This is a genomic window from Gordonia sp. KTR9, from assembly GCF_000143885.2.
Taxonomy (GTDB): Bacteria; Actinomycetota; Actinomycetes; order Mycobacteriales; family Mycobacteriaceae; genus Gordonia.
In genome coordinates this window covers 286353-344023 of record NC_018581.1, presented here as the reverse complement: position 1 = coordinate 344023, position 57671 = coordinate 286353, and the positions used below count along the sequence as shown (strand labels likewise).

General features: G+C 66.7%; 52 protein-coding genes and 3 tRNA genes (2 of these 55 cut by a window edge). 28 read left to right on the top strand and 27 right to left on the bottom strand.

All coding sequences use genetic code 11. The annotated features are described in order from the left end of the window. Positions 1 to 610: the 3' end of an RNA polymerase recycling motor ATPase HelR gene (gene helR, locus KTR9_RS02280; protein WP_044505685.1), read on the top strand. Its footprint begins 1538 nt before the window's first position; 610 of the gene's 2148 nt are visible here — the last part of the coding sequence; its start codon lies off the left edge, out of view; it ends in the stop codon at positions 608 to 610. Between the two features lie 222 nt (positions 611 to 832). Here helR and KTR9_RS02275 read toward each other — a convergent pair. Further along, positions 833 to 908: transfer RNA gene (locus KTR9_RS02275), tRNA-Arg, on the bottom strand. 53 nt (positions 909 to 961) lie between these two features. Further along, positions 962 to 1053, bottom strand: a tRNA-Ser gene (locus tag KTR9_RS02270). Positions 1054 to 1171: 118 nt separating this feature from the next. Here KTR9_RS02270 and hisC point away from each other — a divergent pair. Further along, positions 1172 to 2239, top strand: coding sequence for a histidinol-phosphate transaminase (gene hisC, locus KTR9_RS02265; protein WP_044505683.1), 1068 nt, complete (start codon positions 1172 to 1174; stop codon positions 2237 to 2239). A 31-nt stretch (positions 2240 to 2270) separates the two neighbouring features. Here hisC and KTR9_RS02260 read toward each other — a convergent pair whose 3' ends face one another. Next, on the bottom strand, positions 2271 to 3248 hold the full coding sequence (locus KTR9_RS02260) for an alpha/beta hydrolase (protein ID WP_014925038.1): 978 nt from the start codon (positions 3246 to 3248) through the stop codon (positions 2271 to 2273). A 190-nt stretch (positions 3249 to 3438) separates the two neighbouring features. Between KTR9_RS02260 and KTR9_RS02255 the strand changes: the two genes are divergently transcribed. Next, the gene (locus KTR9_RS02255; RefSeq protein WP_014925037.1) at positions 3439 to 3948 is read left to right on the top strand and encodes an acyl-CoA thioesterase; all 510 of its coding nucleotides are present in this window, start codon (positions 3439 to 3441) and stop codon (positions 3946 to 3948) included. Here the strand turns inward: KTR9_RS02255 and KTR9_RS02250 are convergent. Next, a complete protein-coding gene (locus KTR9_RS02250; protein ID WP_014925036.1) occupies positions 3922 to 5169 on the bottom strand; it encodes a hypothetical protein in 1248 nt (415 codons plus the stop codon). The genes KTR9_RS02255 and KTR9_RS02250 overlap by 27 nt on opposite strands. A gap of 152 nt (positions 5170 to 5321) precedes the next feature. Between KTR9_RS02250 and KTR9_RS02245 the strand changes: the two genes are divergently transcribed. The 3 genes from KTR9_RS02245 to KTR9_RS02235 all read left to right on the top strand — a co-directional run bounded on the left by KTR9_RS02245 (position 5322) and on the right by KTR9_RS02235 (position 8307). Continuing rightward, on the top strand, positions 5322 to 6419 hold the full coding sequence (locus KTR9_RS02245; protein ID WP_044507516.1) for a magnesium transporter CorA family protein: 1098 nt from the start codon (positions 5322 to 5324) through the stop codon (positions 6417 to 6419). Between the two features lie 122 nt (positions 6420 to 6541). Then, positions 6542 to 7510, top strand: coding sequence for an ABC transporter ATP-binding protein (locus KTR9_RS02240; protein ID WP_014925034.1), 969 nt, complete (start codon positions 6542 to 6544; stop codon positions 7508 to 7510). Further along, entirely contained in the window at positions 7507 to 8307 is an 801-nt protein-coding gene (locus tag KTR9_RS02235; protein WP_014925033.1) for an ABC transporter permease subunit, read from the top strand. Before KTR9_RS02240 ends, KTR9_RS02235 begins: the two co-directional genes overlap by 4 nt. Before the next feature lie 15 nt (positions 8308 to 8322). Here KTR9_RS02235 and KTR9_RS02230 read toward each other — a convergent pair whose 3' ends face one another. Further along, positions 8323 to 8997, bottom strand: a complete 675-nt coding sequence (locus KTR9_RS02230; RefSeq protein ID WP_014925032.1) for a winged helix-turn-helix transcriptional regulator — start codon at positions 8995 to 8997, stop codon at positions 8323 to 8325. A 260-nt stretch (positions 8998 to 9257) separates the two neighbouring features. Between KTR9_RS02230 and KTR9_RS02225 the strand changes: the two genes are divergently transcribed. Further along, positions 9258 to 10073 (top strand): class I SAM-dependent methyltransferase, encoded by an 816-nt coding sequence (locus KTR9_RS02225; protein WP_014925031.1) that lies wholly within the window; start codon positions 9258 to 9260, stop codon positions 10071 to 10073. 192 nt (positions 10074 to 10265) lie between these two features. Then, positions 10266 to 12077, top strand: a complete 1812-nt coding sequence (locus KTR9_RS02220; protein WP_148281137.1) for an outer membrane protein assembly factor BamB family protein — start codon at positions 10266 to 10268, stop codon at positions 12075 to 12077. A 112-nt stretch (positions 12078 to 12189) separates the two neighbouring features. On the opposite strand, the gene KTR9_RS02215 is transcribed toward KTR9_RS02220, so the two are convergent. Together KTR9_RS02215 and KTR9_RS02210 are read right to left on the bottom strand one after the other, a co-directional pair. After that, entirely contained in the window at positions 12190 to 13062 is an 873-nt protein-coding gene (locus KTR9_RS02215) for an exodeoxyribonuclease III (protein ID WP_014925029.1), read from the bottom strand. A gap of 69 nt (positions 13063 to 13131) precedes the next feature. Then, positions 13132 to 13219 (bottom strand) — tRNA-Ser (locus KTR9_RS02210). Positions 13220 to 13297: 78 nt separating this feature from the next. On the opposite strand from KTR9_RS02210, the gene KTR9_RS02205 reads away from it, so the two are divergent. Continuing rightward, entirely contained in the window at positions 13298 to 14269 is a 972-nt protein-coding gene (locus tag KTR9_RS02205; protein WP_014925028.1) for an NAD(P)H-quinone oxidoreductase, read from the top strand. An 11-nt stretch (positions 14270 to 14280) separates the two neighbouring features. Here KTR9_RS02205 and KTR9_RS02200 read toward each other — a convergent pair whose 3' ends face one another. Both KTR9_RS02200 and KTR9_RS02195 read right to left on the bottom strand, forming a co-directional pair. Further along, complete coding sequence (locus tag KTR9_RS02200) at positions 14281 to 14703, bottom strand: MarR family winged helix-turn-helix transcriptional regulator (protein WP_014925027.1); 423 nt, start codon at positions 14701 to 14703, stop codon at positions 14281 to 14283. Between the two features lie 146 nt (positions 14704 to 14849). Next, positions 14850 to 16046 carry a cysteine desulfurase-like protein gene (locus KTR9_RS02195; protein WP_044505679.1) on the bottom strand — a complete coding sequence of 399 codons (1197 nt, stop codon included), beginning with the start codon at positions 16044 to 16046 and terminating at the stop codon, positions 14850 to 14852. Positions 16047 to 16106: 60 nt separating this feature from the next. On the opposite strand from KTR9_RS02195, the gene KTR9_RS02190 reads away from it, so the two are divergent. The 5 genes from KTR9_RS02190 to KTR9_RS02170 all read left to right on the top strand — a co-directional run bounded on the left by KTR9_RS02190 (position 16107) and on the right by KTR9_RS02170 (position 21202). Then, positions 16107 to 16670: a bacterial proteasome activator family protein gene (locus KTR9_RS02190; RefSeq protein WP_014925025.1), complete on the top strand. Its 564-nt coding sequence runs from the start codon at positions 16107 to 16109 to the stop codon at positions 16668 to 16670. 175 nt (positions 16671 to 16845) lie between these two features. Then, positions 16846 to 17709, top strand: a complete 864-nt coding sequence (wzm, locus tag KTR9_RS02185; protein ID WP_010843223.1) for a galactan export ABC transporter permease subunit Wzm/RfbD — start codon at positions 16846 to 16848, stop codon at positions 17707 to 17709. 11 nt (positions 17710 to 17720) lie between these two features. Further along, positions 17721 to 18575: a galactan export ABC transporter ATP-binding subunit Wzt/RfbE gene (wzt, locus tag KTR9_RS02180; protein ID WP_014925024.1), complete on the top strand. Its 855-nt coding sequence runs from the start codon at positions 17721 to 17723 to the stop codon at positions 18573 to 18575. Continuing rightward, positions 18572 to 19492 carry a galactofuranosyltransferase GlfT1 gene (gene glfT1 / locus KTR9_RS02175; protein ID WP_014925023.1) on the top strand — a complete coding sequence of 307 codons (921 nt, stop codon included), beginning with the start codon at positions 18572 to 18574 and terminating at the stop codon, positions 19490 to 19492. The genes wzt and glfT1 overlap by 4 nt, the downstream gene beginning before the upstream one ends. 321 nt (positions 19493 to 19813) lie before the next feature. Then, a complete protein-coding gene (locus KTR9_RS02170; protein WP_014926849.1) occupies positions 19814 to 21202 on the top strand; it encodes an IS1380 family transposase in 1389 nt (462 codons plus the stop codon). A 240-nt stretch (positions 21203 to 21442) separates the two neighbouring features. On the opposite strand, the gene KTR9_RS02165 is transcribed toward KTR9_RS02170, so the two are convergent. Then, positions 21443 to 22873 (bottom strand): DHA2 family efflux MFS transporter permease subunit, encoded by a 1431-nt coding sequence (locus KTR9_RS02165; RefSeq protein WP_014925021.1) that lies wholly within the window; start codon positions 22871 to 22873, stop codon positions 21443 to 21445. Next, entirely contained in the window at positions 22858 to 23685 is an 828-nt protein-coding gene (locus tag KTR9_RS02160; RefSeq protein WP_044505675.1) for an acyl-CoA thioesterase, read from the bottom strand. The genes KTR9_RS02165 and KTR9_RS02160 overlap by 16 nt, the downstream gene beginning before the upstream one ends. A 53-nt stretch (positions 23686 to 23738) precedes the next feature. Here KTR9_RS02160 and KTR9_RS02155 point away from each other — a divergent pair, with 53 nt between their 5' ends. From KTR9_RS02155 to KTR9_RS02130, 6 genes are all read left to right on the top strand, one after another. After that, a complete protein-coding gene (locus tag KTR9_RS02155) occupies positions 23739 to 24212 on the top strand; it encodes a winged helix-turn-helix transcriptional regulator (RefSeq protein ID WP_014925019.1) in 474 nt (157 codons plus the stop codon). 103 nt (positions 24213 to 24315) lie between these two features. Next, on the top strand, positions 24316 to 25194 hold the full coding sequence (locus KTR9_RS02150; protein ID WP_044507514.1) for a TIGR03619 family F420-dependent LLM class oxidoreductase: 879 nt from the start codon (positions 24316 to 24318) through the stop codon (positions 25192 to 25194). Positions 25195 to 25345: 151 nt separating this feature from the next. After that, a complete protein-coding gene (locus KTR9_RS02145) occupies positions 25346 to 26920 on the top strand; it encodes an ABC transporter substrate-binding protein (RefSeq protein ID WP_014925017.1) in 1575 nt (524 codons plus the stop codon). Position 26921: 1 nt separating this feature from the next. Next, positions 26922 to 27887 (top strand): ABC transporter permease, encoded by a 966-nt coding sequence (locus KTR9_RS02140; RefSeq protein ID WP_014925016.1) that lies wholly within the window; start codon positions 26922 to 26924, stop codon positions 27885 to 27887. After that, a complete protein-coding gene (locus KTR9_RS02135; protein ID WP_014925015.1) occupies positions 27884 to 30502 on the top strand; it encodes an ABC transporter ATP-binding protein/permease in 2619 nt (872 codons plus the stop codon). Before KTR9_RS02140 ends, KTR9_RS02135 begins: the two co-directional genes overlap by 4 nt. 127 nt (positions 30503 to 30629) lie before the next feature. Beyond that, entirely contained in the window at positions 30630 to 31142 is a 513-nt protein-coding gene (locus KTR9_RS02130; protein ID WP_083888925.1) for a GtrA family protein, read from the top strand. Positions 31143 to 31211: 69 nt separating this feature from the next. Here KTR9_RS02130 and KTR9_RS02125 read toward each other — a convergent pair whose 3' ends face one another. Then, entirely contained in the window at positions 31212 to 32042 is an 831-nt protein-coding gene (locus KTR9_RS02125; RefSeq protein ID WP_010843212.1) for an aldo/keto reductase, read from the bottom strand. 61 nt (positions 32043 to 32103) lie between these two features. Here KTR9_RS02125 and KTR9_RS02120 point away from each other — a divergent pair, with 61 nt between their 5' ends. Further along, positions 32104 to 33693 (top strand): phytoene desaturase family protein, encoded by a 1590-nt coding sequence (locus KTR9_RS02120; protein ID WP_044507512.1) that lies wholly within the window; start codon positions 32104 to 32106, stop codon positions 33691 to 33693. Positions 33694 to 33726: 33 nt separating this feature from the next. On the opposite strand, the gene KTR9_RS02115 is transcribed toward KTR9_RS02120, so the two are convergent. The 9 genes from KTR9_RS02115 to KTR9_RS02075 all read right to left on the bottom strand — a co-directional run bounded on the left by KTR9_RS02115 (position 33727) and on the right by KTR9_RS02075 (position 43809). Beyond that, the gene (locus KTR9_RS02115; RefSeq protein ID WP_014925012.1) at positions 33727 to 34578 is read right to left on the bottom strand and encodes an ABC transporter ATP-binding protein; all 852 of its coding nucleotides are present in this window, start codon (positions 34576 to 34578) and stop codon (positions 33727 to 33729) included. Continuing rightward, entirely contained in the window at positions 34568 to 35512 is a 945-nt protein-coding gene (locus tag KTR9_RS02110; protein ID WP_014925011.1) for an ABC transporter ATP-binding protein, read from the bottom strand. Before KTR9_RS02110 ends, KTR9_RS02115 begins: the two co-directional genes overlap by 11 nt. 5 nt (positions 35513 to 35517) lie before the next feature. Further along, complete coding sequence (locus KTR9_RS02105) at positions 35518 to 36399, bottom strand: ABC transporter permease (protein WP_014925010.1); 882 nt, start codon at positions 36397 to 36399, stop codon at positions 35518 to 35520. Position 36400: 1 nt separating this feature from the next. Beyond that, positions 36401 to 37456 (bottom strand): ABC transporter permease, encoded by a 1056-nt coding sequence (locus tag KTR9_RS02100; protein ID WP_014925009.1) that lies wholly within the window; start codon positions 37454 to 37456, stop codon positions 36401 to 36403. Between the two features lie 22 nt (positions 37457 to 37478). Next, positions 37479 to 38516, bottom strand: a complete 1038-nt coding sequence (locus KTR9_RS02095; protein ID WP_014925008.1) for an LLM class flavin-dependent oxidoreductase — start codon at positions 38514 to 38516, stop codon at positions 37479 to 37481. 50 nt (positions 38517 to 38566) lie between these two features. Then, positions 38567 to 40105 carry an ABC transporter substrate-binding protein gene (locus tag KTR9_RS02090; RefSeq protein ID WP_014925007.1) on the bottom strand — a complete coding sequence of 513 codons (1539 nt, stop codon included), beginning with the start codon at positions 40103 to 40105 and terminating at the stop codon, positions 38567 to 38569. A 58-nt stretch (positions 40106 to 40163) separates the two neighbouring features. Then, complete coding sequence (locus KTR9_RS02085; protein WP_014925006.1) at positions 40164 to 41549, bottom strand: LLM class flavin-dependent oxidoreductase; 1386 nt, start codon at positions 41547 to 41549, stop codon at positions 40164 to 40166. A gap of 147 nt (positions 41550 to 41696) precedes the next feature. Beyond that, a complete protein-coding gene (locus KTR9_RS02080) occupies positions 41697 to 43061 on the bottom strand; it encodes an aminotransferase class I/II-fold pyridoxal phosphate-dependent enzyme (RefSeq protein WP_014925005.1) in 1365 nt (454 codons plus the stop codon). A 49-nt stretch (positions 43062 to 43110) separates the two neighbouring features. Next, entirely contained in the window at positions 43111 to 43809 is a 699-nt protein-coding gene (locus tag KTR9_RS02075) for an alpha/beta hydrolase (RefSeq protein ID WP_014925004.1), read from the bottom strand. 175 nt (positions 43810 to 43984) lie between these two features. On the opposite strand from KTR9_RS02075, the gene KTR9_RS02070 reads away from it, so the two are divergent. Both KTR9_RS02070 and KTR9_RS02065 read left to right on the top strand, forming a co-directional pair. Continuing rightward, positions 43985 to 45283, top strand: coding sequence for an O-acetylhomoserine aminocarboxypropyltransferase/cysteine synthase family protein (locus KTR9_RS02070; protein ID WP_014925003.1), 1299 nt, complete (start codon positions 43985 to 43987; stop codon positions 45281 to 45283). Position 45284: 1 nt separating this feature from the next. Continuing rightward, positions 45285 to 46352, top strand: a complete 1068-nt coding sequence (locus KTR9_RS02065) for an LLM class flavin-dependent oxidoreductase (protein ID WP_014925002.1) — start codon at positions 45285 to 45287, stop codon at positions 46350 to 46352. Between the two features lie 30 nt (positions 46353 to 46382). Here the strand turns inward: KTR9_RS02065 and KTR9_RS02060 are convergent, their stop codons facing one another. The 4 genes from KTR9_RS02060 to KTR9_RS02045 all read right to left on the bottom strand — a co-directional run bounded on the left by KTR9_RS02060 (position 46383) and on the right by KTR9_RS02045 (position 51837). Further along, on the bottom strand, positions 46383 to 47282 hold the full coding sequence (locus KTR9_RS02060; RefSeq protein WP_014925001.1) for an arginase family protein: 900 nt from the start codon (positions 47280 to 47282) through the stop codon (positions 46383 to 46385). 175 nt (positions 47283 to 47457) lie between these two features. Beyond that, a complete protein-coding gene (locus tag KTR9_RS02055; protein WP_443134924.1) occupies positions 47458 to 50325 on the bottom strand; it encodes an MMPL/RND family transporter in 2868 nt (955 codons plus the stop codon). A gap of 108 nt (positions 50326 to 50433) precedes the next feature. After that, positions 50434 to 50877 (bottom strand): MmpS family transport accessory protein, encoded by a 444-nt coding sequence (locus tag KTR9_RS02050; protein WP_014924999.1) that lies wholly within the window; start codon positions 50875 to 50877, stop codon positions 50434 to 50436. A gap of 213 nt (positions 50878 to 51090) precedes the next feature. Then, on the bottom strand, positions 51091 to 51837 hold the full coding sequence (locus tag KTR9_RS02045; protein WP_014924998.1) for a glucose 1-dehydrogenase: 747 nt from the start codon (positions 51835 to 51837) through the stop codon (positions 51091 to 51093). 178 nt (positions 51838 to 52015) lie between these two features. On the opposite strand from KTR9_RS02045, the gene KTR9_RS02040 reads away from it, so the two are divergent. Further along, positions 52016 to 52621 carry an acyl-CoA-like ligand-binding transcription factor gene (locus KTR9_RS02040; RefSeq protein ID WP_014924997.1) on the top strand — a complete coding sequence of 202 codons (606 nt, stop codon included), beginning with the start codon at positions 52016 to 52018 and terminating at the stop codon, positions 52619 to 52621. A 26-nt stretch (positions 52622 to 52647) separates the two neighbouring features. Here the strand turns inward: KTR9_RS02040 and KTR9_RS02035 are convergent, their stop codons facing one another. Beyond that, complete coding sequence (locus KTR9_RS02035; protein WP_014924996.1) at positions 52648 to 52965, bottom strand: hypothetical protein; 318 nt, start codon at positions 52963 to 52965, stop codon at positions 52648 to 52650. A gap of 121 nt (positions 52966 to 53086) precedes the next feature. On the opposite strand from KTR9_RS02035, the gene KTR9_RS02030 reads away from it, so the two are divergent. Next, positions 53087 to 53713: a TetR/AcrR family transcriptional regulator gene (locus KTR9_RS02030; RefSeq protein ID WP_010843200.1), complete on the top strand. Its 627-nt coding sequence runs from the start codon at positions 53087 to 53089 to the stop codon at positions 53711 to 53713. 26 nt (positions 53714 to 53739) lie between these two features. Here KTR9_RS02030 and KTR9_RS02025 read toward each other — a convergent pair whose 3' ends face one another. Beyond that, complete coding sequence (locus KTR9_RS02025; protein WP_014924995.1) at positions 53740 to 54651, bottom strand: AurF N-oxygenase family protein; 912 nt, start codon at positions 54649 to 54651, stop codon at positions 53740 to 53742. Between the two features lie 547 nt (positions 54652 to 55198). On the opposite strand from KTR9_RS02025, the gene KTR9_RS28115 reads away from it, so the two are divergent. The 3 genes from KTR9_RS28115 to KTR9_RS02015 all read left to right on the top strand — a co-directional run. After that, positions 55199 to 55321, top strand: coding sequence for a hypothetical protein (locus tag KTR9_RS28115; protein ID WP_269432852.1), 123 nt, complete (start codon positions 55199 to 55201; stop codon positions 55319 to 55321). 136 nt (positions 55322 to 55457) lie between these two features. Next, on the top strand, positions 55458 to 56882 hold the full coding sequence (locus KTR9_RS02020; protein WP_044505671.1) for an FAD-binding oxidoreductase: 1425 nt from the start codon (positions 55458 to 55460) through the stop codon (positions 56880 to 56882). 81 nt (positions 56883 to 56963) lie between these two features. Then, on the top strand, positions 56964 to 57671 hold the 5' portion of the coding sequence (locus tag KTR9_RS02015; protein ID WP_014924993.1) for a decaprenylphospho-beta-D-erythro-pentofuranosid-2-ulose 2-reductase. It continues 54 nt past the right edge of the window; 708 of the gene's 762 nt are visible here — the first part of the coding sequence; the start codon lies at positions 56964 to 56966; its stop codon lies beyond the right edge, outside the window.

The window sequence follows — 57671 nt, the reverse complement described above, 5'->3', positions numbered from 1 at the left end:
CGAGATCGTCGGTGAGACCGCCGGGCCGCTGGCCGGGCCGTTCGCGCACATCGTCGTCGACGAGGCCCAGGAACTGACCGACGCCCAGTGGCAGATGCTGATCGATCGCTGTCCGTCGAAGAGTTTCACCGTCGTCGGAGACCGCGCGCAGGCCCGGCGCGGGTTCACCGAATCGTGGGAAGAGCGACTTCGTCGCGTCGGGTTGGGTGACGTCACCGAGGCGGGACTCACGATCAACTACCGGACCCCGGAGGAGATCATGGATGCGGCCGCACCCGTCATCCGCGCGGCGCTTCCCGATGCGAATGTCCCGACTTCGGTTCGGCGGTCGGGCATTCCGGTGACATTCGGCGTTCGCGCCGACCTCGACACGGTGATCGCCGACTGGACGTCGGCACATCGAGACGGGATCGCATGCGTGATCGGCGAACCGGACTTCGCGGGGACCGAGCGCGTGCGGTCGCTGACCCCCACGCTCGCCAAGGGACTCGAATTCGATCTCGTGGTGCTCGTCGATCCGGACTCGTTCGGCCCCGGGACCGAGGGTGCCGTCGACCGCTACGTGTCGATGACACGGGCGACACAGCAGCTGGTGATCCTCCGCGCGTAGTCGCCCCCGCACCGATTGGGGTAGTGCCGTACTCGTGTCGACGCCACGGACACCGGCGAGGATGGATGGCATCACGGCAGATCATCGGAACCGACGGGCCACTCCGATCGCCGGCCGATGTTCGCCGTGACCCAGAACGTGTGCACCGGCACCTCGTCCACCCACCCAGGGTTCCGGCGTGCACAGAAGAGGCCCGCCACCGGGATCGGTGACGGGCCTCTGTGGTGCGCCCGTAGGGATTCGAACCCCAAACCTTCTGATCCGTAGTCAGATGCTCTATCCGTTGAGCTACGGGCGCGTGATATTCAGTTGTCGTGCTCTTCAGTTGTACCGCGGTCGGCCGACTGCGGTTGGCGGAGGCGAGAGGATTTGAACCTCCGGTCCCGTTTTAGCGAGACAACTCATTAGCAGTGAGTCCCATTCGGCCGCTCTGGCACGCCTCCTCGGCGGAGTCCTTTCGAACTGCCGAGTCGAAAGGTTACACACCCTTCGCGGCCACAAGCAAACCGGTTGGTCAGAGCCGGTTTCCGCCCCTACGCGACCGCGGCCTACATTGGTCGGGTGAGCCTGCGAATCCGCCCCGATCTGGACGACCTTCCCGTGTACGTGCCGGGCAAGACGTTTCCGGGAGCGGTGAAGCTCGCGAGCAACGAGGTCACCGAGGGTCCGCTGCCGAGCGTCATCGACGCCATCGCCGCCGCCGCTGCAGCCGTGAACCGCTACCCCGACAACGGGATGGTCGAGCTGACCGCGGCGCTGGCCAAGAGCCTCGGCGTCACCGAAGACGAGATCCAGGTCGGGTGCGGGTCGGTCATCCTCTGCCAGAACCTCATCCTCGTCACCAGCGGACCGGGCGACGAGGTGGTCTTCGGGTGGCGGTCCTTCGAGACCTACCCCCTCGCGACCCGCGTCGCGGGCGCGACACCGGTGCAGGTCCCGCTCACCGGCGACCTGACCTACGATCTGCGCGCGATGGCCGAGGCGGTCACCGACCGCACGCGGCTGATCTTCGTGTGCAACCCGAACAACCCGACCGGGACCGTGGTCGAGGCGGCCGACCTCCGTGACTTCCTGCAGCGCGTGCCGTCGGATGTCGTCGTCGCACTCGACGAGGCGTACTTCGAGTACCTGCGCCTGCCGTCGAACCAGGCGTACGACGCGCTCGAACTCCGGCGCGAGTTCCCCAACCTGGTGGTGCTGCGCACCTTCTCCAAGGCGTACGGACTGGCCGGCCTGCGCGTGGGCTATGCGATCGCCGACCCGGAGGTCATCACGGCTCTGGGAAAGGTCCACGTCCCGTTCTCGGTCAGCAGCGTCGCGCAGGCCGCGGCGCTGGCCAGCCTCGATGCCGGCGACCAGCTACTGGTCCGCACGGACGCGGTCGTCGCCGAACGCGCCCGCGTCACCACCCGACTGCGCGAGGCCGGATACCGGGTGCCCGACTCGCAGGCCAACTTCGTGTGGCTCGACCTGGGCGCGGCGTCGTCGGAGTTCGCACGCGCCTGCGTCGACGCCGGGGTGGTGGTCCGCCCCTTCGCCGGTGACGGCGTGCGGGTGACCGTCACGAACACCGACGAGGTCGATGTGTTCCTGCGGTTCGCCGAGAGCTGGGACGGGCCCCGGAGCTGACCCTCGGGGTCGGCCCGCGGGCGCGGCCGGACTAGAGCCCGCGACCGATGGTCGGCCAGAGGACCGCGAGGTCGCGCTCCCAGTACGCCCAGGTGTGGGTTCCGATGAGGCGGAATCCGTCGGTGTAGGGCACCCCCGCGGCGCGCAGCGTGATGGCGAACTCGAGCGAGCACCGGTAGGCGCCCAGTTCGAGCGCCGACGACGACGCGGTCACGACCTCGCGCGGACCTTCGTCCGGGTCGATCTGCCGCTGCAGGTCGAGAGGTCCGATGGCACCCGACCCGGCCGAGATGAAGATGTTCTTGCCCCGCAGCCGGTCCAGATGGAGGCTCGGATCGTGCGCGCGCCAGCCCGCGGAACCGAACGGGCCCCACATGTTGGTCGCGTCACCGCCGTCGCGGCCGACGGTGGTCCGGACATACGCCTCATTGACCGGTCCGGACACCGGCGGGCAGCCGCTGAGCGAGGCGACCCCGGTGTACATCTCGGGATGGCGGATGGCCAGTGAGAAGGCGGCCTGCCCGCCCATCGACAAGCCGATGACCGCATTGCGTCCGTTGCCGTCGAATCTGTCGTCGATCAGCGGGGGCAGCTCTTTGGTGAGGAAGGTCTCCCACATCGGCTTGCCGAGTGCCGCGTCTTTCTTCTGCCAGTCGGTGTAGAACGTGCCCTTGCCGCCGGTGGGGAGCACGACGTTGACGTTCTTGTCGGCGAAGAAGCGACCGGCCCGGCCCTTGGTGATCCAGTCGCTGACCTCGCCCTCGGCACCCGCGCCGTCGAGCATGTAGACCGTCGAGCGCGGCGTCGAGCCGCCGACCGGGGTGAGCACCGACAGCTTGATCCGCTCGTTCATCGCCGGCGAGAACACCCAGATGTCGGTACGCAGTGCACTCAGCTTCTCGGACTTGGCGATCCGCGCCACCTGTCTGGGAGCAGCGTCGGCGATGGCCGGGGTCGACAGAATCCCCACCATCAGGCACACCAGGCCCGCGATCAACCGCCTCGACATCTCGCCAACTCCCTCGCCGACAGTCCCCCCGAGCGCACCCGGACCCGTCGTGTCACCACGTGCGCGTCCGCGCCGGTCGGAATCCGAGCGGCGCGGACATCTAGACTCACAGACTACCCGGCGTACAGCGGAGTGGAAGGTCGTGACCACGGCATCTCACGGACACCGGGACCGCCGAGGAAAGTCGACGATGCCCAGTTCACGTTCTGTTCACCATCAACTCCCCGGACCGGACGAGACAGCGCCGGCCGAGGGACTCGGCCCGAAGGACTTCGCCTTCGTCGCCGAAGTCGGGGTGCGGTGGTCGGACATGGACGCCTTCGGCCACATCAACCACGCACGGATGGTCACGCTGATGGAAGAGGCGCGCATCGCGTGGCTGTTGAGCGCCGGCGAGGACTACGCCCCCCTGATCACGAGCGCGATGATCGTGCACGTCGACATCCGGTATCAGGCCCAGCTGCGCCACGACGATTCGCCGTTGCGAATCGGGATGTGGATCAAAGGTTTTCGTTCCGTGGACTTCACCATCGGATACGAGATCCGCGGCGCCGGAGCCGAACCCGCCGGCCGGCCGGCGTGCGTGGCGAGCACCCAGATGGCCGTCGTCGACATCGAGAAGCACACCCTGCGGCGGCTGACACCCTCCGAGAAGAGTTACCTCAGCGCCGCCTCACGACGGCTCGTAGCGGGCGGGTAGCTCTCGCGGCACCGCCGGCGAGATTCGGGCGATGTTGCCCTGCAACACATCTCGATAGATCCGCAACTGCTCCTCGCCGCTGCGGACCTGCTCGGTGAGACGTTTGGCGTTGTCGACGGAGATCTCCCGGTCTCCCGACCTCGCGATCAGCGCGTCGATGCGATCGTCCAGGGTGGCCGCCTTGTTGTACTCGGCGAGAACCTGGAGTTCGACGGCCGCGGACTCGACGACGTGCGCCACCTCCCCGAGCGCCTGGACGCGGTCGATGAGCTCGGTCCACACCGGCCGCAGCGTCGTCTCCCGCTGATCGATCTGCGCGGCGAAGGTGCGGTCGAAGCCGCCGTTTCGCTTGGCCCGGTCGAGATCGATGCGCACGGCTCGCAGCGCGATGACGTCGGCGGCGATCTCGGCGACCTCGGCGTGCAGGTTCACCTGGGTGCGCTGGACCTCGAAGTGGTCGGAGCGCCACGCGGGGTTGCCGAGGATGCGGTCGTAGTAATGACCGGTGATGAACAACAGCGTCTCGTAGCCGTCGACGAAGGCCGCGGCGCGCGGCGCTCCGGCCGGGGATGGACCGCCCGGCGCCTCGCGCACGCCGGACAGGAACTGGTCAGCCCACTGCCCCGCCTGTGAGTTGCCCGACTTCGCGGCCACCTGGCCGACCACACCGGCGATCCGGTCGAAGGCGGCGGTTCCGGCGCGTCGGACGTAGCTCGACGTGTTGACGTTGGGGGTCGGGGTGCACAGCAGACCGGCGAACAGGCGGTCTCGTTCCTCGATCTCGAGATAGACGTTCTCCCGACGCTCGCGCCGGATCGCCCTGGTTCCGGAGGCGAACACGCCCTTGGCGGCGACGATCTGTTTCCGGGCGTCCTCGCGGCGCCGCTGCAGGCCGTTGAGCCGGTTGCGCATCACGGCGCCGACCACGCCGGGCACGACCGGACTCGACAGCTGGTGTTCGATCTGGACGATCGCGCGCTGCAGGCGGCGGAGGTCGCCGAAACCCGCGGACATCGACGGCATCGGCCGGCCGGTGGAGATCCGGCGCACCACGATCGCCCGACCACCCGGGGTGAGATATCCGGACGCGATGAGCAGCGCTGCGGTGTCCGACAGCTCACGACGTTCACCCGGCACCGCCGAACGATCGCACCACTCGCGGATCTGTTCGCTCGTGCGCGCGGGCATCAACCGATGTCCGCGGGGATTGCTGTCGACCATGTCGTCGCCGCCTTACCTGGAGAATCGGTGCCCGCGCCCGTCCACAGACACCGATCTCGATGCTACCCGCGGACGACGACCATCCGGTGTGGCCGACATCGCGACTGCCTGTCGCACCGCCGGAACACGTCCGGCGGTGTCACGATGGCCACATGACTGTGCCCTCTGACGTGTCGGAACCTCGCGGCGTCGAACGCATCCGCGGTCAGATCTGGCGGAACGGGGAGCCGGTGGACGGCTTCGACCTCGGGGAGATATCCACCTGTCTCGAGGATTCGGACAAGCTGATCTGGGCGGATATCGAATGTCCGACGCACGAGACGCTGTCCCGGCTCGCCGCCGAACTCGATCTCGATCCGTTCGCGATCGAGGACACCGTCGCGGCGGCCGAACGCGTGAAGACCGTCACCTACACCGGGCACACCTTCGTGATGGTCTACGCGGTCTCACTGCACGACGGCGACACACCGTCCGACGACCAGGACGACCAGGACGACCAGGACCGCGGTTCCACGGCGACCGAGTTCCGCTCGTCCGCGAACGGTCGGGCGCGGATGTTCGACCTGCACCGCATCTCGGTTTTCGTCAAACACAACGCGCTCATCACCGTGCGACCGACCCCGGCACTCGACATCGACGAGGTCGTTCGCAGATGGTCGGACAGCGGGGCCATGCAGTACGGGATCGGCGCGCTCGTACACGGCTTGCTCGACGTCGTCGTCGACGGGCATTTCGACGCCGTGCAGCGCCTGGACGACGAGATCGAGGGTCTCGAGGCCCTGCTGTTCGACGAGCGGATCCCCGGTCGCGAATTGCAGCGCCGAACCTACGACCTGCGCAAGGACCTCGTCGTCCTACGACGGGTCGTCCTGCCGATGCGTGAGGTGATCGCCGGTATCCAGCGACGGCGGTTCGACAACCAGGCGCCACCCGAGCTCGACCCGCATTTCTCCGATCTCTACGACCACGCACTGCGTGCGTCGGAGTGGACGGAGTCGTTGCGGGACATGATCACCACCGTCTTCGAGACCAACCTGACCCTCGCCGACGCCCGGTTGAACACGGTCATGAAGAAGCTGACCGCGTGGGCGGCGATCATCGCCGTGCCGACCGCCATCACCGGCTTCTACGGACAGAACGTGCCGTTCCCCGGTTTCGAGAAGGCGGCCGGCTTCATCACCAGCGTCACCCTGATCCTCATCCTGGTTGTGGGACTGTATGTTTCGTTCCGCCGGCGCGATTGGCTCTGACGACACGCGGGTCATCCGGAATACACTGCACCGCAACGTGTTCGAGGATGCGGCGTCGAACCCCCGAAGGCACCGGCCGACATTGATAGCGTGAGTGCGCACATCACCTACGGAAGGCACCGATGGAGTCACCTGCGATCACGATCGACGGCCTCACCAAGCGGTTCGGCAGCCTGACCGCGGTCGACGATCTGTCGTTCACGGTTGCCCCCGGCCGCGTCACCGGGTTCCTCGGACCGAACGGCTCGGGCAAGACCACCACGCTGCGCATGCTCCTGGGATTGGTCGAGCCGACGGCAGGCCGCGCACTCATCGGCGACCGCCCGTTCCGGCAGATCCCCCAGCCTGCCCAGCACGTCGGCGCCGCCCTGGAGGCGTCGAGCTTCCATCCCGGACGCACCGGCCTCGGGCATCTGAAGGCACTCGCCCCGCAGGTCGGGGTCCCGACGTCGCGGTGCCGGGAGGTGCTCGACTTCGTCGGACTGTCCCAGGCCGCGGACCGCCGGGTCGGCGGCTACTCGATGGGTATGCGACAGCGGCTCGGTCTGGCCACCGCACTGCTCGGCGACCCGCAGATCATCCTGCTCGACGAACCGGCCAACGGCCTCGACCCGCAGGGCATCGTGTGGCTACGCGGTCTGCTCCGTTCCCTCGCCCACGAGGGACGGACGGTGCTTGTCTCCAGCCATGTCCTCGCCGAGGTGCGGAGCACCGTCGACGACGTCGTGGTGATCGGCAACGGCAAACTGGTTCGGGCGTCGACGCTGTCCGACTTCGAGGCCCTGGCCGAACACGCGGTCGTGGTGCGAACCCCGTCACGTGCGTCGTTCGTCGCGCTCGCGGGCGAACACGGGTGGCACCTAGAGGACACACACGATGGTTTCCGGATTCCCGGGGTGAGCGCTGCCACGGTCGGCAGCGCGGCCTTCGGCGCGGGCATCGAACTCCACCAGCTCGCCGACGTCGGCGCCGATCTCGAGGCGGTCTTCCTGCACCTCACGAAGTCGTCGGACGCACCGACCAGTCATTTCCCGAGCGGTCCACCCGGTCCCCCGACCGCTGGCCCGACTTCGCCGGAGGTGATCCGATGAGGGCCGCGCTGATCGCCGAGTACCGCAAGTTCACCTCCACCAGGATGTGGTGGGTGCTGCTCATCGCCATGGTCGTCTACCTGGGTTTCATCGGTGTGGCACTGGCCTTCTCGATGACCACCGAGAACGCGATGCAACAACCGACGACCCTGGTCGGCGCCGACCTGGCACGCTCGATCTACGCGCTCACGAGCCCAATCGGCTACGTGTTCGCGCTGGTGATCGGCAGCCTCGCGGTGACCGGGGAATTCCGACACAAGACCATCACCGCGAGCCTGCTCGTCGAACCACGACGCGGAATCCTGCTGGTGGCCAAGCTGATCGCCGGAATCCCGATGGGCCTGCTCTACGGCGTCCTCGGCACGCTGGCGGTCGTCGCGACTGCCGCACCGATCCTCGCGACGGTCGGGGACGGCGCATTCCTCGACGACAGCTCCACCCTCGAGGTGATCGGCCTGTCGATGCTGGTGATGGTGCTGTGGACAGCGATGGGCGTGGCGTTCGGCGCGGTGGTGTCCAATCAGGTCGCCGCCATCGTCATCCTGCTGGCCTTCACCCAACTCGTCGAACCCATCGCACGCATCGCCCTGGCGACGTTCGACGCCACCTCGTCGGTGTCGAAGTTCCTGCCCGGGTCCGCGGCCGACGCCCTCGTCGGATCGAGCTTCTTCGCGACGATGGGCGGCGGCAGCGACGACCTGCTCCCGCAATGGGCCGGCGCGCTGGTCATGCTCGCCTACATCGCGGCGTTCGCGGTAATCGGTCGCTACACGACGTTCCGCCGGGACATCGCCTGAGCCGGATCAGCGCTCTCACGCCGGACGCGGAACCGCAGACGAGATGCTCTGCCCGATCCACGACGGCACGTCGCGGGCCACATCCGCCGGGCCGTGGATCTCGACCCGGTCGGCGGCAAGCGCGAGCCGCCAGTCGATGTCACCGCGCCAGATCTCGGTGAGAGTGCGCAGATCGGTCGCCACGGTGGCATCGAGTTCATAACCGGGGTCGAAGTCGCACACCTGCGCCTCACCACCGGCGACGACCAGCCACCAGGTACCCGCCTTGCCGATGACATCACGAAAGACGAACTGCACCATGGTCCGTCGGCGCGGCCACCGATCGATCGGGACGGTGCGATGCATGTCCCACATGAGTAGGTGCGGGTCGAGGTCGGCATCGCCGAGTTCACCGATCCAGCGGACACCCCACACGCTCAACGCCTCCACGACGGTCGTGAGCTCCTCCCCCATCGACGTCAGTGTGTACACCGAACGACCGCCGACTTCACTGCGGCTGATCACCCCGGCGCGTTCCAGCGTGCGCAACCTCTTGGTGAGCAGCGCCGGTGACATCTTCGGCACACCGCGCCGCAACTCGTTGAAATGTCTACTGCCCAAGAGGAGTTCGCGGACGATGAGGATCGTCCACCGCTCGTCGAGCAACTCCATCGCCTTGGCCACCGGGCAGAACTGTCCATACGATGTCATCGCAGCCTCCCCACTGCTGGTCGAGCCGGCCCCGAGCGAAGCGAGGCGCCGTCTCATGCTGGTTGAGCCGGCCCCGAGCGAAGCGAGGCGCCGCGTCGAAACCTCCTCGATCCAGTACACACCCGTCGTCGGCCGATGACCAGTACAGAAAGTGAACTGCCGCCGGTACAGATCTTGGTCTGGAGGGTGAACCGGACTTCGTCGGATGCTCGTTGTGTCCGATCGCGGACATCCACCCGACGACTCGAGGGACTCTCATCATGACCACGACGCAACCCGCCCCGTTCGATGCCGAGATCAAGGCCCGCCACCGCAAACTGTGGGCCTCCGGCGACTATCCGGCCGTCGCCGACCTGATCGCCCCGCTGGGGCGACGCCTCGTCGACGCTCTGCACATCACTGCCGGGGACAAGGTCCTCGACGTCGCCGCGGGCGCGGGAAATGTGGCCGTACCTGCGGCCGAAGCCGGCGGGCACGTGGTCGCCAGCGACCTCACACCCGAACTCCTGGCCGTGGGCGAAGCACGACACCGCGACCTGCCGATCACGTGGCGTACCGCCGACGCCGAAGATCTCCCGTTCGACGACAACGACTTCGACATCGCGACGTCCTGTGTGGGCGTCATGTTCGCGCCGAATCACCAGAGGTGTGCCGACGAGCTCGTCCGCGTCGTGCGCCCCGGCGGACGGATCGGCCTGATCAATTGGACGCCAACGGGATTCATCGGTGAGTTGTTCGCGGTCATGAAGCCCTACGCCCCGCCACCACCGCCCGGTGCGCAGCCGGGGCCGCTCTGGGGCGACGCCGACCACGTGCGATCGCTGTTCGGTTCCGGTGTCACCGGACACGAGTTCGTCACCGAGACCGTCGAGATCAGCGAGTTCGACGACGGCGCGGCGTTCCGCGAGTTCTTCAAGGCCCACTACGGACCGACCATCATGGCGTACCGCAACATCGGCGACGATCCCGCGCGCGCCGGCGAACTCGACGCCGCGATCGCCACCCACGCCGACCGCTATCTCACCGACGGACGGATGGAGTGGGAGTACCTGCGAGCGGTGCTGACGGTCGCGTGAATCGGCAGCCGCGTCAACTTCCGCTCGAAAAGCGCTAGGTGTGAACAGCGCGACTCATGACGAGGTATCGCCTCTGTGTCGGTCGCGGCCACCTGATGGCGACTTGGGGATGGAGACGACCCGCACGACTCTCGGTCGGATAGTGTTTCGCGACGATGTCGCGCGGTGCTGTCAGACGGGGGTCATGTGGGCGTGGACAACACAATCGGGGCTGATTCGAACGCCACGGCCGACGGACACGAATCGGCTGACCGCGCCATCCCACGGGCCGGCCCGTGGCGATCTGCGCTGATCGGCGCCCTGGTCGGCCTCGCCTTCGGCTCCGTCGGACTCGCTATCTACGGACTCCTGCTGCTTGCCTCTTACGACGTGATCGACGCCGACATCACCGACGCGACCGTGTTCATCGGGAGCATCGCGGCGGCACTCACCGTTCTCTGCGCGGTTGTCGTGGGCATTGGGCTCCGTACGTGGCAGGGCCGCGGAACCGATGGCGGGATTGTCGGTACTTTGGCTGTCCTGGCAGTGCTCGGCCTGCTCTTTGTGTACTCGCTCCCCGTGAGGTCGACGGTCGATTCGCTCCTAACCGGATCGTCAGCCCAGCCAGCTGTGATGCTGACGTTCGTCGGCTCTGTCGCGATGGCGATGGCGCTTCTTGCCGTCAGCGCACTGGGCTCGAAGCCTTTCGTGCGCAGGAACCATCGGGCTAAGAGCGGCGCGGCCGGCGGTGGCGTCGCTGTGATCGCGCTAGCTGTCGTCGGCGCTGTGATCGCGGGGTTATACGCACCCCCGTCCAGCCTCGCTGCAGCACCGGTTCCGGTCCCGGATGCCCCGACAACACTTGGAACCGGGGTCGCCTATCGCACTGATGTCGAGAGTGCAGACGACGTCGTTCCGGGCGGGGCAGGTTTCGTGGTGCGACGTGACGACGAGATCGTCGGCTATGACGGCACCGACGGCTCGATCCGCTGGCGTGTGACGCGAGAGTCGCTACCCGCTGGTTGTGGGACGAGTTTTCTAACCATCGAATCCAGCGGTATCGGACCGGTCAGTAAGATCCTCACCAACTGCCTCCAGCTCGAGGAAGCGCGACATCACATGGTCATGATCGATGCGATGACCGGCCAGGTCTTGTGGATGCGCGCCGGCCACTGGCGGGTGGTGGAGCGTTCGTTGGATTCTCCAGGAATCGTCGTTGTGAGAACCGACTTCGACGATCGAACAGACTCGTTCGCTGCACTTGACGCAGGGACCGGCGAGCTGTTGTGGGAGCGCAGCCCCGGTTGTCCGCTCTACTATGTCTCCGTCACGTCGACAAGGTCGGGCATCGTCGTCGACAATTGCACTGCTCCGTCCAACTCTGCGCCGACCACCCCCCTACGGGTGTACGACGCCCGTACGGGCGAAGAGCGGGTCATCGAACTGCCCGCTCGTGTGGGCTCCCCTCCCGGTCGCAAGGTCAAAGCCAGAGTTCTTGCTACATACTCCGACCGGCTCCTGGTTCAGACGATCGCGGACCCGCCGAGTGGGCCCTTGATCACGCAGTTGCTTTTGATTGACGTTACGGAATCCTCCGTCCAGACCGTTCCGGGCAGGGCACAAGCCGGATTGGCCGATCTGGGGAGGCGGCGGGCAGGGGAACTTGTCGAAGTCGATCAGGAATACTCCCCGGCGCGTATACACATAGTCGATCTCGGAACTGCAGAATCTCGTTGGCTCACAGGGTTTGACGGTGTACTACATCCGGACGGTGGTGGCATTCCTGCGAACGCCTGGGCGCGGGTGGGCAGCATGATGGTGACGGCGGCGTCGCGTCCGTTCTCTGCACTCGCGTTTCATGTCGCGACTTTCGACCGTGACGGTCGCGTCATGGAGTGGCCTTCACCCTGCGGGGCGGACAGTTCCGGCAACGTACTCGTTGTCCCAGGAGCGGTGTTGCTCGCCTGCCAGCGCGGGGTATCCGGTGGTTTACCCAGCCATTTCGAGCTCCTCGGGATGAGGTAGGGGCTGCCCCAACGACCTAAACGGAAGGCCGGCCCATGCCGTTTCCGCTCTTCCGTTCCGTTCCCGCTCACGCGGAGAACATGAGCGGATACGGAGATGGGAGTGAGACTTTTCAGAGGTCGGCGTACTCGACGACCAGCGGGGCGTGATCGGACAGCCGGACGTCGGGCGCCGCCTCTTTGTCGACCGCCACGACGCGCGCCCGCCGGGCCAGTGCGGGCGTGGCGAGTTGGTGGTCGATGCGCCACCCGACGTCCTTGACGAACGACTCCCCCGCCCAGCTCCACCAGGTGAGCGGCCCCGGGCGGTCGCCGTGCAGCGCGCGGACGACGTCCACCAGCCGGCGTGGACCGGTGATCTCGCCGAACCAGGCGCGTTCCTCGGGCAGGAAGCCCTCCATCTTTCGGGCCGCGCGCCAGTTGGTGACGTCGTGCTCGAGGTGCGCCACATTGAGGTCACCGAGGAGGAGGAACTCCCGGCCGGCGCGGCGAGCGGCGAGCCGGTTGCGCGCCAGCTCACGGGTGAACCCGGCCAGGAACCGTTGCTTGCGTGCGTGTTTGGCGCCCCCGTCGGGCGGTTCACGCAGCGAGCCGGGGCGCTGCAACTCGGCTGGGAGCCCGCCCTTGGGCAGATAGATGTTGGCGACGGTCAGCGGACGATCGGCCAGGTCGACCTCGATGTAGCGGCCTTCGTGAGCGAAGGCGGGCAGTCCGCGGGCCTTCGGCGGATGGGTCGGCCAGGTGCGCACCGCGGCCGGCTCGCGTCGGGTGAGCACTGCGACGCCGTTTCGTCCCGCGATGGTTCCGACGTCGATCGAGGCGTGATAGCCGTCGAAGTCGCCGACGTCGTCGATGCCACACCGGAGTTCCTGCAGTCCGACCACGTCGGGCTGCCGTCCGGCAAGCCAGGCGTCGAAGCCCCGACGACGCGCGGCCCGGATCCCGTTGACGTTGAACGACGCAACGGTGAAACCACCGGTGCCCATGTCTCCTGCCTTCCGTGGTCTCGGCGGTTCACGAAAAAGCCCCCACCCGGCGTGACAGGTGGGGGTCTCTGGCGGAAGCGGAGGGATTTGAACCCCCGGTGGTTTTACCCACGCTCGCTTTCAAGGCGAGTGCATTCGGCCGCTCTGCCACGCTTCCCTGACGAGCAAGGTTACACACCGGGCGTCGAACCGGACCTCACCTGGCACTCGCGTGCGCTGTGACACCATCGAAGAGGTGAAAGCCATCGTCGTCGAATCCGAGAACCTGTCCCTCTCCGATGTGCCCGACCCGACTCCCGCGAGCGGCGAGGTCGTGATCGATGTGGTCGCGGCCGGCGTGAACCGCGCCGACATCCTGCAGCGAGCGGGCAACTATCCCCCACCGCCCGGGGCGTCGGACACCCTCGGCCTGGAGGTCTCGGGACGGATCTCGGCGCTCGGCGACGGGGTCAGCGGCTGGTCGGAGGGCGACGAGGTGTGTGCGCTGCTCGCGGGCGGCGGTTACGCGGAGAAGGTGGCGGTTCCGGCCGAGCAGCTGCTGGCGGTGCCCAAGGGCGTCGACCTGGTGTCGGCCGCGGCACTGCCGGAGGTGGCCTGCACCGTGTCGTCGAACCTCTTCGACACCGCCCACCTGACCACCGGCGAACTCCTGCTCATCCATGGCGGCTCCAGCGGCATCGGCACCCACGCCACCCAGATCGCCCATGCGATGGGCGCACGGGTCGCGGTGACCGCCCGCACCCAGGACAAGCTCGAGCGCTGCCGCGAGTTCGGCGCCGACATCCTCATCGATTACTCGAGCCAGGACTTCGCCGAGGTTCTCAAAGACGCCGGAGGAGCCGACGTCATCCTCGACATAATCGGCGCCAAGTACTTGAAGTCGAATCTGAAGGCGCTCCGCACCGACGGGCGCCTCGTGATCATCGGCATGCAGGGCGGCACGACGACCGAGATCAACCTCGGGTATCTGCTGGCCAAGCGCCTGTCCGTGATGGGCACGACGCTGCGCGCCCGGCCCGTGCACGGCCCCGGCGGCAAGGCCGAGGTCGTGGCGTCGACGCTGACCCGGACCTGGCCGCTGATCGAAGCCGGGACCGTCGTCCCCGTCGTCGACCGCGTGTTCCCATTCGCCGACGCCGCCGCCGCGCACGACCATCTCAACAGCGGTGACGTGATCGGAAAGGTTCTGCTCAGCGTCGGGGACTGATCGGGTGCGGCTCAGTCCGATGCGGGTGGTTCCGCGACGCGGACGGCCTCCCCGATCTTGCGGAACGCGACACCGAGCGCCGTGAACTCCTCCGGTGTCAGCGCGTCGACGACGAAGCGCCGGATCACCTGGTCGCGGACGCTCACGTGGTCGGCGAGTGCGCGCCGGCCCTGATCGGTCAGCCGTACCAGTCGATGCCGACCGTCGGCCTTCGACTCGAAACGGTCGATGTGTCCGTCGTCGCTGAGGCGGCCGATCATGCGGGACACCGTGCTGATGCGCATGTGCACGGCGTCGGCGACCTCGCTGACGCCCAACTGCCGGTTGGTCCATACGGCCTCGAGGACGCGTAGGTCGGATACCGAGAGTCCCCGTTTCGCGAACTCGTCGTTGACGCGGGCGAACAGGGCCCAACCGCCGTTGACGAGATTCATCCAGGTCTCGGCCTCCGCAGTGGTGAGTGACCGGGGCGGGCCCTTTTCTGGACCATCAATCGTTTTTGCCGACACAGCATGACAACATACATTGTCGTTAACTCAAACAACACCATAGTGAATATCGCCACGGTGGCGGTGAACTCTCAGGCCAGTGATCCCAGCGTGCGCACCAGGTGATCCACCTCATACGGCGTCGAATACGGGGCGAGGCCCACCGTCACGGCACCGCCGAAGTCGGGCGCGCCCATGCGTACCAGCGCGCGGTTGGGGAGGTCGGCGAGGGCGCAGACACCGTTGTCGGCCAGGCGTCGGACCACTTTGTCGGCACCCACCGACTCGACGGTGAAGCTCGCCAGCGGAATCCGATTCTCCTCGCTGCCGACCAGATTCACATGGTTGAGCTGGGACAGCGTCGTCACCAGGTAGTAGGTGAGACGCTGGAGGTATTCGTAGACGCCGTCCATCGAGGTGACGAGGCGGCGGCGGCGCTTGCCGATCCCGGCCTCGTCCAGCCCGGCGAGATGTTCCACCGATGCGACGAGCCCCGCGAGCATCGCGCCCTGGTGGGGTTCGGGTTCGAGCCGGGCGGGTCCGCGCGCGGCCGGGTCCATCGCCATCAGCTTCAACCGCTCGATCAGGTGCGGTTCACGAAAAGCCATGGCCGCCATCCGCGGACCACCCCAGCGCTCGGCCGAGACGACCAGCACGTCGGCACCCAGGTCGTGGATGTCCAGGCTGAGATAGGGCGCCGCGTTCGTGGCGTCGACCACCAGCAGGGCTCCCGCTTCGCGGACCAGGGGCGCGATCTCGCTGATGTCGGTGATCGCGCCCGTCGTCGACGACGCGAGGGTCACCGCGACGACCTCGGTGTCGGGCGTGACGAGATCCCCGAACTGCCACGCCGGGAGCCCTCCGGTCTCGACGTCGACCTCGGCCCAGCGGACGCGGCCACCGTAACGATCCGCGGCGCGGAGCCAGGGCACGATGTTCGGTTCGTCGTCCTGTCGTGTGACGACGACGTCGCCCCGCAACCACGCGTGCGGCGCCAGCGCCTCCGCGAGGCCGGACAGCAGCGCGTATCGCGACGGCCCCAGGACCACTCCCGCGGCGTCACCGCCGACGAGGTCGGCGATCGCCCGACGTGCACCGTCGACCACCTCGGCACTCGCCCGAGCCGACGGATAGACACCACCCGGGGCAGCGGAGAGAGAACGAAAACTGGTGGTCACCGCGGTCGCGACCGAGTCGGGAATCTGCATCCCGGCCTGCGGGTCGAGGTGGATCCACCCGTCGCCGAGCGATGGAATCAATCCACGCACATAGGCGACGTCGAAAGGCATGGCCACGAGGATAGACGTCGGCGATCGGCGGTTTTGCGGTGTCCGGGCACAATGGAGCGCATGGCTATCGAAGGCACTCCAGGACCTGGCCCGACCTCAGGACCATTCGGCTCGGCCGGGGACTCCGACAACGTGATCGTCGTCGGGTCCGGCACCCACCCGCAAGGCGGTGACGACGACGCATCGGAGTCGACCAGCCTCGCCGACATGGTCGAGCAGCCGGCGAAGGTCATGCGCATCGGCACGATGATCAAGCAGCTGCTCGAGGAGGTGCGCGCCGCTCCGCTCGACGACGCGTCACGCAACCGGCTCCGGGAGATCCACGAATCGTCGATCCGGGAGCTCGAAGAAGGTCTCGCCCCGGAACTACGCGAAGAACTCGAACGGCTGGCACTGCCCTTCTCCGACGACGCGACCCCGTCGGACGCGGAACTGCGGATCGCCCAGGCGCAGCTCGTCGGCTGGCTGGAGGGCCTGTTCCACGGCATCCAGACCGCGCTGTTCGCCCAGCAGATGGCCGCGCGCGCTCAGCTCGAGCAGATGCGCCAGGGTGCGCTCCCGCCCGGGATGCCGGCCGCGGGCGGCGGACCGGGCCACTCCCCGGGACCCGGGCAGTACCTCTGAGATCGGCGGGCGGGGGCGGTGGCTTCGACACGGCTCCTCGCTCCGCTCGTCACCTGCTCAGCCAGCGGGAGCAGGCACGGCTCCTCGCTCCGCTCGTTACCTGCTCAACCAGCAGAGGGTCACCTGCTCAACCAGCGGGGAGCAACGGATGTGCGGACGGGTACGCTGACTCCTCGTGTCAGCGGTAGTAGACGACGACGCGATCCCCGCGCGTCCACAGGGTTCCGATTCGCGCAGCTTCGCGCGCGCGGTCAAGGACCTCCGCGACGGGTTCGCAAGCCGCGAGCTCTGGTTCCATCTCGGCTGGCAGGACATCAAGCAGCGTTACCGCCGTTCGGTGCTGGGACCGCTGTGGATCGTCATCGCGACCGGTGTGACCGCCATCGCGATGGGCCTGCTGTACGGCGAACTGTTCGGCATGGACATCACCGTGTTCCTGCCGTACGTGGCACTCGGTTTCATCTTCTGGAACTTCATCCAGAGTTCGATCCTCGAGGGCTCGGAGGTCTTCTCGAAGAACGAGGGCCTGATCAAACAGCTCCCGGCCCCGGTGAGCGTGCACGTCTACCGGGTGGTGTGGCGAGCGCTGATCATCTTCGCGCACAACGTCGTCATCATCGTCATCCTGTTCCTGATCTTCCCGCCGCCGCTCAACTGGACCGTGTCGCTGATCATCCCGGCCCTCGCGCTGTACGTGCTCAACTCGGTCTGGGTGACGATCGTCTTCGGGATCCTGTCGACCCGGTTCCGCGACATCGGCCAGCTCCTCACCACTGCGGTGCAGCTGGTGTTCTTCATGACACCGATCATCTGGACGACGCAGAGCCTCGGCAACGCGACCGGCGAGGCGTCGTCGAGGCTGAAGCTCGTCGAGCTGAATCCGATGTTCCACTATCTGGAGATCGCGCGCGGGCCGCTGCTGGGCGAGCCGGTGGAGTTCTACCACTGGGCCGTCGTCTTGGGCTGCACCGCCGTGGGCTGGGTGCTGGCCATGCTGGTGTTGCGCAACTACCGGGCCCGCGTGGCCTACTGGGTGTAGGGACGGATTCGATGGCCAGAAACAACGATTTCGGCGACGAGCGGGTCCGTGTGGACACGTGGGACGCGTGCGTGGACTTCCCGATCTTCGACGCCAAGACGCGTTCGCTCAAGAAGTCGGTGATCGGCGCGGCGGGCGGCGTGATCGGCTCCACGGAGTCGAACGTGGTGGTCGTCGAGGCCCTCAAGGACATCAACCTGCATCTCAAACACGGCGACCGTGTCGGCTTGGTCGGCCACAACGGCGCCGGCAAGTCGACGCTGCTGCGCCTGCTGTCGGGCATCTACGAGCCCACCCGCGGCGCCTGTCGTGTGCGCGGCCGCGTCGCGCCGGTCTTCGACCTCGGCATCGGCATGGACCCGGAGATCTCCGGCTACGAGAACATCATCATCCGCGGCATGTTCCTGGGCATGACCCGCAAGGAGATGCTCAAGAAGATCGACGACATCGCGGAGTTCACCGAGCTCGGCGACTATCTGCAGATGCCGTTGCGCACCTACTCCACCGGCATGCGCGTGCGCATCGCACTCGGCGTGGTGACCTCCATCGATCCCGAGATCCTCATCCTCGACGAGGGCATCGGCGCCGTCGACGCCGACTTCATGCGCAAGGCACGCGGCCGTCTCCAGGCACTCGTCGAACGGTCCGGAATCCTGGTCTTCGCCAGCCATTCCAACGAATTCCTGGCTCAGCTGTGCGACCGCGCCCTGTGGATCGACCACGGCCAGATCCGCATGGAAGGCGGGATCGAAGAGGTCGTCGGCGCATATGAGGGTCCCGACGCCGCCGCGCACGTCCGCAGGGTGATCGCCGACCTCGAGAAGTCCGATCGTCGAGACACGAACACCGCTGGACCGGCCGAGTGAGCGACGGCAGCGGCGCTCCCACGGTGATCGCGGTGGTGGTCACCCACCGTCGCGTCGAGCTGCTGGCCGAGTCGCTGGCCGTCGTCGCCGGCCAGGACCGGCCCGTCGATCACCTGGTCGTCGTCGACAACGCGAACGAACCCGAGGTCGCCGCACTCGTTGCCGCACAACCTGTTCCGACGACCTACCTCGGCTCACAGCGCAACCTCGGCGGCGCCGGCGGTTTCGCCCTGGGCATGCTGCACGCACTCGCCCTCGGTGCCGACTGGGTCTGGTGCGCCGACGACGACGGACGCCCCGACGGTCCGACGGTGCTCTCGACGCTGCTCGACTGCGCCGCACGGCACGATCTCGACGAGGTGTCCCCCGTCGTCGCCAACCTCGACGACCCGGACACCCTCGCCTTCCCGCTACGACGTGGACTCGTGTGGAGGCGGAAGCGGTCGGAGCTCTTCACCGACGGCGAGACCCAAGACGATGACTTGCTGCCCGGCATCGCGTCGCTGTTCAACGGTGCGCTGTTCTCCGCACATTGCCTCGAACAGGTGGGTGTGCCGGACCTGCGACTGTTCTTCCGCGGCGACGAGGTCGAGGTGCACCGCCGCCTGGTGCGGTCCGGCGTGAAGTTCGGTACGTGCCTGCGCGCCGGCTACCTCCACCCGGACGGATCGGCGGAGTTCCGGCCGATCCTGGGCGGGCGCATGCACACGCAGTACCCCGACAACGCGACCAAACGCTTCTTCACCTACCGCAACCGCGGCTACCTGATGAGCCAGCCCGGACTCCGTAGACTGCTGCCCCAGGAGTACGCCCGGTTCGGCTGGTTCTTCCTTGTGCAGCAACGTGATCCGAAGGCCTTCGCCGAGTGGGTACGCCTCCGCGGTCTCGGACGCCGGGAGCGGTTCACGCGTCCCTGAGCAAAGCTCCCCTGGCCCCTGAGAGGTGCGATGCGAGCAGACCCCTCCTGCCCCCTGAGGTGCGATGCGAGCAGACCTCCCCTGCCCCCTGAGGTGCGATGCGAGCAGACCTCCCCTGCCCCCTGAGGTGCGAGCGAAGCGAGCCTCGAAGGGCTCGGAACCTGCGTCACCAGGCCCTTCGAGGCTCGTCGCTATCGCTCCTCGCACCTCAGCCTGGATCCGTGGATGTGTTTAGGGTGTCGATGACAAGAAAATGCCCTTTGAACTGGGATGATTGGTGGTGTTGAGACAACAAAACAACCCAGTCAAAAGGCACTTTCAGTGAAAGTATCGCATAGGTTCACTACCGAGTCCGCTGTCTTCGATGACGACAACCTGGTGTCGCATGCCGGGCTAGTACCGGTGATGCGACTGGCCCACTCGACGGGGTTGGCCTCCCAGCTGGCCGAGCGAGTCGATTTGGGCACCACCCAAGTCGCCTCAGCCGGGGCCAACCTCGACGCGAAGCTGTTGACCGTGATCGCCGGATTCTGTTGCGGCGCCGACAGTATCGACGACCTCAACCTCGTCCGCGCCGGTGGGCACACCCGCCTGTTCGACCGCGTGTACGCCCCGGCCACGATCGGACAGACCCTGCGCGAGTTCACCACCGGTCATGTCCGACAACTCAACGCCGTGATGACCCGGACCTTACCGGCGATGTGCGCGCGGGCAGGGTTGTTACCCACCGACGGCGCCCGAGTGTTTGTCGATATCGACTCGCTGCTGCGCCCGGTCTACGGCTATCAGAAACAGGGCGGCTCCTACGGCCACGCCAAGATCGCCGGACGTGAACTCCTCCGCCGGGGCCTGTCACCACTGATCGCCACCGTCTGCGCGCCCGGTCATCCACCTGTGATCGCCAACGCGTGGCTGCGCGCAGGGCGCGCCGCCTCCGGTGCCGGGGCAGCAAAAATGATCGCCGAAACCATCACCACCGCACGCCGCGCCGGAGCCGCCGGCGAGATCACGGTACGCGGGGATTCGGCCTACGGCTCGGCCGAGGTGATGGCGACCTGCGAGCGTGCAGGAGCCACGTTCTCGCTGGTCCTGCGGACCAACACCGCTATCACCCGCGCGATCACGGCCATCAAAGACGATGCCTGGACACCGGTGCACTATCCCGGCGCGGTCACCGACCCCGACACCGGCGAACTGATCTCCGATGCCGAAGTCGCCGAAACCACCTACACCGTGAAACCCCAGTCGCCTCACCCGATCACCGCCCGACTCATCGTGCGCCGCGTCAAAGCCCACCACCCCGCCAACACCGACACCCTGATGCCCGCCTGGCGGTACCACGCATTCTTCACCAACACCACCGACGACACCGTCACCGCCGACATCAACCACCGAGGCCACGCCATCATCGAGACCGTGTTCGCCGACCTCATCGACGGACCGCTGGCACATCTACCCTCCGGAGTGTTCGGTGCCAACGCAGCCTGGCTGGCCCTGGCCGCCATCAGTCACAACCTCCTGCGCGCCCTCGCCGCGCTCAGCGCAGCACCGGCACTGCGCGCCGCACGCGGGGCGACGCTGCGCCGAACACTCATCGCCGTGCCCGCCCGACTGGCCCGACCAGCACGAACACCCGTCCTGCACCTACCCCGCCACTGGCCAGCACAACACGCCTTCACCGCGTTGTGGACCGCAATAAACACCACCTGACACACACACTCCACACTGCCCAACCACGACCAGGAACCCCAGTGAAAAAGCTGACACAAGGTCAGCGAATACCCGACGCCCACACCACAACCAGACACTCAGCCATCACCAACCACACCCCCCGGATAACCATCCACGGATCCAGGCTCATGAAGCAGAGGTGGGCCCTTCTTTCGGATCAAGGAGCAGAGATGGGCCCCTTCTTTCGGATCACGGAGCAGTGGGGTCGGTTCTTTCGGATCATGGGGCGGTGGGTTGATGTCGCGGGGTCATGCCCAGCGCCGAGATCGCGCCCACCACAGCGGTTCCGGTCAGGACCCACCACGCGGTCACGAAGGCATCGTGCACGTCGTCGTAGACGACCGAGGTACCGATGATCGCGACCAAGAGGCTGACGCCGAGTGACATACCGATCTGGCGGCTCATGTTGACCACTGCGCTGCCGGTTGCCGCCTGATCGGCAGGCAGGTCGGCGGTCGCCGAGGACAGAATGGACGGCAGCGCGAATCCCACTCCGACACCGCCGATCAGCCAGCCGGGCAGGAACTCGGTGGCGAAATCCGGAGTGGCGTCGACCGACAATGCGACGAGTGCGATCCCGATCGCGAAGAGCGCGCACCCGATCGCGACCAGGACCCCCACAGAGATCCGCGAGCTGAGCCGATGGGACACCGCCGCGAAGATCGGCACCATGAGCGGTCCGGTCGACACCGCCAGACCTGTCTCGATCGGCGAGAAGCCCCAGACCTGTTGCAGCCAGAGGATGTTGGCGAGGAGGGCGCCGGCGAACGGGATCGAGAACAGCACCATCGTCACGTTCGCCATCGAGAACGCACGGACGCGCAGCAGGGCGGGTGAGATCACAGGTTCGGAATGGTGTGCCGAACTGACGACGAAACCGGCCAACGACACCGCCGCAACTACCCAGGCCCCCGTGATACGGATGTCCGTCCATCCCCATTCACTGCCCTGCACGAGTCCCAGGGTGAGGGCGCCCACGGCGATCACCAGCAGCGCCGCGCCGAGCGCGTCGGGGAAGCCACTCGCGGATTCGTTCCGTGAGCGGGACAGGACCAGTGCGCCTGCGATCAGCGCAGCGACGCCCACCGGGATGTTCACCAGGAAGACCCAGCGCCACGACGCCTCGACGAGCAACCCACCCACTGCCGGACCGAAGGCAGCCGCGAGCGCCCCCGTCGCCGCCCAGATGCGAACCGACCGGGCACGACGCTCCGGCGGAATGGTCGAGACCACCAGGCCCAGGCTGGCCGGGGTGAGTATCGCCGCCCCGAGGGCCTGGACCGCACGAAACGCGACGAGCCACCAGACCCCCTGCGCCGCAGCGCATGCGGCACTGGCCGCGGTGAAGATCGCGAGTCCGAGGAGGAAGCCGCCCTTGCGGCCATAGCGATCGACGATCCGCCCGGCCGGAACCAGCAGCGCCGCATACAGAATGGCGTAGGCGTTGAGAATCCACGACATCTGGGACAGGGTCGCGTCGGGGAAATCCGCACCGATGTCGTCGAAGGCGACGTTCACGATGAAGACGTCGAGGCTGGCCATGAATGCGGCCCCGGACAGGATGAGCAGGACGACGCCGGGACGAGCGAGACCGGTGCCCGGAGCCTGCGTATTCGATGCTTCGGGCGCGACGGTCATCGGGCCGGCCATCCGATGACACGTCGGCTCTGGCGTGCGGACGCCAGGAGCCGGCCGCCGCGGTCGCGCAGGGTGGTGTCGTCGACCGACCACCCGCCGGAGGTCGAGGTGTTTCGCGTATGGACGAGCACCGGCGCCGGCGTGGGATCGTCCAACGGTGCGGTCACGTGCATGGAGAAGGCGACCGTCGGAAGTGCCAGTGGTGCGGTGAGAGTCGGGAACACCGCGGGCGGCAGGCAGTCGGCCAAGAGCGCGAGGTATGCCGCATCGACGGCCATCGGCGTCCGCGTGGTGATCCAGGCGCGCATCCACGCTTCGCTCGCGCCGGTGAGAGGCAGCGGACCGTCGACCGGCCGCAGGTCCAGTTGCGCACCCATCGGGACTATCTCCGGCGGAATCATGAAGGCGTCCAATCCTTCCGGACCGGGGACGCCCGAGATCCGGTCGATGACGTCCGCGGACCCCGATTCTCCGACACGCCCCGCGGTGATCGCCGCCGTCGCGATCTCGACACCGGCCTGCGTGACCTCGACGTCGACGACCCGTGTGTGTCGACCCACCTCCCGAACCGACGGGGTCAGGATCAGCTCCCCGCCGTCGGGTTTGCCCACGAATCGCAGATCCAGCGCACGCACCGACCCTTCCGGCGCCGCCTCGGCGCCGACCCGCACGGCCAGGGCGGCGATGGCGCCGCCGTGCGGACCCGACCATCCCCACCAGGTCGGATCGATGGTCGCCGACCATCGGCCGTCCCCGGTCGGGCTCGCGCCGAAGCTGTCCGACAAACCGTCGTCGGCCGCGTCCTGCCTGCTGAGTTGCTTCACGCAACTCATGCAAGCAGGTTGAGTTGCATCACGCAACCCACTACGCTCGACTCATGCGCCGCGCCTCGTTCGCCGACATGAACTGCTCGATCGCCCAGACGCTGGAGATCGTCGGCGAATGGTGGACGTTGCTCATCGTCCGGGACGCGATGTTCGGCGTGACGCGGTTCGATGAGTTCTCGTCACGGCTCGGCATCGCACGCAACGTGCTGGCCCAGCGGCTCGACACGCTCGTGGAGCACGGCGTCCTGACGAAGGTGCCGTACCAGGACAATCCGGTGCGCCACGACTACCGCCTCACCGACAAGGGGCGGGACCTGTGGACGGTTCTGGCCGCGCTGCGTCAGTGGGGCGACAAATGGACCGCGACGGACGGCGCCCCGGTGGTCTCGACGCACTCGTGCGGACACACGATGACCGTCGAGCCCACGTGCTCGGGGTGTGGGGAGCTGATCGCGGTCGGCGAACTGCGCGTTCACCCCGGCCCCGGCGCAACTGCAACGAATCCGGTGGCAGCACTCCGGTAAGGCGCCCCCGAGGCTCCTGCCTGCGACAACGCGGAACCTTCCGTTCCGCAATTAGAACGTGTTCTACTGTGATGGGAGTTCCACTGCCGTCCCGAGGAGCATGATGCGGTTCACCTTCGCCGAGGCCATGACCGACCCGTCGTACTACGCGCCGCTCGCGCAGGCCGCCGAGGCGGCCGGGTATGCCGGCTTCACCATTCCCGATTCGCTGGCGTATCCGGAGGAGTCGGACGCGACGTACCCGTACACCCCGGACGGCAATCGCGAGTTCCTGGACGGGAAAGCGTTCATCGAGACGTTCATCCAGGCGGCGGCGCTCGGCGCGGTCACCTCGACCATCCGCTTCACCCCCTTCGTGGTGAAACTCCCGGTCCGCCCGCCGGCGCTGGTCGCCAAGCAGGCAAGCTCAGTGGCCTATCTGACGAACAACCGGTTCGCGATGGGTGTCGGCACGAGCCCCTGGCCCGAGGACTACGACTTCATGGGCGTGGACTTCAAGCGTCGCGGTAAGCGGATGGACGAGTGCATGGACATCATCCGCGGACTCACCACCGGCGAGTACTTCGAGTTCCACGGCGAGTTCTACGACATCCCGAAAATCAAGATGACCCCCGCACCCACCGAACCCATCCCGCTGCTGGTGGGCGGGCACGCCGACGCCGCGCTGCGTCGTGCGGTCATCCGCGGCGACGGGTGGATGCACGGCGGCGGCCCGCCCGAGGAACTCGAGACGCTGCTGGACCGGATCGAGGAGATCCGCAAGGCCGAGGGAAAGACGAACGATCCATTCGAGATTCACGTGATCTCGATGGACGCCTATACCGTCGATGGTTGTAAGCGCCTGGAAGACAAGGGGATCACCGACGTGATCGTCGGATTCCGGTTGCCGTACGTCATGGGCGAGGACACCGAGCCGCTGCAGACCAAGATCGACCATCTGAACTGGTACGCGGAGAACGTGATCGCCAAGGTCAACGGCTGAGATAGGGGTCCGCCCACCGCACCCGGAGCAACGCACCGGCCCGACGCCCCACCGCGTCCGCTGTTGCACGACCCCTCACCCTGCGGCAGACTGCACGGACGGACAAGTGCGCAAACCCCGGTGAGTGAACACCTCGGGCGGGAGGACAGCGATGACCGATTCGGCCGACGGGTCGATGTCGTCGTCGCTGAGCAGGCGAGGATTCTTCCGCGTCGCCGGAGTCGCCGGAACCGCCTTCCTCGGCGCGTCGGCACTGGCGGCGTGCGGTGGTGGATCGTCGGACACCGCCAACACCATCAAGGCGGCCATCGCCGGGGAACCCGACCAGCTCGATCCGCAGAAGTCGAGCTCCTACTTCACCTTCGAAGTACTCGAGAACGTCTTCGACACGCTCGTCGAACCCGACGATCAGCTGCAGATGCGCCCAGCCCTGGCGGAGAGCTGGGAGATCAGCGCCGACGGCCGGCAATGGGATTTCACGCTGCGCAACGGGGTCACGTTCCACAACGGCGACCCGCTCACCGCGGCCGACGTCGAATACTCGTTTCGTCGGATCATCGACGAAGAGCTGTCCAACGCATACAAACTCGAGGCCATCGAGTCGATCACCGCACTCGACGAACACCGGGTCAGATTCACCGTCAACGCACCGACGCCCAACCTCCTCACCAGCATCGGCGGGTTCAAGGGGTTGGCCATCGTCAACCGGCGCAACGTCGAATCGGGTGAGATAGCCACCAAACCCGTGGGGACAGGTCCGTTCTCCTTCGTCTCGCGGTCGCCCGGTGCGTCCATCGTGCTCGCGTCCAATCCCGATTACTGGGGTGGCGCGCCCGCCGTCGACGGAGTCCACTTCAGCTTCATCTCGCAGGGCACCACCGCGGTGTCGGCACTGAGATCCGGCGAAATCGACTGGACCGACGCCATTCCCGCACAGCAGCTGAGCATCCTGCGCCGCGACGACACACTCGACGTCGGCACCGTGGTCGCCAACGACTACTGGTACGTCACGATGAACTTCGACGCCACGCCGTTCGCGGACACCCGGGTGCGCCAAGCGGTTGCGTACGCCATCGACCGGAAGTCGATCGCCCAGGTCGTCGGATACGGCACCGCGACGCCCAACGAGCTGGCGATCCCGTCGACGAGTCCCTGGTTCGCCCCCTACGACCGCTACACCGCAGGACTCGACCGCGACGCGGCTGTCGCGAAATCCAAGGAACTGCTCAGGCAGGCCGGCATCCGTGGGCTCGACATGCGACTGATGGTGACCACCGAGTACCCCGAGACGGTGACGGCGGCGCAGGTGATCGCGTCGAACCTCGGTGACGTCGGGATCGACGTGGCGATCGAACAACTGGACTTCGGGGCGTGGCTCGACCGCCAGGCGGCCGGCGACTTCGACGCCTTGCTGCTCGGCTGGCTCGGCAACATCGACCCGGAGGACTTCTATTACGCCCAGCACCATTCCGAGGGCACCTCGAACGCGCAGAAGTACTCGAACCCCAGGGTCGACGCGCTCTTGGACAGCGGCCGCACCGAACTCGACGTCGAGGCCCGCAAGAGGATCTATGCCGACGCCGCGAGCATCATCGCCGACGACGTGAGCTACCTGTACCTCTACAACCCCTCGTCGACGCAGGCCTTCGTGAAACAGCTCCAGGGATACGTCGTCCGCTCCGACAAGGCCATCCGGTTCCGCGACGCCCGGCTGGAGAGGAGCTGAGATGACCGCACTGCACTCGCCGCTGCTGCGCTTCATCCTCGTGCGGTTGCTCTACACGGTCGCCGTGCTGCTCGGCGTGATCGTCGCGGTGTTCTTCCTGATGCAGATCGTCCCGGGCGATCCCGTGCGGATCGCGCTGGGCACCCGCTACACGCCGGAATCCTATGAGGCCCTTCGCAACGCCTCGGGTCTGGACCAACCGCTCGCGACCCAGCTCGTCGACTACGTCGGAAGCGCCTTCACCGGCGACCTGGGAGTCAGTTTCCGAAACAGCGAGCCGGTGACCACCATGTTGTTCGACCGGCTGCCGGCCACCATCACGCTGGCGTCCGCCGCCATCGTCGTCGCGCTGCTCATCGCACTGCCACTCGGTTTCGTGGCCGCGTTGCGCGAAGGACGCCTCGCCGACAACGTGATTCGGGTCGTGAGCCAGTTCGGCATCTCCGTCCCGGACTTCTGGATGGGCATCCTGCTGATCGGCCTCTTCTCCACCGCGCTCGGCTGGTTGCCGTCGGCCGGATACCAACCCTTCGCCGACGACCCGCTCGGCTGGCTGGAACACCTGGTGCTGCCGGCGATCACGGTCGGGGTGGTCACCGGGGCGATCATGACCCGGTACGTGCGGTCGTCGGTGCTCGACGTGGTGAACGCACCGTTCGTGACAACCGCGAAGTCGAAGGGGTTGAGCACCAAGCGGGTTCTGCTCGATCACGTCGGCCGCAACGCGCTCGTGCCGGTGCTGACGATCTCCGGTATCCAGTTCGCGGGTCTACTCGGCGGTGTCATCGTCGTCGAGGTCGTGTTCGCCTGGCCCGGACTGGGTCTGCTGGTCTACGACTCGGTCGCCGCCCGCGACTACCCGGTGCTGCAGGGCGCGATCCTGCTCATCGCGGTGATCTTCCTGGTCGTCAACCTCGTCGTCGACATCCTCTATGCCGTCATCGATCCCAGGATTCGACTGTCATGACCCTCACCGCACCCGACCCTCCCGAGCCCGGCGCCGGCACCACCGCCGAGCCGAGCGGTGGCGCGTCGACCGATTCGGCGTGGCGATTGCTGCTGCGCAACCGCACGTCGGTGATCGGGTTGATCATCATCGCGGTCGTTCTCGTGTGCGCGGTGTTCGGTCCGCTCATCGCGCCCTACGGCGCCAACGAGATCGACGTCCCGAACGCGCTGCAGGCACCCAGCTGGTCGCACCTTTTCGGCACCGACGACCTGGGTCGCGACGTCTTCTCGCGAGTGGTGCTCGCCGCATCCGTGAGCATGCGCGTCGCCGTCATCGCGGTGGCGATCTCGCTCACCGTGGGCGTGATCATGGGGATGGTCGCGGGATTCGCCGGCGGGGTGCTCGACACCGCGCTGATGCGGATCGTCGACGTGGTTTTCTCGTTCCCGGTGCTGCTGCTCGCGCTCGCGATCGTGGCGATCCTGGGGCCGGGAGTGACCTCGGCCATGATCGCGATCGGCGTCGTGTACATCCCGATCTTCGCGAGGGTGGCGCGTGCCGACACCCTGCGGGTCCGGCAGACCCAGTACGTCCAGGCGTCACGAACCATGGGCGTGCGGACGCCGGCCATCCTGACGCGCCATGTGCTCCCGAACATCTCGGGTCCGGTGATCGTCCAGACGTCGATCTCCCTCGGGTTCGCGATCCTGTCGGAGGCGGCACTGTCGTTCCTCGGTCTGGGCGTGCAACCACCGGATCCGTCGTGGGGCCGGATGCTCTTCGACGCACAGGGGTTCATCACCACCGCCTGGTGGATGGGCGTCTTCCCCGGTCTCGCGATCCTGGTGACGGTCTTCGCGTTCAACCTCATCGGCGACGGCGTCCGCGATGTGCTCGACCCGCGCCAGCGCACGCTGCTGCGCAACCGGGGGTACGAGCGCAGGTCGCCCACGGCGACAACACCGTCGGCCGGGATACGCGTCGACTCCGACGGCTCGGTACTGCGGGTGGAAGACCTCGTCGTCGGTGTCGGTCCGCGAGAGATCGTGCACGGCATCAGCTTTTCCGTCGCACCGGGCGAGACGCTCGGGATCGTCGGGGAGAGCGGGTCGGGCAAGTCGCTCAGCGTGTTGTCGGCCACCGGACTGTTCGACGCGCCGAGCGCCTACGTCCGCGGATCGGCGGTCCTCGGAGACACCGAGATCGTCGGCGCCACACCAGCGAAACTTCGGGCTCTGCACGGTTCGCGCGTCGGTTTCGTCTTCCAGGACCCGTCGTCGAGCCTCAATCCCCTGCTCACAGTCGAGCAGCAGCTGACCGAGGGGCCGCGTCGGCATCTCGGGCTCACACGGGGCGAGGCACGCGAACGCGCCCTGACGCTGCTGCGCGATGTGAACCTGCCCGACCCCGAAAGCCGGTTGCGCGCTTACCCCCATCAGTTGTCCGGCGGCCAGCGACAGCGCGTCATGATCGCGATCGCACTGGCCTGCGATCCCGAACTGCTCATCGCCGATGAGGCCACCACCGCACTCGACGTGACCACGCAGGCACAGATCATCGACCTCGTCGCGAAGCTGCAGCGCGAGCGCGGGATGGCGGTCGTGTGGATCAGTCACGATCTCGGCGTGATCGGGCGGATCGCCGACCGTGTGATGGTCCTGCGTTCGGGGCGGATCGTCGAGAGCAGCGACGTCACCACACTCTTCGACGACCCGCAGGACGACTACAGCCGCACGCTGCTGGACTCCCGCCCCCTGTTGAGCAAGGTGTCCGAGCGCCGCGGAGCCCCGGCGCTCGCCAAGCGCATCGACGACGACCCGCTGCTCCGTGTCACCGGGCTCGGCGTCGACTATGTGGTCCGCGGCCCCTCGGGACGCCACGTCGTGCACGCCGTCGACGGGGTGGACCTGCAGGTCTCCCGGGGCCGCACGCTCGGCATCGTCGGCGAATCGGGTTCGGGCAAGTCGACGATCGCGGGAGTCATCACCGGACTCATCACCGCCGGCCAGGGCACGACGGTGCGGGGCAGCGTGACGGTCGCTGTCGACGGCCGCGACGTGGAGGCCGTCGGAGTCGGCGGCGGCGACGAAGCCCTGCTCCGACGCCGGGTCGCGATGGTCTTCCAGGACCCGGCCGCCTCACTCGATCCCCGGATGACGGTCGCCGCGTCGATCGCGGAGCCGCTCCGGACGCACGGCCTCGCCGACGGCCGGGACGGAACGCGGAGTCGTGCCGAGGAGTTGCTCGCCGACGTCAGCCTCGACGCGTCGTTCCTCGACCGCTATCCCCACGAGATGTCCGGCGGCCAGCGGCAGCGTGTGAGTATCGCCCGTGCGTTGGCCTCCGACCCCGAGGTGCTGATCCTCGACGAGTCGACGGCGTCGCTCGACGTATCGGTGCAGGCCAGCGTGCTCGACCTGCTCGCCGAGCTCCAGCGTCAGAAGGGGCTGACCTACCTGTTCATCGCCCACGATCTCGCCGTCGTGGAGCAGATCAGCGACACCGTCGCGGTGATGCAGAACGGGAAGGTCGTCGAAACCGGACCGGCGTCGGAGATCCTGCACGACCCGGCGACCGACTACACGCGCAAGCTGCTCGCGGCCATCCCGCCGGAGGTCCCGCAGCGGGCGTGACCCGTCGACCGTGCGTCCGATTCCGTCGACTGGGCGTCGGATTCCGTCGACTGGGCGTCTCGAGCTCGCGTCCGGCTCCCCTCGCGCCCGTCGGCGCTCCGCGAACGTCGTCGGCTAGGGTGTCAGCGTGTCTCGACCCGACCCTGGTGACCACGTCCGCGATGACGACGAACCGAGCCACGACGACTTCGCCACGCGGCATGCGCCGATGCCGATCGAGCTGCCCTTCGACGACGAAGAGGCGTCGACGAACGTCGGCCTGAAGACCCAGCTCGTGCGCTTCGTCATCACCGGCGGGTTCTCCGGGCTCCTGGACTTCGGGCTGACGATCCTCTTGCAGTACGGCCTGGACATGCCGTTCTGGCCGGCCAAGTCCGCGGGTTTCATCCTCGGCACCACCGTCGCGTACCTGCTGAACCGTCGATGGACGTTCAGGGCCGAACCGAGCATGGCGAGGTTCGTGTCGGTCATCGCGCTCTATCTGGTGACCTACTTCGTCAACGTCGGCATCTACACCGCCCTGTCGCATGCGTGGCAGGAGACGCTGCTCTACAGCTTCGCGGCCTACGTCATCGCACAGGGCACCGCGACGGTCATCAACTTCGTCGTCCAGCGGATGGTCATCTTCAAGATTCGCTGACCTGGGAGCGCCCAGTCGACGAAAAACCATGCACGGTCGACGGGGAACGACGCCCGGTCGACGAGCGGGTCAGAACTCCTCGTCGACGTCGGAGTCGCGCGCGGCATGCTCGCCGCGATCGAGGGTGGCGAGTTCGGCCAGGTCGGCCGGGTCGAGAGCGAAATCGAAGAGGTCGGCGTTCTCGACCTGCCGGCCGGTGTGCGATGACTTCGGGACGACGCTGATGCCGTTCTGCACCGACCATCGAAGCGCGATCTGGGTAGGCGACTTGCCGTACTTGCGGGCGATCCGGAGGATGACCGGATCGGCGAGCAGCCCTTCCTTGCGGCCGGTCGGATGCCAGGCCTGGGCGTGAATGCCCTTGTCGGCCATGAACTCCCGAAGCTCGGTTCGCGCCAGGGCGGGTGAGCACTGGATCTGGTTGAGGACCGGCCACCGTCCCGTCTCGTCGAAGAGCATCTGCAGGTGATGCTCCTTGAAGTTCGACACCCCCGGGGTGCGGACATAGCCCTCGTCGGCGAGCGTCAGCAGCGCCTTCCACGAATCGACGGTGCGTCCGAGGCTCGGGCAGGGCCAGTGGATGAGGTAGACGTCGATGTGCGCGACACCCAGGCGCCGTGCGCTCTCCTTCGCGGCGTTGATCGCCTCGTCGAAGCCCTGATCGCCGCCCCCGAGCTTGGTCTGCACCACGATCTCCTCGCGGGGGACACCGGTTCCGTGCAGGCCCATCCCCACGCTCAGCTCGTTGCTGTACCTGGGCGCGGTGTCGACGAGCCGGTACCCGGACTTGATCGCCGACCCGACGGCAGTGACACCCGGGCGGCCGAGCATGTTGTAGGTGCCGAGCCCCACCAGGGGGATCGAGGTTCCGTTGCTGAGCTCGACCGAGGGGATGTCCACCGAATCAGGATATGTCGACAACCACGTCCTGCGTCGTCTGTCGATCTGGAACCCTGGTCGGATGGGCACCGAAGACTCGTCGTACGACGACATCGTGGTCGGCGCCGGTCACAACGGGTTGACCGCGGCGGCGTATCTCGCCCGGGCCGGACGCCGCGTGCTGGTCGTGGAGAAGGCCGACCACGTCGGCGGCGCCACCGTGTCCGCGACGCCGTTCGCCGGTCTTCCCGCGCGGTTGTCGCGGTATTCGTACCTGGTCTCGCTGATGCCGCGCGAGATCATCGCCGACCTCGACCTCGACATCTCGCTCATCCGCCGGCGCTACTCGTCGTACACCCCGTTGCCGTCCGACCCGGCGCGCGCGATCCTGGTCGACAACCTCGACGACGCCGCGACGGCCGCGTCGTTCCGGCAGGTGACCGGCTCCGACATCGGCTTCACCGCATGGCAGTCGTTCTACCGCAGGCTCGGCGTGATCGCCGACCGCGTGTTCCCGACCATGATCCAGCCGCTGCGCACCGCCGCCGAGATGCACGACCTCGTCGTCGGCCCAGACGGGTTCGCCACCGACACCTCGACCGCCGAACTGTGGGAGGCGCTCACCACGCTGCCGCTCGGCACGCTCCTGCGCCAGTACTTCGACGACGACCTGGTCCGCGGGATCGCCGCCACCGACGGACTCATCGGCACCTTTGCCGACCTCGAGGATCCGACCCTGCGGCAGAACATCTGCTTCCTGTACCACATCATCGGCGGCGGATCCGGGGACTGGGACGTCCCGGTCGGCGGGATGGGCGCGGTGTCCGGCGCTCTCTATCAGGCCGCTTCCTCGGCAGGCGCCGACATCGTGACGGGAGTCGAGATCACGGGCGTCGATCCCGGAGACGGCACCGTCGAGACGACCGGCGGCACCTTCCGCGGCTCGATGCTCTACGCGGCGTGCGCGCCACAGGTGTTCAACACCTTCCTCGACGGGACGCCGATCCCCTGCGAGCCCGAGGTGCGCGGATCGCAGCTCAAGATCAACCTCCTGCTCGACCGGTTACCACGACTCCGCGACGGGTCGGTCCCGCCGGCGGCGGCGTTCGCCGGGACCTTCCACATCAACCAGACCGCCTCGCAACTGCACGATGCGTGGCGGCAGGCCGATCGCGGTGAAGTGCCCGCTCTCCCACCGTGCGAGATCTACTGTCACACTCTCACCGACCCGTCGATCCTCGGTCCGGAGCTCGCGGGCAAACACACGCTCACACTGTTCGGCCTGCACATGCCGCCCGAGGTGTTCGACGAACCCGGAGCCGTCGAGCACGCCGTCGGCGCAACCTTCGCTTCTCTCAATTCTGTACTGGGCGAACCGATTCAATCTGTCATCGCCCACGATCTGAACGGCCGGCCGTGCATCGAGGCGAAGACGCCGCAGGACCTGGAGGAGGCCGTCGGACTACCCGGCGGGCACATCTTCCACCGGCCGTTGCAGTGGCCGTGGGCCGAGACGGCGTCGGAGGTCGGCCGCTGGGCCGTGGAGACACCTCATCCGCGAGTGCTGTTGTGCGGCGCGGGCGCTCGTCGCGGCGGCGGGGTCAGCGGCATCCCGGGACGCAATGCCGCTGCCGCGGTCCTGGGTGCGGACGCACTCGGATGGCCCGAGTAAGCGACCCCGGCACGAGCTGCTCTTCGATCGGGGTCAGACGGCGCCGTCGTGCTCGGCGACCAGTTGCCGAAGCCGCTCGCGTTCCAGCCGATCGGTGGCCCCGCCACGCAGGGTCGGTGCGGACTTGACGAGGAGTCGGCTGTACGGGTGATCGGGCCGACGGAGCACCTCGTCGGTGGCTCCGTCTTCCACGATCGAACCGCGATAGAGAACGAGGAGACGGTCGGTCACGCCGGCCACCGACCCGAGATCGTGAGAGATGAACAGCAGTGTGGTGCCGCTGTCACGCAGCGAGGCGAGGATCTCGATCACATTGACCCGATTCGCCGAATCGAGAGCGCTGACCGGCTCGTCGAGGATGATCAACCGCGGATCGGTGATGAGCGCACGTGCGACCGCGACCCGTTGTCGCTGACCGCCGGAGATCTCGGCGGGGAACCGGCCGAGGACATCGGGGTCGAGCGAGACGCTCGCGAGTCTTGCCGCAACCTTGGCCTCGACCTCGTCGCGGCGGTATCGGCCACTGATCTCGAGGGGTTCGGCGAGCGACTGGGCTATCGTCCGCTCCGGATCGAGGCTGCGGAGCGGGTCCTGAAACACGTACTGCACGATGCCTTCTCGGCGAAACGTCCGCCAGCGCGCCCGGTCGAAGGACGTCACCTCAGTTCCGTCGATGTGTATCTCTCCGGCGTCGACGTCGGCGAGGCCGAGGACAGCTCGGGCGATGGTGGACTTGCCCGAACCGGTCTCACCGACCAGACCGAGAGCCTCGCCCGGGGCGATCGTGAAGCTGACGTCGCGGAGCACCTGTTGACGACGATGTCCGCGACCGTAGCTCACCCCCAGGTCCCTGACGTCGAGAAGCGGTGTCCGGTCAGACGACATGTGCGGCCCCCGTCTGTGCGATCTCCGTCGTGTACTTGCCGATGCCGTAGCGTTCGTGCTCGTCGACGAGCATCCGGGTGTAGTCGTGGCTCGGGCGATGGAGGACATCAGACGTGCGACCGCGGTCGACGACGAGGCCGTCACGGAAGACGATCACCTGGTCGGCGACCTGGGACACCACCGCCAGGTCGTGCGATACGACGATGAGCGAGAGGTTGTGTCGTTCCACGAGATCGGCGATGAGGTCGAGGACCTCGGCCTGAACGGTCACATCGAGGGCTGTCGTCGCTTCGTCGGCGATCAGGATGCGAGGCTCGAGCGAGACCGCGATGGCGAGGGCGACCCGTTGCAGCATCCCGCCCGAGAGCTCATGCGGGTATTGGCGAGAAACCCACTCGGGCTCCCGGATTCGCACCTCGTCGAGCAATTCGAGCGCTCGACGGCCGGCGGCCCGACGCCCGAGTCCACGTTTGACCCGCAGGACTTCCGCGATCTGCTTCCCGATCGAGATGGACGGGTTCAGATACGACCCCGGGTCCTGGAAGACGGCGGTGATCCCGGTGCCGCGAAGACGGTTCCAGTCCGTCACGCTGTGACCGGAGATGTCCTCACCGAACAGTTCGATCGTCCCTCCGGTGACCGACAGGCCGTTCGGCAACAGACCGAGTACCGCTCGCAGGCTGATCGACTTTCCACTGCCGGACTCGCCGACGATGCCGAGAGTCTCACCCCGTCGGAGTTCGAAATCGACTCCGCCCACGAGCACGGAGCCACTCACCTCGTCGGTGATGCGGAGCCCGTCCACACGCAGGATGGTCTCCGGAGTGGTGGAATCGGTTGTCTCGGAATTTGTCTCGGACATCCGGACCGAAGTCGCCTGGGCCGCGCTTGTCTGGGCTGCGGTTGTCTGGGGCAAGGTTGTCTGGGTCGACATCGCGGTCAGGCTCCCTGTGTCGTGGCGGATGGCGCCGTGGTCGCGTCCCGGCGACGCGGACGAGTGAGTAGCTGACGGCCGGAGACGCCTCGGACATCGCGGATGACGTCGGCCAGAACGTTGAACGCCCAGACCACGATGATGATGGGAATCGCCGGGATCAACGGGGCGTAGGGACGGAAGGTGAGGTACCCCAGGTCCGAAGCGAGCATTCCGCCCCAGGTCGGGGCGGGCGGCTGGACACCGATGCCGAGGAAGCTCAGCGCCGCGACGGTGATGAGTCCGATGCCGAGGGTGCTCGCGAACACGACCGCGACGGCCGGGAGAACCTTCTTGGCCACATGTTTCCGCACGATCCAGGACACGTCGGCGCCGGCGATACGGGCTGCTTCGACGTACTGAGAATGTGCCACCGCGAGCGTCGCGGCGCGGGCGACACGGTAGAAGGCGGGCGCGGTGAGCACACCGACGACGATCATCGCCTGCGTGACAGCGTTACCGAGCAAAGCGGTCACCGCAACGGCGAAGACGAGGAACGGTAGTGCGACGAGGGTGTCGACGAGGCGGAGCGTCGACCATTCGAACACCCGGCCCGAGTAGACCGACAACACGCCGGGCACGGCGCCGATCACGAGTCCGATCACCGCGACCTGGACAGCGCTGAGCAGACTCAACGGGGTTCCGGCCAGCAGTCGGCTGAGGGTGTCGCGACCGAGGTAGTCGGTTCCGAACCAATGCTGGGCCGAGGGACCGGCGAGAATGTCCGGCGAGCCCTCCAACGGGTCGTACGGCGCCAGTAGCGGGCCGAAGACGACGAGGAAGAAGGCGATGCCGATGACGATCAGGGCAACGCGGCCGCTGCGGACCGCCCAGATGTCGCGAATCATGTCAGAGACCTCTCGTCGACGCGGGCACCAGTCGGTTCAGGAGGATGTTGACGATCAGGTTGAACCCGACCACCAACACGATCGAGATGACCAGGACGCCTTGGACCGCGGGCACGTCGCCCCGTTGTGCCGCGTCGGCCGCGAACCTGCCGTACCCCGCGATACCGAAGATGGCCTCGGTGACGACCGCGCCACCGAGCAGCGCGGGGAATTTGAGTCCGAGGAGCGCCAGAGTCGGGCCGATACCGTTCCGGAGGGCGTGGACGAAGAAGATGCGTCGGGATCCGAGCCCACGAACCTGTGCGCCGATGATGTAGTTCTGGTCATAGGCGTCGACGAGGCCGACTCGTGTCTGGCGCGCGACCTCGGCCACGGTGTCGACGCTGAGGGCGATCGCGGGCAGGGTGGCGAACCAGAGCCAGGACCCGAAGCCCTCGGACATCGGCGTGTATCCGGCTGCGGGGAACCATCCGAGACCGACGGCGAAGATCGACACGAGAAGGATGCCCACGATGAACGGCGGCATGGTGGAGATCAGGGTGGAGAAGGCGGTGATCGACCGGTCGAGGAGCGAGGTCGGTCGAGAGGCCGCCAATCCGCCGAGCAGCAGCCCCACCACCACTCCGATGACAAGTGCCAAGCCCGCGATGGACAGGCTGATGAGCGCGCGGTCGAAGAGGATCTCCGACACCGGGAACCCGTTGTGCCAGCTGTTGCCGAGATCTCCGCGCAGGACCGAACCGAACCAGTCGAAGTACTGGATCAGGAAGGGACGGTCGAGTCCCCACTCGCGTTCGATCTGGGCGACGAGTTCGGGCGTGGCATTGTCACCCGCCTGGAGATAGGCCGGACTGAGGCCGCTGATCGCCTGCAGCGAGAACGTGATGAAGGTGGCGATGATGAAGACCGGAATGAAGATCCCGATCGAACGCAGGACAGTGACCCCGATACGTCGTGCGGTCGCCGTTCGCGAACTCCGACGCCGTGGCCGGACACTGCTCGGAGTCAGGGCTGCGGGTTCTCGGTTGTGAGGCTCGCTCACCTGTGCGATGACCATGGCTTCTCCTCGGTGACCGGGTTCAGCCGACCGCGACCGGCGCGGCAGCGTGCGCCAGGCCGGCCTCGGGGTACGGCGCCGCCGGCAGCTGGGGATGAATCGCCTCGGCGATCACCGCCAGACTCTCGCGATAGTGGTGATCGGACAGGCCCAGCGGCACGCTGAAGAGGTAGTCGGTCGCCGCGTTCGCCGCCGAGTCCGCAGCGAGTTCGGCGACGATCTCCTCCGGGGTGCCGTGCAGGATGTAGAAGTCGCGCATGAGGTCTGCGGGCGACGAGCCGGGGTTGGCCCACGGCAGCGCCGTCGGGTAGCGCTCGAGGTAGTCGGCGAACAGGCGTCTCGCGTCCTCCTTGCTCTCCGCAGGAAGAACCGAACGGGACACCCCGATCCGGGGTGTGCGGTCGGACGGAAGCTCATTCACATACGCCTCGACGAGGAGCGCCTGCACCTCGCCGGTGGGTCCGCCCTGCGCAAACCGGTGGAGTTGCAGACCATCTCCGGATCGCCCGATGTCACGCGCGGTGTCCGGCTTCGACGTCGCCTGCCACAGTCGTTGCGGTAGCTGCCCTGCGGGCGGATAGAAGCCGAAAGCCTGCCCCTCCGAGACGTGTTCGAGGTGGAAAGCGTCCCTCAGCCGCGTCAGCGCGTCGTGATACAGACTCTCGCGCTGCGCCTCGTCCAGGTCGTACACGTTGTACGCGGCGGTGGAGAACCCGCCTCCATTGCCCTTACCGACACCGAGTTCGAGCCGATCCCCACTCAGTGTGTTGACGACCGCGGCCGACTCGGCAAGTCGCAGTGGATGATCGAATGCCAACGGGATGACCGCGGTACCGAGGCGCAGCCGCTGTGTGCGCTGCGACAGAGCACTGAGCAGGACGAGCGAAGAGGGAAGACCGATGTTGGAGAACCGGCCCTCGGCCACCCAGTACGTCTGGTAACCGAGCGATTCCGCTCTCACCGCGTTCGTGAGAAGCACGTCATAACCCGCGGCGGCGTCCGTCTCGGTGAGCGGCACCTCGAACAGGGCGAGTCCGGGGCGAACAGGAAGGAGAGACATGGGATGTCCTTGTCGGTGATGATCGTGCCGAGCGGTGGTGAGGGTCTCGATCAGCTGTTGGCGCCGACGGTGATTCCGCGCCAGTTCAGGAACCCCTCGCGATTGTCGAAGTCCGACGAGAGGTCCGCCGACGCCGCCCAGGTGATGGCTTGTGCGTAGAGCGGGATGGTGGAGCCCTCCAGGAATCCGGCGACCGATGTCTCCCGTGCCTTGTCCGGGTAGTCGGCAGCGTCGATCGGCGTCGCCCGCAACGCGGCCAGGGCGGACTGGAATGCGCCTGGGGAGTACGGGGAACTGAGATTGAGCACCCCGCCGACGTCATAGTGTTCGGTCAGCGTCTGCGCCTGGGAGTTCCGGCCGACGTACCCGTAGGTGGAGAACGCCTGGCTCTTGGCGAAGTACCCCTTCGACCAGTTCGGGTTCTTGTTGATGCTGACACGCACACCGATCGCGGCGAACTGCGACTGGATCAGCTCGAGCTGGGAATCGGGCACGAAGGGAGCGGAATCGAGCGTGATGTCCAGACCGTCTGGGTAACCGGCTGCGGCGAGGAGGCTCTTGGCCTTCGAGGGGTCATACGGGAACGCACCCTCGAGTTCTTCGGCATACAGCGGGTGTCCCTTGGGGAGTAGCTGATGCGCGACCTGACCTTCTCCCACGGTCACCTTGTCGACGAACTCCTGCGAGTTGACGGCGGCTCGGAATGCCTCGACCACGCGCGGGTCATCGAACGGTTCGAGGTTGCGATTGACACTGAGGAACTGCACCGACCAGTTCTTGGAGATGTCCCGGACGACGTTCAGGCCTGCGTCGCGCGCCCGCTGCACCTGGTTCTGGTCGAGGGTCACGAAGTTGTAGACACCGGTCTGGGCCGACGACACCAGACTCGTGGGATCGTTGCCGAATCTGATTTCCATCCGGTCGATCTTGATGTTGTCGGCGTCCCAATAACCCTGGAACTTCTCCAGGATGATGTGTGACTCGGGAACGAGTTCGACGACCTTGAACGGACCGGCGCCCACGGGATTGCGGGTGTTGAGCGCCTCGACGTCCTTCTCGCTCGCCGCCTTGCTCGTGATGAGTCCGGCGCGAATGCTGAACAGATAGGGGATCTGGTAGTCGACGCTCTTCAGGTTGACGGTGAAGTTCAGATCGTCGTCCACCACCACATCTTTGATGTTCCGGTACGACCCGATGAGCGCGCTGTTCTCCTGGTTGATCGCACGGTCGATGTAGTACTTGAGCGCATCTGCGTTCACCGGACTGCCGTCGTGGAAGGTCAGTCCCGGGCGGAGGGTGAAGGTCACCGCGGTCCCGTCGGCGTTGTACTTCCAGCTCTCGGCCAGCGCCGGTGCGGGATTGCCGTTCTCGTCCTGGGTGAGCAGCGGCTCGTAGATCGGCGTGAGGTTGATGGTCGCACCTGTCGCGCCGGTGACGACCGGGTCCCAGTCCCCCGGTGGAGGTCCGGACTGGCCCCACTTGACGACGTTGCCGGCGGAGGAACCGCTCGGCGACCCACAGCCCGCGAGCGCCAGTAAGGAGACGGCAACGAGTGCTACGAGTGCCTTGCGGCGGCGGGTGAGCTTCATCGGATGGCTTTCGTTGGGAGAGGTGTTCGTGAAGTGGGATGTTCGGAGAGTTCGGTGTTCAGACCGTCGCGGGAACGGCGGTGTCGATCGGCGTGGGCTCCGCGCCGTTCTCGGACCGTGAACGGGTGTAACGGTTCTCGATGAACGGCAGGCCCAGGTTGCCGCGCAGGGTGTCGTGCTCGTACTCGTCACGGACCGCACCCCGCTCCCGGAGGATCGGCAGGACCTCGCCGACGAAGCGACGGAACTGAGCCGGATGACCGATGTGAATGTTGATGCCGTCCAGAGCACGACCGTCGAGCCAACGCTGCAGTTCGTTTGCCACGGTCTCGGCGCTACCGGTGAACGGAGACTTCTTGGGCGCGTTCAGCGTCTCCACGGTCTGCCGCAGGGTGAAGCCGTTCGCCGACGCGAGCTCGGTGATCTTCTTCGCCTGTGTGTAGAAGCTTCGTTCGGCGTCGGCGAGGGCTTCCTGCGGGAAGGGAGCGTCGAGGTCGTACCGGCTGAAGTCGTGCCAACCGAAGGGTCGGCCCAGCTCTCGGAGTGAGCGCTGAAAATCGTTGTCTGCCAGCTGGGTCTCGCGCTCTATCTCCCGGGCTTCATCATCGGTGTCACCTACGGTGATGAACGCCCCGGGGAGGACGACAAGCTCCTCCGGCGACCGCCCGTACGCCGCTGCGCGCGACTTGATGTCGGAGTAGAACGCAACGCCCGCTTCGAAATTCGGTGCGTGCGTGAAGATACCTTCACCGAACCGAGCACCCAGGTCACGTCCCTGATCGGAGTCTCCGGCCTGGAAGATCACCGGCTGTCCCTGGGCGGATCGGGAGATGTTGAGCGGACCCGTCACCGAGAAGTACTCACCGCGATGGTTGAGCGTGTGCTGCCTCGACGGATCGAGGAAACGCTTCGTGGCCCGGTCGCGGACGAACGCGTCGTCCTCGTACGAATCCCAGAGAGCCTGGACGACCTCGAGGTGTTCGGCGGCGCGGCCGTAGCGCGTGGCGTAGTCGTAGTGCTCGTCCAGCCCGTAGTTTCCTGCCGTGCCACCGTCACCACTCGTCACCACATTCCAGCCGGCGCGTCCCCGGCTGATCAGGTCGAGTGATGCGAACCGGCGAGCCACGTTGAAGGGCTGATTGTACGAAGTGGTCAGAGTGCCGACGAGCCCGATGTTGTTGGTGGACACCGCGAGAGCGGAGAGAAGGGTCAGGGGCTCGAGCCGGTTCAGGTAGTGCGGTGGGGAATCGGCGGTGATGAACTGGCTGTCGACGATGAACACCAGATCGAACTTCGCCTCTTCGGCGAGGCGCGCGTATTCGATGTACCAATCGATGTCGACGCTCGCGTCGCCCGGGATCTCCGGGTCGAGCCACGTGTACGGGTGGCCGGGACCGCCGGTCGGAGTGAGGACTGCGCCCAGCTTCAGCTGCCGTCTCAACATGATCGTGCTCCTTCATATGGCTACGGGCGCGTGCACCCACAAGGTCTGTTTCACAGGATATTCAGAGAACCGACGGACGCCGAGTATTAAATTCCGCTTGCTCCGAACACATTTCGAATGTTGATCAGATGACCGAACAAAACAGTGTCAATCGAAGAACTCCCGCGACGACTCTGTGATGGCCACCGCCACGAGGTCCGCGAGTTGCCGGATGCTCTCGGCGTCGTCGGGTAGCTGGGTCGCCGAGATGCGCAACATGTGGCGGTCGCGGACATCGACGAACGACCGGGATCCGGAACCGACCGAGATCCCCTGCCGGGCAAGAGCAACGAGCCCTGCCGTCTCGTCCTCCACAGGCACCCACACCACCAGACTCCGCGGTCCCGCGAAGGCCTCGATGCCTCGCTCGCGCAGCGCGGCCAGCAGTTGTGCACGCCGGGACGCGTATCGCTCGCGCGCTCGGGCGACGGCTCGCTCGGCGTCGTCACTCGCGATCAGATAGGCCAGCGTGTTCTGCAAGATCCTGCTGTTGGACCCGACGCCGTGACTGCGCTTCTTCATCGCGGCGTCGATCAGGTGCCGCGAACCTCCGAGCACCGAGGTTCGGACGTCGATGCCATAAGCCTTGCAGTAGCTCCGAATTCGGACGACCCGGTCCGGGAAAACGCCACCGAGGGACGGGAGCGGTTCTGATTCCAGCGGCCCGATCGAATCGTCCTCGATGATCCAGACAGCAGGATGACGCTCCAGGACCCGCGCGAGCTCGCCGGCCCGCTCATCTGTGACGACGTGGTCGACGCCGAACGGGGCACCTGGCTGGAACACGAAGGCGGATGCTCCCGCCCGAAGTGCGGCGTCGAGTTCGTCCGCGCGAGGCCCGTGCGCGTCGGTACCGATGCCGATTGCGATCAGGCCCAGGTCACGGATCGTGTCCAGCACTCCCGGTCCGAGTGGTTCGTCCACGGCGATGGTGGATCCGACGGGCGCCGCGGCCTCGATCGCGAGTAACAGCGCCTCGGTGCCGCCGCCGGCGGTGGCCCATGCCTGCGGCTCGAAGGGCCAGGTCGGCGACGCCGCGGCTCGCAGACGTTCGGTCATGATCTCGCGGCCGAAAACATTGAGGGTCTCGGCACCGAGACTCGCGACCAGCGCGTCGGACAAGGACGGCTGCAGTGCCAGGTCCGGGGCATTCTGAGCGAGGTCGACGCCGCGCCACTCGCGAAGACCCCGCTCGGGAACGCTGTCCTCCGGAGGGAGTACCACGGTGCCACCACGACGCCGGGTCTGAACGATCCCCTGTTCCTGAAGTTTTCCCCACGCCTGCAAGATCGAACCGACGCTGAGGTCACTGACCTTCGCCAACGTACGGACGGTCGGCAGTCTGGACCCCGGGGGGAGTTCGCCCGAGTGAACGAGATCAGCGACCGCATCCGCCAATTCACCACGGCGGTCGGCCACCCGCGCCAACAGCCATGACGGGTCGACGATCTCCGGGTCGGTGACTACCGTCACTCCACTTCTCCCCTCACCGCTGTCGGCGGGTTCGGTCCTGACTTCGCGACTACGAGGCGAGGGTCCGGACGGGCTCACGACGGAGCAGGTCCTGGCCTCCGGGTTCGCGCAATCGCTCGAGGAACTGGACGATCTCCGCGGCGACGCTGCGGTGGGTCACGTCGTTGAGGATGTCGTGGCGACCACCGCGGACCAGCGTGAGACGTACGTCGGGCAGCGCGGTCGAGGCCGCGAGCACCGGGTCGACCGGGCTCACCGTGTCGGCGTCGCCGTGCACGAGCAGCACCGGGGACGTCACGCGCGCGAGCGACTCGGGGGTCGCGACGGACGTCGCCTCCTGCAGCGCCCCTCGGTCTATCGCATCGGGTTTCCCCAGTACGCCACGATGGACCGGACACGCGGACCGCGCGTCGAGCTCCGCGTCCCACTCGCTCGGGAGGGCCGGCGGACCGTCGACGAGTAGCCCTGCCAGGACGATCCCGGTGACAGCCGGATACTCGGGCGCGATGTCGAGCGCAGTCACCGCGCCACTGTCTGATCCGACGACGACCAGGGGGCCCGGGATCTGCGAAGACGAGAGCGCGCGGGCCACGGACTCACGGGCATTCTCCACGACCGTGACGCGGTACCCATCGAATGCGATCCGCCGCGCGAACCGCCCATACACGTCGGCGTGCTCACCACGTCCGGCGATGACCACCACCGAACCTCGTGCGTTGGCGTCGGGTTCCAGCCACTCGGTGCTCACGGTGTGTCCCTCGTTCCGGTCGATCTCGGACTGCTGATGACGCAACCCTGACCGATGCGGGGGCGAGCGAACAACAATATGGATCACGCCGAGCAGAACTGGTGTGTTCGTCGAACATTCAGTGTTTTGTTTCGAACAATCCCCACCGCGACGTAGAGAAGGATCGAGCACACTCATGCCCCAGTCCCCAGGGTTCGCGACCCGCCAGGTTCGCTCGGGATACACGCCGGGTACCGCACAGAACACGGTGATCCCACCGATCTACCAGTCGGTCGCCTACGACTTCGGTGACTTCGCTCAGGCACGCGACATCTTCTCGCTGCGTCGGACGGGAAACCTGTACAGCCGCACCGGCAACCCGACCCAAACGGTCTTCGAACAGCGCATCGCCGATCTCGACGGAGGGGTTGCGGCGCTGGCGACCGCGTCCGGGCAGTCGGCGGTGGCAGTGGCCCTGCTCACGCTCGCCAAGACCGGTGAGCACATCGTCGCCGCGCGTCAGTTATACGGCGGCACAGTCGATCTCCTCACCGACACCTTCGCGGACTTCGGTATCGAGGTGACCCTCGTCGACCAGGACGACCTCGACGGGTGGCGCGACGCCGCCCGGCCGGAGACCCGAGCGTTCTTCGCCGAGACCATCGGCAACCCGGTGGCTTCGGTGCTGGACGTCGACGCCGTGGCGCGGATCGCCCATGAGGTCGGGGTGCCGTTCGTGGTCGACAACACCATCGCTACTCCATATCTTCTTCGCCCCAAAGAGTTCGGCGCCGACATCGCCGTCTATTCGGCGACCAAGTTCATCGGGGGCCACGGGACCTCACTCGGGGGCGTGGTGGTCGACCTCGGGACTTTCGACTTCGGGGCGGAACCGCAGCGGTGGCCGCAGTTCACCGAACCCTATCCGCGGATCGGTGACCTCGTTCTGTGGGACACGTTCGGACGCGACCGCAGCGCATTCCTCGTCTACGCGAAGACGAAACTCGTCCACGACCTCGGACCCGCCCTCTCGCCGTTCAACTCCTTCCAGCTCCTGCAGGGCGTAGAGACGCTGGACCTCCGCCTCGAGAGGCAGGTGTCGACGGCACTGACCGTCGCGCGGTTCCTCGATTCACACCCTGCGGTCACTCAGGTCCACCACCCGGGCCTTGCCGGCAACCCGTGGCACGCTGCTGCGCAACGTTATCTGCCCCGAGGCGCCGGGTCGGTGTTCTCCTTCGACCTCGTCGGCGACGAGCGCGAAGTGGAGAAGTTCATCAATTCGCTGCAGGTGTTCTCGATCGTCGCGAACATCGGCGACGTCCGCTCGCTGGTGGTGCACCCGGCCACCACCACCCACAGCCACTTCGACGACGAGCGCCTGGCGTCGGCCGGGTTCAGCAGAAGCACGATTCGACTGTCGATAGGGCTGGAGAGTCCCGACGACCTGGTCGACGATCTGCGCTCATCTCTCGACACGATCACGAAGGACTGACATGCATTTCGGTTACTGGACTCCGATCTATGGCGGCTTCCTGCGCAACGTCGGCGACGAGGCCATGCCCGCCACGTGGGACTACGTGAAGCGACTGTCACAGCTCGCGGATCGTCTCGGCTATCACACGACGCTCGTCCCCGAGCTGTATCTGAACGACCGGAAGGGTATTCACGCGCCCAGTCTCGAAGCGTGGTCGTTGTCGTCGGCGATCCTCGCCGTCACCGAGCGCCTTCGGGTGATGACGGCGGTGCGGGCCGGCTTCCACCTCCCGGCCGTCACCGCGAAAGAGTCCGCGACCATCACCGACATCGCAGGTGGTGCATCGTCGGATCCGGCACGCTTCGCCCTCAACGTCGTCGCGGCGTGGTGGGAGGAGGAGGCCAAGCAGTATGGTGGCGCTTTCACCCGGCATGACGAGCGTTACCGGCAGGCACAAGAGTTCGTCGACATCCTGCGTGGACTGTGGAATCACACTCCGTTCTCCTATGCGGGTGAACACTTCTCGGTCCACGACTCGATCCTGTCGCCGAAACCCGTCGCCCAGCCGCCGATCTTCGCCGGCGGGGAGAGCGAGGGCGGCCGCGAGTCGATTGCGACGTTCGCGGATTCCTATGTGCTACACGGCGGTACCGTCGACGAGGTCCGCGCCAAGATCGCCGACATGAACGACCGATCGCAGCGAATCCACCAGCGCGACATGGCCGAGTTCGGGATGTCGGCCTATGTGATCGTTCGCGACACCGAGGCGGAGGCACGGGCCGAACTCGACCGCATCACCACCATCGATCCTCGGTCACCGGGATACGCGTCATTCGAAGAGTTCGCGCGCAACTCCGAGCTCGACGTCGAGCTCACCAAGCGCGAGTACTCGGTCGGAACCCGCGGCCTCCGCCCGGAACTGGTGGGCACCCCCGAGGTGGTGGCCGAGAAGATCCGCGCCTACCAGGACGCCGGCCTCACACTCCTGCTGATCCAGTGTTCACCCGCCCACGACGAGCTCGAACGCATTGCGCAGCAGGTGTTTCCCCTCGTCCCTGAGGTCAGGACCGAGGTGGTCTCGGTCTGACCGGCTGACGTTCTCGTGCGTCGGGGCTGCCTAGGTGAAGGTCAGTGCCGACACGAGCGCCGCAACGAGCCGGGGTACCGCGGTGTGATCCGCTGACGCGTGCGCGGGGTCCAGCTGCCCGATCGACATCCCCAGACAATCCGGGTCGCGCAGGAGCGTGACCAGGGCCTGTTCGAGGACCGCAATCGTCGGTCCACTGTTCCGTCCGTTCACGTTCTCGGCGATCGGCGCGTCCAGGAAATCGAGCACGTCGACGTCGAGGTGCACCGCGAACGGTCCGGGGGCGAGCATGCTTCGCGCGCCGCGGGCCGCGTCTTCAGGGTCGTCGCAGAGCCTCGTCTGATCGACGATTGCAAGTCCCAGCGCAGTGGCCTGTTCGCGTTCCCACCCGGTTGTCTCCCGGGTCACATCCACCCCGAGATAGGCCAGGTCCGACGGGTGCAGTATCGGCGTGCGGTTCGTGAGGCCGACCAATTCGGGCGCAGCCCCCTCGAGGGCCAACGCGTGCGCCATACCCATCCAGCTCAGCGAACCCTCCGCTGTCGAGCGTGGCGTATTGAGATCAAGATGCCGGTCCACGTAGACGATGCGGGGGCGCTCCCCGCACAATGCCATCGCGGCGCACATCCCGACCGCAACCGTGCAGCTTCCGCCGAGCACGAGCAGACGCTGCCCGGCTGCGAGCAGGTCGGCCGCAGCTGCGGAGAGCTCGATCAGTGCATCCGTCTCGTCGCTCAGGTTCTGCGCGAACGGACTCTCGCGGTCGGGAAACCACAACCGGGTTGTCAGATCCCCCGCATCGACGACCTCCGCGCCGGTGGCCGCCAACTGCTCGACGAGACCAGCATCTCGCAACGCAGCGGGCGCTCGCTCTACGCCCACACAGTAGGCACCAGCACTGCTCGGCGCGCCCAACACCGTGATCTTCACTGACCCTCCTCGGTCCTGTCGTCAGGCCTGTGCCCACCGCGTGCCCGTCGACGGGGACAGTGAAACCCGTCGCTGCACGCCGAGTCACGCGTCCAACGACGTTTCCGTCACCGGGCCTGTCGACCGATCCCGTGTTCGCTGACGTAGGCCGTCATCTCTGCGAAGGCGCACTTCGTCAGACCCGTTGCGCGACTGGAGGAATCCCTTCCGCGACGCTTTCGTTCCCGATCGAGCGTCGCGGGGCCAGCGACACGAACGGCGTCGGCCACCAGAACCACCGGCCGGACAGCCGCGCGATCGCCGGCATGACCAGGGTTCGGACGATGAGCGTGTCGATGAGGAGTCCGATGGCGACGGTCGTGCCGATCTGCGCGACGTTGTGCGCGTAGCTGGCGAGCATCGCCAGCATCGTGATCCCGAACGTCAGACCTGCTTGCGTGACAACGCTTCCTGTTCCGACCATGGCGCGAATCAGCCCGGTGCCGCCGCCGGCGCCGTACTCTTCTCGAAAACGGCTGACCAGCAACATGTTGTAGTCGGCACCCACGGCCACCAGGAAGGTGAACGCGATGGGCGCGACCGACCAGTGCAGCGGATTACCGATGAGCCCCTGCCACAGGAACACCGACACCCCCATCGCGGACAGATAGGAGAGCCCGACGGTTCCGATCACTGCGAGCGCGGCCACGAGGCTGCGCAGCAGGACCAGGACCACGCAGAACACGAATGCGAAGGCGGCGACGACGATCGCGATGAAGTCCTCGTGGGCGAACGACTCGATGTTGAGGAGCGTGCCGCCCGGTCCGCCGATGCTGACCGTGGATCCGGCCAGCGACGTGTTCTTGATCGCCGCCAACGAGGTGGGTATCACCTCCGCGCTGACGTCCATCGCGTCACGGCTGAAGCCCTCGCGCTGCGGGGTGACGATCATCCGCGTCGCCTTGCCGTCGTCGGAGAAGTAGTACGGCATGCCGCTCTGGAAGAGCGGGCTCTCCAATGCCTGGCTGGGTAGGAAGAATCCACCGGCAGCGGGACTGCCCGCCGAGTATGCGCCGCTCACCTCGTCGAGGAAGTCGGTGATCTCGCCGACCTGCGGGAGCAGTGCACCCAGGGTGGTCCGCAACGGGCCGATGAGTTCACGGAGCTGCGTGACCGTGGCGCGCAGAATGGGGATCTGCCGCGCGGCGGTGGGCAGCGCTGCGCTCAGCGACCGGGTGCCGACGGCGAGGTCGCGGACGGAATCTCTCAGTGCGGGAACGTCATCGAGGACCGAGAGACCGGTCAGCGCGGTGCGGCAGGCGGCGACATCCTGGCACTGCGGGATCGAGTTCACGATCCCGCGCACCGGGGCGATCCCGGCCGTCAGGTCGTCGACCTTCGCCAGCGTCGACTCACTCGTCCGCTGCAGTTGCGTGGTGGCGTCGGACAACGCCCCCGCACCGGCCGCCCCTTGCCGCAGCGCCGCGTCGACTCCGTCGATGGCGGTGTCGAGATCGTCGATCGTCGCACCGATCGCGTCGAGGTCGGTGATGCGATCCCGCAGAAGCGACGTCATCTGGCCGAACCTGTTGCCGACGTACCCCGCCTGGGAGGTGAGGGTGCCTTGATCGAGGGTCTCACCGAGCGGGCGGGTGATCCCCTGGACCGCGCTCACACCGTCGATCGAGGCAACGGCATCGGTCAGCTGCGCGAGGGCGATCAGATCCGCCGAATTGCGCATGTCGTGGTCGGATTCGACGATCAGGACGCTCGGCGCCATGATGTTCGGCGGCAGATGCCGATCTGCGGCAGCGAATCCCACGTTCGCGGGTGAATCCGCCGGCTGGGCGCGGCGTTCGTTGTAGCTCGGCGCGTAGATCGAGAGCGGGATGATCATCACCGCGAGAACGGCGAGTGCGGCCGCGAGGACCGGGCCCGGCCAGCGCGCAACGGTGGTGCCGATCCGACGCCACCGTCGCGGTGACGCCGACTCCCGTGGCTCCACGAAGCCCAGTCGCGTGGCCACTGCCAGAACCGCGGGCCCCAGGGTCAGCGCGGCTGCGAGCGTGATGAGAATGGCTATGGTGCAGGGCAATCCGGACGTGCTGAACATGGCGAGGCGCGTCGCGGCCAGGCAGGCCATCGCACCGGCGACCGTCAGCGCCGACGCCACGACGATGTGCTGGACCCCTGCCAGCGCGTCGTAGTACGCGTCTTCACGGTCGCGTCCCTTGCGTCTCGCTTCCTGATACCGGCCGACGAGGAAGATCCCGTAGTTGGTGCCGGCGCCGAGGACGATCACCGCCGACAGCGCCGCGGCGAAGATCGAGACCTTGATGACCTCGTTCTCGGCCAAGAACGAAATGGTGGCGCGGGCCACGGCCAGCGCCAGTCCAACCCCGAGCAGCGGGACCAAGGCGGTGACGACGGATCGGTAGACCAGCAGCAACACGGCGCCGACCAGCAACGCGCACACCGAGACCAGCAGGATGATGGAGTCGTTGATCGCGACCATCTCGTCGTTGACCACCGCGGACGGCCCGGTGATGTGTACGTCGATTCCAGCTGGAGGCGTTGTCGCGGCGATGGTGTCGCGTGCGGACTGGGTCGACTCCATGGCCAGCGCGGTGCCCATGTTTCCGGCGAGGTTCACCAGGACGTAGGCGACGTGGCCATCAGCACTCTGGGCCGCCGGAGCGAGGTCCGGGTTCGACCAGAGGTCCATCGCGGAGTTGACGTGTTCGGTGTCAGCGGTGAGCGTCGTCAGCAACTCGTTGTAGTACGTGCGAGCTTCCGGCCCCAAGGGGTCGTCGCCCTCCATCAGGACATAGACGAAGTTGTTGCTGCCCCCGCCGCCGAAGTACTCCCCCATCTTGACCAGCGCCTGCACCGACGACGCCTCGTCTGGCAGGAACGACTGCGCGTGTTCGGTGACCGTTGACTCCAGCTGAGGCACAACGATGTTGAGACCGCCCGCGACGAGGAGCCAGACGACGATGACCGGTAGGGAACAGGCGTACAGGAAGCGGGCGAGGCGCGGACGTCCCGGACCGTGGTCACGCATCACGTCGAACCGAGCGGGACGCCTCACCTCTGCGGCGAGCCCCTTCCGGAGTTCGGTGATCCGCTCGCGCGTCGTGGCCATCTGTCGCTCCCCCGTCGTCCCGCGCACCTAGGCCACCGGGACCAGACAGTTGGCGACCGTGCTGCCATCGGTGCCCGAACCGTCCTGACGTACGCGCTCGAATCCGTTGACCCGCACCGCACATGACACCTCGCCGCGACCGGAGGACTGGGTCAGGACGCCGGCAGACGTCGTCAACTCCCGTGTCCGGAGCACCACACGCCACGGAACCGTCACCTTGTCCTCGACGACGCGGCCCCCGGGCTCGATGTAGGACACCCGCGCGGACGATCCCTCCGGCCCGGTCACCACGTACTCGATCGACTTGTCCCGGACGATGCCGGCCTGCGGCGCGGGCGGCGAATGCCCGATCGCCCGGTCGGGGATCACGCTCAACCGCAGTTTGCCCACGTAGAACGCCGACACCGCCATCACCGCGACGACCACCAGAACAATCCACCACGCGACACCGCGCCCACCGGACTTCATCATCGGACCCCCATCGACATCAGGCGTCGAGTGCGTCGACCTGGTGGTTTCCAGGTCGACGCACCACTCAGCCTGCCAGTGGCAGGGACTCTATATGTGACATCGCTCGTTGGCAAGGTCGAGCGAGATCGGGCGGCGCCCATGCAGGGGCCTCGAAACCAGCGGCGGCGCCGAACCCTCTCTAGAGAGCCGGCGCCGCGTCACAGATCGAACAGGTCAGGAGGCAGTCAATCCGCCGTCGATGACATGCTCCATGCCGCTGATGTACGAGGAGTCGTCAGAAGCGAGAAACAACACGAGGTTGGAGACCTCGTCGGGTTCGGCCATTCGACGAATGGGAACGGTAGCAGCGATACCGCCGCCTTCGGCGTCGGTGGCAGCCTCCATCATCGGCGTCTTGATGTATCCCGGATGCACCGAGTTGACGCGGATCTGTTCCGGCCCGAACTGGACGGCAACCTGCTTCGTCATGCCACGGGAGGCGAACTTGCTGCCTACGTAGCCGATGTTGGGCGCGCCGACGATCGAGACCATGCCGGCAGTGGAAGAGATGTTGACGATGGCACCACCGCCCGCCTTGCGCATCGACGGGATCACGGTCTTCATGCCCCACACCTGCGAATGCTGATTCACAGCAATGACTTTCAGATACTCATCCGGGTCGATCTCGACGACGTCCTCGATGGGCCCCAAGATGCCCGCATTGTTCACCAGGATGTCCACCGGACCGAACGTGTCCTCCGCCTCGGCGACGACCGCGCGCCACTCGTCGAGCGAGGTGACGTCATGCTTGATGAAGTGCGCGCCGTCACCGAGTTCAGCCGCGAGCTTGCGGCCACCGTCATCGTTGATGTCGGTGAAAACGACCTTGGCACCCTCGGCAACGAACCGCCGTACATGAGCGGCCCCCATGCCCTGTGCAGCCCCGGTGATGATGGCGACCTTGCCATCCAACTTTCCCATTTCCAACACTCCTTCATCGCTCGGATGCATCGCGGACGCGATGCCGGGTCCCGCGTTGCAACGACCTGGGTGACACTTCGAGTGGTCAGTCAGCGCGGGTAGTGGTACCGAGTACCACAATACGCCGGAGCCCAGCGCCGGAGCGAAGAATCGAGCGGTGACCGCATAAGTTGGAACAATGGAGACCCGAAGACGTCCACCGGGGCGCCCACCGGCGGCGTCGAAAGAAGATGTGGAGCAAGCAGCGGTCGCATTGATGATCGACCGTGGCTACGAGAACGTCAGCGTCGAGGACATCGCCGCTGCTGCAGGCATCGGGCGTACGACATTCTTCCGCTACTTCGGGTCGAAATCGGGGGTGATCTGGCTCGAGTTCGACGCGACGATCGAGCGACTGGCCGATGTCCTGGAAGCGTCGGCAGACGCGGACGACGTGCTCGGCTCCGTCCGTACCGCTGTCCTCGAATCGACGCGCCTTGCCGTCTTCAGCAGCGACGTGTGGTTGGAGCGCTTTCAGCTGTTGGACACCACTCCGGATCTCCACGCGGGCGCGCAGGCACGTTGGGAGCAATGGCGGTTGCCGATCGAGTCGTTTGTGGCGAACCGGGCCGGCGACCATGTGGACCACTACGTTCCGATGGTGGTTGCCGCCGCATGCCATGCCGTGTTCGTTGCGGAGCTCCGTCACTGGCGAAACCGGGACAGCGAGCGGATCGACCTCCTGACACGTTTGGATGCACACCTCGGGAACGTGCTCAGCCATCTAGACGGTTTGTTCGGCTGACCAGACCAGGTGCACTGCTGTATCGCTCACTCCCCCTCGATCTTCTGCGAATTCGCCCACCGACGTCCGGGGTCGCCACCCCAGGCATCCCAGGCCACGCGTCCGGCCGTCGGGAAGCCGTCCTCGCCGTTCTTGAACCCGGCGGTGTCCCGGTCCACCTCATGACGGGAGAAGTAGTTGCGCATCTTGCGGATCTGGTCGTCGTCGACGTCCCTGCCCTCGGCCAGCTGGTGAGCCCGATGGCGGCCGGTGGCGGTGAACCCCTTGCCCGCCTTGCCGTCCTCGATCCACCGGACCGCGCGCTGGGCTGCTTCCTGGACATCCTTCGGTGGCTGGTGGCTCATCTACCGCGCTCCTGTCGTAGAGATCTGTGCCCCACCCGCGTGCCCGACCGAGCAAGCTGTGAAACCAGCGGTGACCTCGACCTCGCCCGGCGTCACGCACGGGTGAGCCATAATCGCGAACATGCAGAAGCCGGCTTGCCCGATCCGACGCCGGACCACACCCGAGGTCCGGGAGGCGCTGCTCGTCGCGGCCGTCGCGGAACTCGACGAGGCGGGTCCGGAGAAGGCCAGCCTGCGCGCCATCGCCCGCCGGGTGGGGATCACCCATCAGTCGGTTGCTCACCACTTCGCAGATCGTCGGGCACTGTTCACCGCGGTCGCGGTACGCGGATTCGACAGCCTCCATGCGGAACACACCCGCGCTCTCGGGGAACTGTCCGACGATGCGCCACTGGGCGAGGCTGTTGCCACGCTCGGGCAGGTCTATGTCCGGTTCGCGCGTGACAACCGCGCCACGGCCGCGCTGATGATGGGGTCCCGCCTGGTGGACAACAAGGCCGCTGAGCTGGTCGCGGCCCGGGCGCGGGCGTGGGAACTGCACACGAGCACGGTCTCCGACGCCGCAGACGACGGATGGGGCGGCGGAGTGCCGGGGAACCTCATCGCCATCGCGACCTTCGCCATGGCGCACGGCCTGGCCTCGCTGGAGACCGACTTCGCCGACCAGCTGCCCGACGGCACCGGTATCGAGGACCTGCTCTCACTGGTCAATGCCGCGATCATCACTCCCCCGCAACAGGATTCCTGAGCGACGGGCCCACCGACGCCGAGCCGTCAGAGCATGTGGACCTTGCGATAGATCCGCGCAGCGGGCCGGGTGAGCAGACCGACGTCGTCGAGAAAGCCCATCAGGTGTGCACAACCCGAACGCACCATCGACTGGAAATGGTGGTTGCGGCGCATCTCGCCGACGGCGCGACGATGGTCCAATCCGGCGTCGGCATAGGCCTGCGGGCGGACGAGACTCACGAGGATGTACGACACCGCCATCGCGGTGATCACCGAACTGAGCTGCCGCCGAATCCAACTCGCCTCACGCATGGAGTGCCGGACCTCCTCGCGGGCGAACCGCATGTGCCGCGACTCTTCGAGAACATGGATCTCGTTGACGGTGCGCACGAGCGGCAGTACCCGGTCGTCGCGCATGCACCCGCGTTGCAACACGTCCAGGACCTCCTCGGCGGCAAGGATTCCGGCGTAGGCGATCTCACCGCCGGCCACCCGCATGAACAGCTTGCCGAAACGACCCAGACGTGGGTGCGGCGTGTAACTGGTACCCGTCAGCTTGTGTGAGGTCTTCGCGAACATGATCGAGTGCCGGCATTCATCGGCGACCTCGGTCAGGGCGAACTGGAACTCCGGGCGGTGATAGTCACCGAGGTACTGGTCGCGGATCACCATTTCCTGCAGCATCATCTCGAACCAGATACCGATGCTCATGATCGACGCGGTCTCGTGGCGGGTGAGGCGAATCCGCTGCTGCTCGGTCATCTCGTCCCAGTACGCGGTTCCATAGAGCGTCGACCATTCCGGACTGCAGCCGTACTTCTCCGGATCGAGCGGCTCGTCCCAGTCGATCTCGGTCATCGCGTTACGCGACAGCCGCGTCGCGGACGCCAGGAGGCGCACAGCGACCTCATCGACCCCATCATCGGGGCGGGTCACATCGTTGAGTGCTGCTTCCATTCGGACTCCTCGTCGTACGCCGGGCTTCGACCCTGTGATGCATGCCACCACGGATAGTGCCATCAGTCAATGGTTCGTTCGACGATGGCATGGACCCGGCGGCCGAACCGACGACCGCTCTGACACCCGGACACCGCGAGCAACCCCGCACCGACCTCTGCGACCGGCCTCGGCACCCGATCTCCGAGTGTTGGACTGGCGCACCATGTCTCGGCCGAATGACCCGAGGGCAACAGGTGGCGAACCACCCGCCGGCGGTGCTATTCATGAATCAGTCGCATTGTGCACACGCAGACCACCTCTCACCGAAAGGAGCTCCCCGTGCCCACTGCAGACGAGACGATCATCTGGCCCGACCCGAGCCCGCTGCAGAGGTGGTGGACACAGGTGATGACGCCATCCGACATCGCGCGCGCACGCCCCCCGGCCGGGCAATCGACCAGGCCCCTCGCCGGCCGAACTCGAGTGCACCGAGCCGCTCCGGCCTCGTGAGATCACACCCAGCGCCACGCACCCCGCCCGACACGAACTCGTTCACGCCCGAGACATGACCCAGCACTCCACCGTCCCTCATCCGCCGCAACCAACACCCGGCCGCGACCTCTGGTGGGCCGTGACCTATGTCATCGCGATGGCCGCGATCGTTGTAGCCCTGACGACGTGGGCTTGACGCAAGACAGCGACGTCACCCTCGTCAGGGGACCACCGGTCGAACGGATTCACCGGGCCGCTGCGGTCACGGAGCGGCAGCTCGGCTCGGGACGGACGGTCCGTGCAGGTCGGTCACCCAGGTACCCTCTTTAGCGATGTCTACTGAAGAGTTGCTGCCGATCACGACCCGCAAGCTGGTGGGCTGGTCTCGCACCACCCCGATCGAGGGTCACGTCCTGTCCACGCCGTACCCCGAGGTCATCGCCGAGGCGGTCGCCCGGGTGGCCGACGACAACGCGGACAAGCCGGATTACCTCAAACGCGGCGTCATCGCCCGCGGGCTCGGACGCTCCTACAACGAGTCGGGCCAGAACAGCGGCGGACTCACGGTCGACATGACCCCGCTGACCAGGATCTATGCGATCGACAACGAGTCGGCCACGGTCGACGTCGACGCCGGCGTATCGCTGGACACGCTCATGCAGGCGGCACTCCCGCACGGCCTGTGGGTCCCGGTGCTCCCGGGCACCCGGCAGGTGACGGTGGGCGGCGCGATCGCGCACGACATCCACGGCAAGAACCACCACAGCCAGGGCAGCTTCGGCAACCACGTCCTCGAGATGCAGCTCCTCGTCGCGGACGGCCGGATCCTCACCCTCACCCCGGGCGGGTCGGCCGACGACCCGGCCGGCGAACTCTTCTGGGCGACCATCGGCGGCATCGGACTGACCGGCATCGTGCTGCGCGCGAAGATCCAGATGAAGCGCACCGAGAGCGCGTACTTCATCGCCGACACGGCGCGCACCGGCTCGCTGCAGGAAACCCTCGACCTGCACCTCCAGGACGGCTTCGAGGACGGGTACGAGTACGCCTCGGGCTGGTTCGACACCATCAGCGGACCCCCGAAACTCGGCCGCGGCACCTTCTCGCGAGGCAACCTCGCCCGTGTCGACGAACTACCGGAGAAGTACCGGGACAACCCACTGTCGTTCAACAACAAGCCGCTGGTCCGGTTCCCGGACATCTTCCCGCGCGGGCTCGCGAACAAGCTCTCGTTCTCCGCGGTCGGCGAGGCCTACTACCGGATCGGACCGCCCAGCGAGGGCAAGGTCAAGAATCTCGCGCAGTTCTACCACATGCTCGACGTGTTCGGTGACTGGAACAACGCCTATGGACGCGGGGGCGGCTTCTGCCAGTACCAGTTCATCGTGCCCACCGGTAACGAGGGTGAGTTCACCGCACTCATCGAGCACATCCAGGCGTCCGGGCACGTCAGCTTCCTCAACGTCATCAAGCTCTTCGGCGACGGCAACCGGGCACCGCTGAGCTTCCCGTTCAAGGGCTGGAACGTCTGCCTCGACTTCCCCGTCAAGGCCGGTCTCGCCGAGTTCCTCAACGACCTCGACCGCCGCGTCATGGCGATGGGCGGCCGCCTCTACACCGCCAAGGACTCGCGTACGTCGGCCGAGAGCTTCCACGCCATGTACCCGGAGATCGACGACTGGATCGCGACCCGTCGCCGCGTCGACCCCAACCGGGTGTTCATGTCGGACATGGGCCGGCGACTCGAACTCGCCTGAGCGACGGACATTCTCGACGCACCCAGTTTCCGACGCGCTCACGCGCAACCGACCTGTACGTCACCGAAAGCGAGTACACACATGATCAACGCCGTGGGCGTCCCACAGTCCATCCTGGTCCTGGGAGGCAGCTCCGAGATCGGGCTCGCCATCACCGCCGAATACCTCAGCAAGGGCCCGGCGCGGGTCATCCTCGCCACCCTTCCGGGTGACCCCACCGCCGCTGCCGCCGTCCAGAAGGCCAAGGACGCCGGCGCCACGGAGGTCACCCAGATCGACTTCGACGCCCGTGCCACCGACACTCACCGGGCGGTCATCGACAAGGCGTTCGCCGACGGTGACGTCGACGTCGCGATCGTCGCCTTCGGCATCCAGGGCGACGACGAACAGGCCTGGCAGGACCACGGCCTCGCCGTCGCCGAAGCCGAGATCAACTACACCGCCGCGGTTTCCGTAGGTGTGCTGCTCGGCGAGAAGATGAAGGCCCAGGGTCACGGTCAGATCATCGCGATGAGTTCGGTCGCCGGTGAGCGTGTCCGTCGCAGCAACTTCGTCTACGGCTCCACCAAGGCCGGACTCGACGGGTTCTACCTCGGACTCGGAGAAGCACTGCGCCCCTTCGGCGCTCGAGTCCTCGTCATCCGTCCGGGTCAGGTGCGCACCCGGTTGTCGGCGCACGTCAAGGAAGCGCCACTCACGGTCGAGAAGGAAGACGTGGGTCGCCTGGCGGTGGCCGCGGCCACCAAGGGCAAGGAGATCGTCTGGGTGCCGGGACCGTTCCGCTACATC

Bases quoted from the DNA above. Each gene is read 5' to 3' on its own strand.
- KTR9_RS02065 (WP_014925002.1), top strand. From the start codon at position 45,285: ATGCATTTCGGTTACTGGACTCCGATCTATGGCGGCTTCCTGCGCAAC.
- KTR9_RS02145 (WP_014925017.1), top strand. From the start codon at position 25,346: ATGACCGATTCGGCCGACGGGTCGATGTCGTCGTCGCTGAGCAGGCGA.
- KTR9_RS02140 (WP_014925016.1), top strand. From the start codon at position 26,922: ATGACCGCACTGCACTCGCCGCTGCTGCGCTTCATCCTCGTGCGGTTG.
- KTR9_RS02250 (WP_014925036.1), bottom strand. From the start codon at position 5,169: ATGGTCGACAGCAATCCCCGCGGACATCGGTTGATGCCCGCGCGCACG.
- KTR9_RS02215 (WP_014925029.1), bottom strand. From the start codon at position 13,062: ATGGGCACCGGTGGTTTCACCGTTGCGTCGTTCAACGTCAACGGGATC.
- KTR9_RS02120 (WP_044507512.1), top strand. From the start codon at position 32,104: ATGGGCACCGAAGACTCGTCGTACGACGACATCGTGGTCGGCGCCGGT.
- KTR9_RS02100 (WP_014925009.1), bottom strand. From the start codon at position 37,456: ATGGTCATCGCACAGGTGAGCGAGCCTCACAACCGAGAACCCGCAGCC.
- KTR9_RS02110 (WP_014925011.1), bottom strand. From the start codon at position 35,512: ATGTCGACCCAGACAACCTTGCCCCAGACAACCGCAGCCCAGACAAGC.
- KTR9_RS02135 (WP_014925015.1), top strand. From the start codon at position 27,884: ATGACCCTCACCGCACCCGACCCTCCCGAGCCCGGCGCCGGCACCACC.
- KTR9_RS02070 (WP_014925003.1), top strand. From the start codon at position 43,985: ATGCCCCAGTCCCCAGGGTTCGCGACCCGCCAGGTTCGCTCGGGATAC.
- KTR9_RS02085 (WP_014925006.1), bottom strand. From the start codon at position 41,549: ATGTTGAGACGGCAGCTGAAGCTGGGCGCAGTCCTCACTCCGACCGGC.
- KTR9_RS02195 (WP_044505679.1), bottom strand. From the start codon at position 16,046: ATGCCTTTCGACGTCGCCTATGTGCGTGGATTGATTCCATCGCTCGGC.
- KTR9_RS02095 (WP_014925008.1), bottom strand. From the start codon at position 38,516: ATGTCTCTCCTTCCTGTTCGCCCCGGACTCGCCCTGTTCGAGGTGCCG.
- KTR9_RS02230 (WP_014925032.1), bottom strand. From the start codon at position 8,997: ATGACATCGTATGGACAGTTCTGCCCGGTGGCCAAGGCGATGGAGTTG.
- KTR9_RS02150 (WP_044507514.1), top strand. From the start codon at position 24,316: ATGCGGTTCACCTTCGCCGAGGCCATGACCGACCCGTCGTACTACGCG.
- KTR9_RS02055 (WP_443134924.1), bottom strand. From the start codon at position 50,325: ATGCGTGACCACGGTCCGGGACGTCCGCGCCTCGCCCGCTTCCTGTAC.
- KTR9_RS02240 (WP_014925034.1), top strand. From the start codon at position 6,542: ATGGAGTCACCTGCGATCACGATCGACGGCCTCACCAAGCGGTTCGGC.
- KTR9_RS02255 (WP_014925037.1), top strand. From the start codon at position 3,439: ATGCCCAGTTCACGTTCTGTTCACCATCAACTCCCCGGACCGGACGAG.
- KTR9_RS28115 (WP_269432852.1), top strand. From the start codon at position 55,199: ATGACCCAGCACTCCACCGTCCCTCATCCGCCGCAACCAACACCCGGC.
- KTR9_RS02190 (WP_014925025.1), top strand. From the start codon at position 16,107: ATGGCTATCGAAGGCACTCCAGGACCTGGCCCGACCTCAGGACCATTC.
- KTR9_RS02200 (WP_014925027.1), bottom strand. From the start codon at position 14,703: ATGAATCTCGTCAACGGCGGTTGGGCCCTGTTCGCCCGCGTCAACGAC.
- KTR9_RS02155 (WP_014925019.1), top strand. From the start codon at position 23,739: ATGCGCCGCGCCTCGTTCGCCGACATGAACTGCTCGATCGCCCAGACG.
- KTR9_RS02105 (WP_014925010.1), bottom strand. From the start codon at position 36,399: ATGATTCGCGACATCTGGGCGGTCCGCAGCGGCCGCGTTGCCCTGATC.
- KTR9_RS02045 (WP_014924998.1), bottom strand. From the start codon at position 51,837: ATGGGAAAGTTGGATGGCAAGGTCGCCATCATCACCGGGGCTGCACAG.
- KTR9_RS02020 (WP_044505671.1), top strand. From the start codon at position 55,458: ATGTCTACTGAAGAGTTGCTGCCGATCACGACCCGCAAGCTGGTGGGC.
- KTR9_RS02050 (WP_014924999.1), bottom strand. From the start codon at position 50,877: ATGATGAAGTCCGGTGGGCGCGGTGTCGCGTGGTGGATTGTTCTGGTG.
- wzt (WP_014925024.1), top strand. From the start codon at position 17,721: ATGGCCAGAAACAACGATTTCGGCGACGAGCGGGTCCGTGTGGACACG.
- KTR9_RS02165 (WP_014925021.1), bottom strand. From the start codon at position 22,873: ATGGCCGGCCCGATGACCGTCGCGCCCGAAGCATCGAATACGCAGGCT.
- KTR9_RS02025 (WP_014924995.1), bottom strand. From the start codon at position 54,651: ATGGAAGCAGCACTCAACGATGTGACCCGCCCCGATGATGGGGTCGAT.
- KTR9_RS02235 (WP_014925033.1), top strand. From the start codon at position 7,507: ATGAGGGCCGCGCTGATCGCCGAGTACCGCAAGTTCACCTCCACCAGG.
- KTR9_RS02225 (WP_014925031.1), top strand. From the start codon at position 9,258: ATGACCACGACGCAACCCGCCCCGTTCGATGCCGAGATCAAGGCCCGC.
- KTR9_RS02090 (WP_014925007.1), bottom strand. From the start codon at position 40,105: ATGAAGCTCACCCGCCGCCGCAAGGCACTCGTAGCACTCGTTGCCGTC.
- KTR9_RS02030 (WP_010843200.1), top strand. From the start codon at position 53,087: ATGCAGAAGCCGGCTTGCCCGATCCGACGCCGGACCACACCCGAGGTC.
- KTR9_RS02245 (WP_044507516.1), top strand. From the start codon at position 5,322: ATGACTGTGCCCTCTGACGTGTCGGAACCTCGCGGCGTCGAACGCATC.
- KTR9_RS02115 (WP_014925012.1), bottom strand. From the start codon at position 34,578: ATGTCGTCTGACCGGACACCGCTTCTCGACGTCAGGGACCTGGGGGTG.
- KTR9_RS02260 (WP_014925038.1), bottom strand. From the start codon at position 3,248: ATGTCGAGGCGGTTGATCGCGGGCCTGGTGTGCCTGATGGTGGGGATT.
- KTR9_RS02035 (WP_014924996.1), bottom strand. From the start codon at position 52,965: ATGAGCCACCAGCCACCGAAGGATGTCCAGGAAGCAGCCCAGCGCGCG.
- KTR9_RS02040 (WP_014924997.1), top strand. From the start codon at position 52,016: ATGGAGACCCGAAGACGTCCACCGGGGCGCCCACCGGCGGCGTCGAAA.